The sequence below is a fragment of the Methylosinus trichosporium OB3b genome (genome assembly GCF_002752655.1).
Classification (GTDB): Bacteria; Pseudomonadota; Alphaproteobacteria; order Rhizobiales; family Beijerinckiaceae; genus Methylosinus; species Methylosinus trichosporium.
This window is the reverse complement of record NZ_CP023737.1, coordinates 2401873-2458015: the sequence shown is the minus strand read 5'-3', so window position 1 is coordinate 2458015 and position 56143 is coordinate 2401873. Positions and strand designations below refer to the sequence as shown.

The following is a 56143-nucleotide window of genomic DNA, read 5'->3' as shown; positions in this document are numbered from 1 at the left end:
GCGGCAGCTTGCAGAAGGTCAAGAACCTCGAGAGGCTATCGACAGGAAGAATCTCGATGCCGGCCATTGGAAACACCTATCGAACGCGAGCGGTGGGCGGAAGCGGGCATAAGGACGCGGGAGGGGGAGTAGTGAGTAGTGAGTAGGGAGTAGGGCAGCTTATTACTCCCTACTCGCTACTCCCCCATCCCTCATCCCCGGCCCCCGCCATCGCCTTTCTCACCAATTCATGCGCCTCCGCGGCGACCGGAGGCAGATCGCGCAGCGCCTCGATGACGCCGCGAATCTCCTCTTCCGAATGATTGGCGGAGAGGAAGAAGCGCAGCCTCGGCTGGTCCTTGGGCACGCCGATCTGCACGATCGGCGGCACGTAGAATCCCTTCTCCAGAAGATGCTGCGAGGCCCACATGGTCTCGACGCTGTCCTGGAACAGAATCGGCACGACGCCGCGCCCGATCGCCGGCCCGGTGCTCAGCCCGTTGGCGTGCGCGTAATCGCGGAACAATTCGGCGTTGCGCGCGAGCTTGCCGACGCGCCAATTCTCCTCCTGCATCAGCCGCAGCGCCGTGCGCGCCGAGGCGAGGATGACGGGCGAGAGGCCGACGGAATAGACGAAGCCCGGCAGCGTGTAGCGGAACCAGTCGATGACGGGCTTCCTCGCGCAGACGAAGCCCCCGCAGGAGGCGAGCGTCTTCGACATGGTGCCGACGACGAGATCGAGGCGGCCCGGATCGACGCCCTGCAATTCGGCGAGGCCGCGCCCGGTCTCTCCGAGCACGCCGAGCGAATGCGCCTCGTCCACCATCAGCCAGGCGTCGTGCGTCTCCTTGATCTCGACGAGGCGCGGCAAGTCGGCAGTGTCGCCGTCCATGCTGTAGATGCCCTCGACGACGATCAGCGCATGACGGAAATCCTCGCGCCGCTTGCGCAGCAGCTGATCGAGATGATCGAAGTCGTTGTGGCGGAACTTGATCGTCTCGGCCGGCGAGCCCTCGCAGCCGGCGACGATGCTGTTATGGGCGAGCTCGTCGATGAACAGAGCGTCGCGCTTGCCGAGCAGCCAGGAGATGGTGGTGACATTGGCGAGATAGCCGGAGACCAGCGTCAGCGCGCTCTCCATGCCGAGAAATTCGGCGATCTCCGCCTCGAAGGGCTTGTGAGTCGACCGCTCGCCGCCGACGAGGCGCGACGCCAGCGCGCCGACGCCGAGCCGATGCAGCTCGCGGTCGGCCTCCTCCAATATCTTCGGATGATTGGCGAGGCCGAGATAATCATAATTGGCGAAGCTGACGAAATGCGTTCCCTTGGCTTCGAACTCCGCCCTCAGCCGGTCGATCTGCGCGAAGAAGGGATCATGGAACTGCAGGAGCGCATTGCCGGCGAAACGAAATCGTCTCGATGCGTAATCCGAAAGGCTGTTGTGCTTCGCCACCTTGATGCGCCGTCCCGATTCTGTCGCCGCGCGCTGGAAGGACGAGCGGCCGCCTCACGATCAGCGGGCGCCCGATTCCTCGAAAGCGCCCGCGCAGGTGAGCAGGCTTAGCATTCTTCGGCCTCGTTGCGCCAGCGATCCGTCGCCGCCCCGAGGCTCTCTCCTTCCTCCGCGCGGGCGCCGGCGTTCGCCCCTTTCCTGCCGGCTGGACGCGGAAGCGCGCCTCGGGCTATCACGCGGCGAGCGCTTGGCCTCCGAGGAATGAGCCGTCTCTTGATCCCCTGGACCCTCATCGATACGGCTCCCGTGCCCGGCGGCGAGGGAGAATTGCGGCTCAAGCGGCGAGGCGCGGAATTTTCCATCATGCTCGGCGCCAATGAGCTGATGAACAGCCGCCTCAGCGGCTCGGAGGAGGCTCTGGCCACGCTCTCCTGCGCGAAAGTCGCGGAACGGTCGCAGCCGCGCGTGCTCATCGGCGGGCTCGGCATGGGCTTCACCCTGCGCGCCGCGCTCGGCGCTCTCGGCCCGCAGGCGCGGATCGTCGTCGCCGAGCTCTCGCCTGCGGTCGTGGCCTGGGCGCAGGGGCCGATGGCGGAGGTTTTCGGCGATAGCCTCGGCGATGCGCGCGTTCGCATAGAAGTGGAGGATGTCGGGCGACTGATCCGCGCCGGACGAGGGGGCTATGACGCCATTCTCCTCGATGTCGACAATGGCCCCGAGGGCCTGACGCGCGGCGCCAATGACGGACTCTATGGCCATGACGGCTTGCAGGCGGCGCGCGCCGCGCTGCGCCCCGGCGGCGTGCTGGCGGTGTGGTCCTGCGCGCCGGATCGGGCGTTTTCCGCGCGGCTGCGCAAGGCCGGCTTCGGCGTGGAGGAGGTCGGAGCGCGCGCCAATGGACGCGGCGGCGGCGCGCGGCATGTGATCTGGCTCGCAATGCGCGCCGCTTCGCGGACGCGGCCGGGCGCCGGTCCGTGACGCCGAATCGGGTGGGAAGGCCGGCCGCTCTTGTCTGCGTCATCTGAAAAGAAGACTCGAGGGGGGCTCTTTCCATCGTGGCGCGATCTGGCCTATTGCGTTGCCCCATGAGCGCCGACCCGCCCTCCGATCCACAGCCGCTGCGCCTCGAGGTCGAGGATCTCTGCGTCGAGCGCGGCGGCCGGCCGGTCATCGACGGGCTCGGATTTTCGCTCGCGAGCGGCGAGGCGCTCCTCGTCACCGGCCGCAATGGCGCGGGAAAATCGACGCTTTTGCGCGCCATCGCCGGACTTTTGCCGCACCGGCGCGGCCGCGTCGCCATCGCCGGGGCGAAAGAGGAGGAGCCGGCCGGGCTGCTGCATTATCTGGCCCATGCCGACGGCCTGAAGGCGCCGCTCACCGCGCGCGAGAACCTCGATTTCTGGGCGCGTTTCCTCGGCGGCGGCGGGCTCGCGCCGGAGCGGGCGCTGGAGCGGGTCGGGCTCGCCCATGTCGGCGAGGCGCCGGTGGCCATTCTCTCGGCCGGACAGAAGCGGCGCATCGCCCTCGCCCGCCTGCTCGTCGCAAACCGACCGCTGTGGCTGCTCGACGAGCCGACCAGCGCGCTCGACCGCGCCGCGCGCGAGCGGCTCGCCGAGGCGATGCGCGCCCATCTTGCCGCGGGCGGCATGATCGTCGCCGCCACCCATGAGCCGCTCGGCCTGCCCGAGGCGCGCGAGCTGGCGCTGGGGGCGAGGCCATGAGCTCGCCGCTGCTGGCGCTGTTCCGGCGCGATCTTTCCGTCGCCCGCCGCATCGGCGGCTCGGCGACCATGGGCGTCGTGTTCTTCCTGGTGATGGTGACCATCGTCCCCTTCGCTATCGGGCCCGATCCCAATCTGCTGGCGCGCATCGGTCCGGCGGTGCTGTGGATCGCCGCGCTGCTCGCCAGCCTTCTCTGTTTCGATCGGCTGTTCCAGGCCGATATGGAGGATGGCTCGCTCGATCTCTTCCCGCTGGCGGCGACGCCGCTCGAGCTCGTCGTTCTGGTCAAATGCGCGGCCCATTGGGTGACGACCGGCCTGCCGCTGACGCTCGCCGCGCCTGTGCTCGGCCTGATGCTGCAGCAGGACGAGACGGCGCTCGCCGCGGTGACGGCGACGCTGCTCGCCGGCACGCCGGCGCTGACTCTCATCGGCGCGATCGGCGCCGCGGCGACGGTGACGCTGCGCCGCGGCGGCCTGCTGATGGCGCTGCTGGTGCTGCCCCTGACGATCCCGGTGCTGATCTTCGGCGTCTCGGCGGCCGGGGCGGCCTCCGGCGGAACCGTGCCCTTCGCCGCGCCCTTCGCCATTCTCTGCGCGATCAGTCTGGCGTCGCTTGCGCTCTGCCCCTTCGCCGCGGCGGCGGCCTTGCGGCATTTGGGGGAGTAGCTCCCGTTGCGTCAGCGCTATGCCGACAACAGCTTGTCCATGCAGTCGACGAATCGCGTGGCCGTCGTGATTGCGTCCATCGCGTCGCTCAGGGAGACGCCGGCGCCCGCCGGAGCGCCATAGTCGCTTATTTCCTTGTAAATATATGCTTTCGCGAGAAACTTCGGAAAGTCTCGGTCGACTTGCGGCGTCGCCTTGGCCAACCGAGCGAACTCCGCTCTCACTCCGGAGTGAGTTTTCCCGACGCGGCCGGTGTTTTCGAAAATGAAGGCCTCGGCGGCGTGGAAGGCGGCGTAATAGGCGCAACGGGCTGCGACCTTCGCGATCCCGATTTTGGCGATCTTCGCGGCGTCGTCCAAATCCTCGCGCGCCTTTCCGAGATAGTCCGACGTCTCCGGCGTCATAGATCGACGCCTTCGCGGCGCAGCTCTCCCATCAGTCCGGTGCGCTCGCGATAGGCTCCCGCTTCGAAGGGCAGGGCGTTGATGACGGCGCCGGTGTCATAGAGAATTGTGGTCTCGATCTCCGCTAGGCGATCCGCCTCTTGCGCCAAGCCGCCGAATTGTTCGAGGAAGACCGCGACGTCATAGTCCGAGTCCATCCGGGCGTCGCCTCTGGCGCGCGATCCGAACAGCACGACGCGCTCGAGACGTGAGCCGTAGGCCTCGTCGAGCGCGGCGCGAAACCGGCGCAGAATAGGATCGATCACTGTTGTCATCGGCGGAACATAGCGCTCGCGCTCCGCTCAATACAGCCCGCCCGTCCCGCTCCCACCGAGCTGCGTGTCCACATCCTGCGCGCCGCCGGAGCGCAGGCCGGCGTCGGAGCCCGCGGCCGAGTAGGAGTCGGGCGGCGCGGTGCCGGGCTTGAAGGCCTCGAGGATCGAGCCCTGGCCCTTGCTGCGCAGCCCCGAATGCGCGTCGACCGAGATCAGCTTGATGCCCGGCGGCACGCGGAAGGGCACGTCGGGCTTGTCCTTCAGCGCCACCATCATGAAGTCGCGGAAGATCGGCGCGGCATAGGTCGCCGCCTGGGCGCTCTTGCCCTCGCCGACCGGACGCGGCCGGTCGTAGCCGATATAGACGCCGACGGCGAGGTCCGGCGAGAAGCCGACGAACCAGAGATCCTTGGCTTCGTTGGTCGTGCCGGTCTTGCCGGCGAGATGCTTGCCGACCGCCTTGATCGACTGGCCGGTGCCGCGCTCGATCACCCCCTCCATGATCGAGGTGATCTGATAGGCGGTCAGCGGATCGAGCACCTGCTCGCGCCTGTCGATCAGCTTGGGCTCGTTCTGCTTCTCCCATTTGGGCGCGTCGCAGCCGAGGCACTGGCGCTCGTCGTGGCGATAGATCGTCTTGCCCCAGCGGTCCTGGATGCGGTCGATCAGCGTCGCCTTCACCCGGCGGCCGCCATTGCACAGCATCGAATAGGCGGTCACCATGCGCAGCACGGTGGTCTCGCCGGCGCCGAGCGCCATCGGCAGATAGAGCGGCATGTCGTCATAGATGCCGAAGCGCTTCGCATATTCGGCGATGAGCGGCATGCCGACGTCCTTGGCGAGACGCACGGTCATCATATTCTTCGAATGCTCGACTCCATAGCGCAGCGGATGCGCGCCGGTGCCGTGCGCGCCCTCGAAATTCTCCGGCGTCCAGCTCTCGCCATTGGCCTGCACGATGGTGATCGGCTCGTCGAGGATCGAGGAGGAGGGCGTGTAGCCATTGTCGAGCGCCGTGGCGTAGACGAAGGGCTTGAAGGAGGAGCCGGGCTGGCGCATCGCCTGCGTCGCGCGGTTGAATTCCGACTGGTCGTAGGAGAAGCCGCCGACCATGGAGAAGACGCGGCCCGTATAGGGGTCCATCGCCACCATGGCGCCGGAGATGTCCGGAATCTGCCGCAGCCGGAACTGGCCCGCCTTGCCGGCCAATGGCTCGACATAGATCACGTCGCCGGGCGAGAGCGCCGTCCGCACATTGCCCGCCCAACGCATGCCCTCCTGCGTCAGCTGCCCGGTCTCGCGCTCCCTGGCCACCTCGCCCGATTTCTCGCGGCCCGGCTGCAGGCCGATGCGGGCGTAGGCGTCATAGGTCTCGAGCACCACGGCGAGGCGCCAGGGCCTCACATCGCCGAGCGCCGGAATCTCGGCGAGCGGCAGGCCCCAGTCATAGGAGATGTCGATGTGGCGCATCGCCCCGCGAAAGCCATGCGCCTCGTCGAAGCGCACGAGACCGTCGGCGAGCGCCTTGCGGGTGACGGCCTGCATCTTGGGGTCGAGCGTCGAGCGCACCGAGAGGCCGCCCTCATAGAGCTTCTTGTCGCCGTATTTCTCCATGAGCTCGCGGCGCACCTCCTCGGCGAAATAGCCGGCGACATAGGTGTTGGGCGAGGTGACGCGCGGATTGACGCCGAGCGGCTCGGTCTTCGCCTTGTCGGCCTCCGCCTGCGAAATGACGCCGTCGGCGACCATGCGGTCGATCACATAGTTGCGTCGCTCGATCGCCCGCTCGCGATGCAGAAACGGGTGGTAGTTGTTCGGCGCCTTGGGCAGCGCCGCGAGATAGGCGGCCTCGGCGACGGTCAGCTCATAGACGGACTTGTTGAAATAGTTGAGCGCCGCCGCCGCGACCCCGTAATTGCCGAGGCCGAGATAGATCTCGTTGAGATAGAGCTCGAGGATGCGGTCCTTGGGATAGGCCGCCTCGATGCGGAAGGAGATCAACGCCTCGCGGATCTTGCGCTCGAAGCTGCGCTCATTGCCGACGAGGAAGTTCTTGGCCACCTGCTGGGTGATCGTCGAGGCGCCCTGCATGTGCCGGCCGCCCTGGGCGAGAATCGACACGGCGCGGGCGATGCCTTCGAAGTCGACGCCGTTGTGCGTGTAGAAATTCTTGTCCTCGGCCGAGATGAAGGCCTGCTTGACCAGCGGCGGAATGGCGGCGCTCGGCAGGAACAGTCGGCGCTCGTGCGAATATTCGGCGAGGATGGACCCGTCATTGGCGTGGACGCGGGTCGTCACCGGCGGCTCGTAATTGCGCAATTGCGCCGTGTCCGGCAGGTCTTTCGAGAAGACATAGACGATTCCCGCCGCTGCGGTCACGCCGATCAGGAAGACGATGGCGCCGGTCGCGAAGAGGAATCCGAGGAACCGGGCGAACAGCCGCATGAATGTTCATCCTTCGAGGAGCTTCGAGGAACTGGCGCCACATCATCTGGCGCGCGCCGCGCCGTCGGCGTCCCGTGTAGTGCATATTTCGCCGCCGCGGCAAGCCATTCGGCGAATCGCCGCGCAGTCGGCCGCCGTCGCGGCTTATCGGCGCGTTTTATGTTTTATTGTGGGCGCGCGCTCGCCGCGACCTCCTGGGCAGGCTCGGTCTTGGGCGCGCCGCGCTCGGCGAAATAGCGGTCGATCGCCTGCGCGGTCGAATCGGCGGCGCGCTCGCGCCATTCGGCCGAGGTCAGCCGCGCGAGATCGTGCTCGCTCGACAGATAGCCGAGCTCGAGCAGAGCGGAGGGCGTGTCGAAGGCCTTGAGCACCACGAAGCCGGCCGAGCGGTCGGGGTTCTTGTTCAGATGGCCGAATGTCCGCCAATAGGCGATCAGCGTGCGGGCGAAGACGCGACTGTAGGCCCGGGTTTCGCGACGCGCGAGATCATAGAGAATGTCGCCGAGGCCGGCCGCCTCCTCCTCCGGCGCGGCGGCGAGGCCTGCGGCGCGGTCGGCGAGATTTTCCTTCTCCGCAGTCTTGGCGGCGGCCGCATCCGAGGCGCGGGCCGAGACCGTGTAGACGGTGGCGCCTTCGACGCTGGTCTCGCCCAGCGTATCGGCGTGGATCGAGAGAAACAGCTCGGCGCCCGCGCCGCGCGCCGCCCGCACGCGCTCGTCGAGCGCGACGAAGACGTCGTCCTCGCGCGTCAGCACGACCCGCAGCCTGCCCGTCGCTTCGAGCTTCGCCTTTAGCGCGCGGGCGAAATCGAGGACGATGGTCTTTTCCTGCTCGCCATGCGCGCCGGTGGCGCCGACGTCGACGCCGCCATGTCCCGGATCGATGACGAGCACCGGCTTGTCGTCGGGCCGGGCCGGGGGCGCGGCCGTCTCGACCGGCGCGGCCGGCCGAGCGCGCGCCGCGGCGGCGGCGAAGCGCGCCTCGTCGGTCGCCTCGAGCTCGATGACGAGGCGCGGCGCATTCTGGCTTCCCTCGCTCTCGGCCCGCACGATCGCCGCCGGCCGGGCGAGATCGACGACGATGCGCGAGCGGCCGGGCGCGAATTGGCCGAAACGGAAAGACCGCACCAGGCCGGCGGGCTCGTGCCGGCGCGAGGCGGCGCCCTGGCCGACGCCGGGGTCGATGCGAAAGGCGATCTCGGGCAGATCGACGACGATGCGCGGCGGGTCGGCGACCGCAAAGGCGGTGGCGGCGACCGCGGCCGAGGTCTCGAAGATGAGCCGCGCGCGGCCGTTCTTCTGCTCGAGCCGCGCCGCAATGGCCTCGATCGCGGCGGGCTTTCCCGTTGCGCCCGGTTGCTCAGAGGCCGGGCCCGCGGCGGCGGGAGCGGCCGTCAGCAGGCCGAGGAGGACGGCGGCCGCGCGGGCGCTCCAACGCCGCGCCTCGCCGCGCGGCGGATCGGCCTTCGTCCTTCGCGTCCCACCCATTCGTCGCGCCCCGATCGCTCCCATCGCCAATATGGCGCGGCCCGCGCCTGCGGGCGAGAGAGATTTCTATCTGCTGCGTCTCGGTTAACAGCTCGTTAGGCGCGAGACCGCGAGCCGGGCGAGATTGCTGTGGCGAGCCGCGGGCGGCGCCTCTAAAATGCCGGGAAAGGGGCCGTAACTGAACGGCGCGGACAAAGCGCGGGCGCGGGGCCGCGAGCGATGGAGGTCGAGACGATGAGACGGGCGACGAAGGCGGACCGGGCGTCGGCGAGCGCAGCTGCGGCCATTGCGCTTCTGGCCCTTTCGGCGAGCGCGCCGGCGCGCGCCTTGGACGACACATCGACCCTCACCTCCGTGCTCTCGCTGTTCGGCGCGGGCGAGGACAACAACGAGAAAATCGTCTATCGCGAGCGCTCCAAGCTGGTGCTGCCGCCGGGCGCCGGGCGCACATTGCCCGAGCCGCAGGCGGGCGAATCGACGCGGCCCGATTCCTGGCCGGTGGAGCAGGAGGCCGCGCGCCGTCGGGGCGGCGAGACCCCGGTGCCGCAGGCCAAGCAGGGCGAGCCGGGCCAGAAGGCGACGAAATGCCTCGCCGCGGCTTCCGATGGTCATTGCACCGTCGCCACTGAGGCGGACGATCCTCTGCTCGGCGGCGGCTCCGCCCCGAAGACGCGCGCCGCCGGCCAATCCTCGACCCGCGCCTTCCTCACCGAGCCGCCGGCCGCTTTCCGCGAGAAGGTGGCGGGCGGCAAGGGCGTCGTGGATGCGGAGAAATCCTCCGACTGGTGGAATCCCGGCGCGCTCATCGGCCGCGTCTTCGGCGACTGACGACGCGCGCCGGCGCGCCGCCCCTTTTTCCGCGACCGTTTCGCCCTAGAACTCGAGGGCGAAACGCGATCGAGGAGAAGGCTCCGATGAAGCCGTGCGCCGTCCCGCTTCGCGAGCCGCAGAGCGCGCTCGCCAGAATGAACGCGCTCGGCGGGGTGGATGGGATGGCCGGAATGGACGCGCTGGCGACGCCGCTGCGCCGCCGCCGCGGCGAAACCCTGTGCGACGACCGCGGCGCGCGCTTTCTCTATCGTATGTCCGCCGGCGCCGCGCGCCGCTGCGCGCTCAGCGCCGATGGGCGGCGGCGCATCGTCGATCTGCTGTTCCCAGGCGATTTCTTCGGTTTTGACGGCGACGCCCGCGCCGGCTCGACGATCGAGGCGCTGGTCGACGGCAGCGTCGTGCTGCGCTATCCGCGCCGCGAGGTCGAGGCGCTCGCCGACGCCGATCCGCAGGCCGCGCGCATCATTCGCGAGATCGCTTTCGCCGCCATCGCGCGGTTGGAGACGCAGATCGCGCTGCTCGGGCGCGTCAATGCGGTGGAGAAAGTCGGCGCCTTTCTGCTCGCGCTCGAGGAGCGCCAGCGCGCCTGCGGCCAGCCCAGTTGCGAGCGAAGCGAAATCCAGAGCCGCCGCGTGACGCTGCCGGTCTCACGCTGCGACATCGGCGATTTTCTGGCGCTGGCGCCGGAGACGGTGAGCCGTTCGCTGGCCGCGCTCGAGCGGCGCGGCGCGATTCGCCTGCCCGCGCCGCGTGACGTCGATATTCTCGACCGCGCGGCCTTGCGGGCGGGCGCTCAGCGCTGACCGCCGGCGGCCTGCTGCGCCTTCGAGACGAATTGCTCGGTCTGCTCGCCGAGCCCCGAGAGCGCCTTGGTCGTCGCCTCCGTGGCGGCCTTGGTCGCGCTCTCGCCCGTCGTCTGCGCATTGACGAAAGCTTCCTTGGCGAGATTGGAGCACAGCTCGCCGACGCGCGAGGCGCGCGCGAAGAAGTCGCCATAGGCGGCGCGGCAGAATTCGGATTGCAGCTCGACCACGTCGTCGATCTTCTGCACGCGCAGCAGCTTCTCGAAATAGGCGCGGCTGTTGTCGAGCGACTGCTTGGAATAATCGGTCGCTTCGGCGGCGATCGCCTTGAGGCCCCTCGTCGTCGTGCTCGCGGCCGAATTCATGGCTTCGAGCTGAAATTTTCCGAGCTCGCGAAAATCATCGAAGTTCAGATTGGCCATCGGACACCCTCCTGGTCGGCGACGGCCGACGCGCACGCGACTTTCCGCGCCGCGATTGTCGGAGACGCGCCAGATGATGGCAAATCGGGGAAACCACGTAGACGCGAGCGCCGCCGCTCGAAGGTCGGGTCAGATCGTCACTTGCGCGCCGAGCTCGACGACGCGGTCGGTCGGGATCGAGAAGAAGTCGGTGGCGTTGGCTGATTGCCGCGTCAAGGCGACATAGAGCTTGTCCTGCCAGGGCGGCATTTCCGAGCTCGGGCTCTCCTTGATCGAGCGCCGGCCGAGGAAGAAGGAGGTCGTCATGATGTCGTATTTGACTCCCGCCTTGCGCATGGCGGCGAGCGCCGCCGGAACGCGCGGGCTCTCCATATAGCCGTAATGCAGCGTCGCGCGGGTGAAGTCGTGCGAGAGCTTCTCGATCTCGAAGCGCTTTTCCGCAGCGACGCGCGGCGTGTCCTCCGTATTGACGCAGATGACCAGAACGCGCTCGTGCAGCACCTTGTTGTGCTTGAGATTGTGCATCAGCGCGGTGGGCGCGACATCGGGATCGCTGGTCAGGAAGATCGCCGTTCCGGGCACGCGCGTCGGCTTGGATTTCTCCAGCATGGCGATGAGCTCGAGAATCGGAATGGAGTCGCGATGCGTCTTCTCCGAGAGCAGCGCCGTGCCGCGCACCCAGGTCCACATCACCACCATCGAGCAGCCGCCGAGAAGCAGCGGAACCCAGCCGCCGTCGACGACCTTCATCAGATTGGCGGCGAGAAAGGCGAGATCGACGGTGAGGAAGGCGAAAATGAACAGCGAGGCCGCCCATAGCGGCCAGCGCCATTTTCGCCAAACGACGATGAAAGCGAGCGCGGTCGTCGTCACCATCGTGCCGGTGACGGCGATTCCATAGGCCGAGGCGAGCGCGCTCGAGTTCTTGAACATGACGACGAGAATCAGCACGCCGATCAGCAGCAGCCGGTTGACGCGGCCGATGTAGATCTGCCCTTCCTGCGTCTCCGACGTATGAGTGATCTCGAGGCGCGGCAGCAGCCCGAGCTGGATCGCCTGCCTCACGAGCGAGAAGGCGCCGGTGATGACCGCCTGGCTCGCGATCACCGTGGCCAGCGTCGACAGAATGACGAGCGGCAGCAGCCCCCACTCAGGAGCGAGAAGGAAGAACGGATTTTCGATCGCCTTCGGATCGGTCAGGATCAGCGCGCCCTGGCCGAGATAGTTGAGGAGCAGCGCCGGCAGCACGAAAAACGTCCAGGCGACGCGGATCGGCCGGCGGCCGAAATGGCCCATGTCGGCATAGAGCGCCTCCGCGCCGGTCACGACCAGGAACACGGAGCCGAGCACGGCGAAGCCGATCCAGCCGTGATGCAAAAGGAACGAGAAGCCGAGCCGCGGATCGAAGGCGCGCAGCACATGCGGCGCGTCGCCGATGTGCGACGCGCCCAGCGCGCCGATCACGACGAAGAAGAGCGCCATCACCGGTCCGAACAGCGCCGCGACCCGCGCCGTGCCATGGCTCTGCGCCCAGAACAGAGAAACGAGGATGACGAGCGTGATCGGAAACACGAACTCGCCGAATCGGGGATCGACGACGGCGAGGCCTTCGACGGCGGATAAAACCGAGATCGCCGGAGTGATGATGGCGTCGCCTGAGAACAGCGCCGCGCCGGCGACGCCGAGCAGGAACACCGGCGCCGCACGCCGACCGAGCGCATTCTGCGCGAGCGCCATCAGCGAGAGGATGCCGCCCTCGCCGCGATTGTCGGCCCTCATCAGAAAGATCACATATTTCAGGGTGACGGTGAAGATCAGCGCGAAGATGAGCAGCGAGATCGTTCCGACCACCGCCTCTTCGGTCAGCCCCCCGGCCTTGGCGTGCGCCAGCGACTCGCGCAGCGCGTAGAGCGGGCTGGTGCCGATGTCGCCATAAACGACGCCGATCGACCCGACGATGAGCGATGCGAGGCCCGGATGTCGGGGCTCGGCCGGCCCGGGCTCACCGCCCGGCTCTTGGCGAAGCGACGGGCGCGGCGGCTCCTGCGCGGTCTTGGGATCCATGAACGAGGCCCTGAGATGAGTCGAGGACGCCCGGCGAGGCTCCGGCGCGAGGCCGCCGCTTCGCCCGCGACGCCGGACGTTTCCGCCTTCGCCCACGACGAGCCGGCGCGGCGATATACGCCAGGAGGCGCGCGAAGAGAAGCCGCGGACGGTTGTTTCCGGAGAAATTCGCCGCCGCGGACCGCGGACCGCCCGCTGGCGCCGAACGGCGCCGGCTTTGGTCGAAGCCGGGGCGGCCTCCCCTATCTACCCGCAAAAGAGGCCGCGCAGGCGGAGCTTCAGGTGAAGGCTCGGATTCGAAAGCTCCTCGTCGCGCTCCGCGAAGCGTTCTGGCTGCTTCCGGCGTCGATGACGATCGCCGGCGTCCTTCTCGCGGCGGCGCTCACGCGCATCGACGCGAGCGCGTCGCTCCCGGACTGGCTGCGACGCAGCGCCTGGATCTATGATGGAGGCGGCGAGGGGGCGAGGACGCTGCTCGGCGCCGTGTCCTCCTCCACTATCAGCGTCGCCGGCACGGTCTTCTCCATCACCATCGCGGCGCTCTCGCTCGCCGCCAATCAGATGGGGCCGCGCCTGCTGCGCAATTTCACCCGGGATCGCGGCAATCAGTTCACGCTCGGCGCTTTCCTCGGCACATTCGCCTATGCGCTGACGGTGCTGCGCACGGTCCGCTCGGCCGAGGGAAGCGAGTTCGTTCCGCATCTCGCGCTCGGCGTCGGCCTCGTGCTCGCCCTGATCTGCGTCGGCACGCTCATCTATTTCGTCGGGCATATGGCGGGCCGCATCAATGTGGACACCGTCATCGGCCTCGTCAGCGAGGATATGTGCGCGGCCATCGAAGCCGCGGCGGTCGAGGCCCCGCAGCCCGAGCCGCCGTCCGCGAGCTTCTGGCGCGACGCCGTCGCGATCGCCGATTCGCGACGCGGCTATCTGCAGCAGCTCGACGAAAGGGGGCTGGCCAAATGGGCCGCCAATCATGGCGTCGCTCTGCGCATGCTCGTGCGTCCGGGGGAATATGTGTTCCAGGGCGCGCCGATCGCGCTCGCGACGCGCGAGGTCGAGGGCGCGGCCGCCGCCATCCGCAAGGCGACGGCGCTGAGCTCCACGCGCGATGAATCGCCGCAGCTCGAATTCGCCGCCCGGCAGTTGGTCGAGGTCGCGATCCGGGCGCTGTCGCCGTCGATCAACGATCCGCACACGGCCGTGAGCGTCGTCGACCGTCTCGGCGGCGCGCTGTGCCAGCTCGCGCCTCTGCGCCTGCGCAGCGGCGTCAGCCTGCGCGAGGGCGAGCCGGTTCTCGTCGTGCCCAATATCGATTACGACGGGCTCGTCGACGCCATGTTCCACGAAATCCGCCAGAATGGCGCGCGCAGTCCGGTGGTGCTGGCGCGCATTCTCGACGTGCTCGCCGTCGTCGCCTCCTGCGAGCGGGACGCGGCGCGTCTCGCAGCGCTGCGGCGGCACGCCGACCTCGTGCTCGCCGAGGCCGGCCGCTCGATCGCCCTGCCGGAGGATCTCGACGTCGTCCGCAGGCGTCACGGCGCGTTCGAGGCCATGACCCAGCGCGGGCCGACCGGCTATCTCGAGGCCATGGCGTCGTGAGCAAGCGCGCCCGGCGGTTGAAATTGTTGATGGAACCCGGTTCTCCTCTGGCCAGCGTGGCTGTGCGGTGCTAAGCCCTGGCCGTGAGCTTCGGCCCTGTCTGCTCGCAGGCAGGCCGGCGCGTGAACGCTCCCCGGACGCTTCTCGAGAGATGATCCTCACCCTCCTCGCCGGCGCTGGCCTGCTCGTCTGGCTCTATCTTCTCATCGGTCACGGCGCCTTCTGGCGGCTCGCCGAGCATGACCGACGCTTCGCCCCGCCCGGCGCCCATGCGCCGGCCGGGGCCAGGGTCGTCGCCGTCGTTCCGGCGCGCGACGAGGCCGATGTCATCGCCTTCGCCCTGCAGTCCCTGCTGCGGCAGGAGTTCAGCGGTCGGCTCGACGTCGTTCTGGTCGACGACGAGAGCTCCGACGGCACCGCCGAAGTGGCGCGCGCCGTCGCCGAGCGGGAGGGCGCGGCCGAGCGGCTCACCGTGCTGCAGGGCCGGCCCGAGCAGGGCTGGACCGGCAAGCTGGCGGCGATGAACCGCGGCTTTTCTCATGTGATGGCGCTGCCGCAGCGGCCGGACTATGTGCTCTTCTGCGACGCCGACATCGGCTTCGGGCCGCAACTGCTCGAGCGGCTGGTCGCGGGGGCGCAGGCGCGCGGGACCGTGCTCGCCTCTCTGATGGTCAAGCTACGCTGCGAGAGCGTCGCTGAGCGCTGGTTCGTTCCCGCCTTCATCTTCTTCTTTCAGAAGCTCTATCCCTTCTCCCGCGTCAATGATCCGGAGAGCCGGGTGGCGGCGGCGGCCGGCGGCGTGATGCTGGTGCGGCCCGACGCGCTGGAGCGGGCCGGCGGCCTCGCGCAGATCCGCGGCGCGCTGATCGACGATTGCGCGCTCGGCAAGCTCATGAAGCGGGAAGGCCCGATCTGGCTCGGCCTCACCGACGACGCCTTCAGCCTGCGCCCCTACGCCAATTATGTCGAGATCGAGAGCATGGTGACGCGCTCGGCCTATGCGCAGCTGCGCTATTCGCCCTGGCGCCTCGCCGTCGCGGTCGCCGGCATGGGGCTCGTTTATCTCGCCCCGCCCCTCATCGTCTTCTCCGGCCGCGAGGCCTCCGCCTTTCCGGCGCTCGTCGCCTATCTGCTGATGGCGCAGGCCTATATGCCGACCCTGCGCTTCTATGGGTTGAGCCGGATCGGCGCCTTCGCCTTGCCCCTCGTCGCCGCCTGCTATACGTGGTTCACATTGCTGTCCGCCTGGCGGCACGGCCGCGGGCGCGGCGGCGCCTGGAAGGGGCGGTATCAGGCGCCGTGACGAGCGAGGACGGGCTTCATGAGCGACATCGCGGCCGCCGCTTCGGGCAAGGGGCACGGGGACGAGAATTTTCCCGTCGCTTCCGTGTTCATCGCCCCGCGCCATCGCGCGCCGATCCTCGCCTTCTATGATTTCGTCCGCGCCGCGGACGACATCTCCGACCATGCGACTCTTTCGGCGGACGAGAAGCTCGCCATGCTCGACCGTATGGAGGCGGCGCTGCTCGGGAGCGGCGAGCCGATCGCCGTCGCCCTGCGGCTGCGCGACATCCTCGCCGAGCGCGCGCTCGAGCCGCGCCACGCGCAGGATTTGCTCGCGGCCTTCCGCCGCGACGTGACGCAGACGCGCTATCGCGACTTCGACGACCTCCTCGATTATTGCCGCTATTCGGCCATGCCGGTCGGACGCTATGTGCTCGACGTGCATGGCGAGGACCGCGCCGCGACCTATGGCGCCAATGACGCGCTCTGCGCGGCGCTGCAGATCATCAATCATCTGCAGGACTGCGCGAAGGATTTTCGCACGCTCGATCGGGTGTATCTGCCGCAGGACGCGCTCGCGGCCCATGGCGCGAGCGTCGAGATGCTGGCCGCGCCGGCCGCCTCGCCGCAGCTCGCCGCCGTGCTGCGCGAGCTCGCGGCGCGCACGAGCGAGCTGCTGGAGCGCAGCGCCTCCTTCGCCGAGCGCATCGCCGACATTCGCCTCGCCATGGAGGTGGGCGCGATCCAGCGCCTCGCCGAGACGCTGACGCGGCGACTGCTGGTCGCCGATCCGCTGAGCGAGAAGGTTCACGCGGGCAAGGGCCAATACATCGCCACGGCGCTCGCGGGCGCCGGCGGCGTTCTGCTGCGGCGCCTGCTGCGGCCGCGCTCGCGCGCTCTGGCGGGCGAATCGGCATGAGCGTCGACAGCCTGACCCTGCTCACAGACGGCGCCGCGAAGCCGGTCGCCGCCAAGAGCTCCTTCTATCTCGCCATGCGCGTGCTCGAGCCCGAGCGCCGCGACGCCATGTATGCGATCTACGGCTTCTGCCGCGCCGTCGACGACATCGCCGACGAAGCGGGCGACCGCGACGCGCGTCTTTCCGCGCTCGACGACTGGCGCCGCGATCTCGACGAGCTCTACGCCGGCCGCACGCATAAGCGCTGCGCCGATCTCGCGGCGCCGGTTCGCCGTTTCGCGCTCGACCGCGCCGATTTCGAGGCGGTGATCGACGGCATGGCGATGGATGTCGTCGAGGATATTCGCGCGCCCGATTGGGAGCGCCTCGACCTCTATTGCGACCGCGTCGCCAGCGCCGTGGGGCGCCTGTCGGTGCGCGTCTTCGGCCTCGCCGACGAGGCCGATTGCGGCGGCGGCGCGCTGCCGACCAAGGCGCGGCTGCTCGCCTTCCACATGGGCCGCGCGCTGCAGCTCACCAATATTCTGCGTGATCTCGACGAGGACGATCGCCGAGGCCGGCTCTATCTGCCGCGCGAGGCGCTGGAGGCGGCCGGCGTGCCCGATCTCTCGCCCGGCGCCGCGCTCGCCCATCCCGGCGTCGCCGACGCCTGCGCGGCGGTCGCCGAGCGCGCGCGCAAGCATTATGGCGAGGCCGAGCTCATCATGCGCGTCTCGCCGCAGCGCGCGGTGAAGGCGCCCTATCTGATGGCGACCGCCTATCGCTCCATTCTCGACCGCCTCGTCGCCCGCGGCTTCGCGCCGCCGCGCGCGCCGGTCTCCGCCTCACGGGCCAAAGTTCTGCTGGCGCTCGTCAAATATGCGCTGACGTGACCGGAACGGTTCATATCGTCGGCGCCGGTCTTGCGGGCCTCGCCTGCGCGCTGCGCCTTGCGGGCGACGGCCGCCGCGTCACGCTCTATGAGGCCGCGCGCATGGCGGGGGGGCGCTGCCGCTCCTATCACGATCCGAGCCTCGATCTCGTGATCGACAATGGCAATCATCTGCTGCTGTCGGGCAATCATGCGGCGCTGGATTATGCGCGGCGCATCGGCGCGGCCGGCGAGCTGGTCGGACCGAAGGAGTGCGTGTTCGATTTTCTCGACACGCGCACTGGCGAGCGCTGGCGCTTGCGCCCCAACGCCTCGCGCCTGCCCTGGTGGATTTTTGTCGCCGATCGCCGCGTCCCCGGCTCCTCGCCGCGCGATTATCTCGGCGCGCTGCCGCTGCTGCGCGCGAGGAGCGGCGCGACCATCGGCGAGACGATGAATTGTTCCGGGCCGCTCTATGAGCGGCTGTGGGGCCCGGTGCTGCTGTCGGCGCTCAACACCGAGCCGCGCCAATCCTCGGCCGAGCTCGCCGGCGCGGTGCTGCGCGAGAGTCTGGCGGCCGGCGGCGCCGCCTGCCGACCGCTGGTCGCGCGCCGGGGCCTCGGCGCCGCCTTCATCGAGCCGGCGCTGGCGACGCTCGCCGCGGCCGGCGTCGCGCCGCGTTTTGCCGCGCGGCTGCGCGCCGTCGAATTTGCCGGCGAGCGCGCCGCCGCGCTCGACTTCGGCGAGGAGCGCGTCGCGCTGGGGCGAGAGGATGCGGTGGCGCTCGCCGTTCCGCCCTGGACCGCGCAGGAATTGCTGCCGGGTCTCGTCGCGCCCGATGAGTTCCGCGGCATCGTCAACGCCCATTTCAAGATCGCGCCGCCGCCCGGCCAGCCCGCGCTCCTCGGCATGATCGGCTCGCTGACCGAATGGCTGTTCGCCTTCGAGGATCGGCTGTCGGTGACGATCAGCGGCGCCGACCGGCTGATGGACGAGCCGCGCGAGAGCCTCGCCGCGCGCATCTGGGCGGAGGTCGCCGCCGTGACCGGCCTGCCGGGGGAGCTCCCGCCTTGGCAGATCGTCAAGGAGAAGCGCGCCACCTTCGCCGCGACGCCGACGCAGCAGCGCCGCCGGCCGGACGCGGCGACGCGCTGGCGCAATCTCTTTCTCGCCGGCGACTGGACGGCGACCGGTCTTCCGGCGACGATCGAAGGAGCGATCCGCTCCGGCGACCGCGCCGCGGCGCTGGCCGCGGATAGGCGAGCCTGAAGGCTCGCGGTTCGGAGCTTGCGAATGACGACGGCATGGCGACACAGCGAAATGGCTGCCTCATTGGCCGACTCTCGACGCGCGTTCCTTCTCCCTCCAGGCGAAGCGCTGCGCGATTCGGGGGACCGGAGGCGCCCTCATCCGACCCTCGCTGACGCGAGGGCCACCTTCTCCCACGAGTGGGAGAAGGGCGCGCCATTTTCTGCGACGAACGGAATAGGCGATGCGCCTATCTCGCCGTGTCGCGCATGACCGAGGTTTCCCTCGACTCCCGCGTAAACGTCGGCGGCGTCTCCTTCGCCGCCGACCTGCCCTTCGCGCTGATCGCCGGGCCCTGCGCGATGGAGAGCCGCGACCATGCGCTCGACATCTGCGGCGCGCTGACGGAGCTGACGCGGCGGCTCGGGATCGGCTTCGTGTTCAAGGCGTCCTTCGACAAGGCCAATCGCACCAGCGGCGCCAGCCCGCGCGGCGTCGGCCTCGAGGCGGCGCTGCCGATCTTCGCGGAGATCAAGCAGCGCTTCGGCGTCCCGGTGACCACCGATGTGCATGAGGCGGCGCAATGCGCGCGCGTCGCCGCCGTCGTCGACATTCTGCAAATTCCAGCGCTCCTCTGCCGCCAGACCGACCTGCTGGTGGCGGCGGCGAAGACCGGCCGCGTCGTCAATGTGAAGAAGGGCCAGTTTCTCGCGCCAGCGGACATGGCGCATGTCGCCGCGAAGATCGCCTCCGCCGGCAATCGCAATGTGCTGCTCACCGAGCGGGGAACGAGCTTTGGTTATGGCGCGCTCGTCTCCGACATGCGCGCGCTGCCGATCATGGCGCGCGCGACCGGCGCGCCGGTGATCTTCGACGCGACGCATAGCGTGCAGCAGCCGGGCGGGCTCGGCGACCGCTCCGGCGGCGAGCGTGAGTTCGTCTCCACCCTCGCCCGCGCCGCCGTCGCGGTGGGGGTCGCGGGCCTGTTCCTCGAGACCCATGACGCTCCCGAGCGCGCGCTCTCCGACGGGGCGAGCATGATTCCACTGGCCGAGCTCGGCGGACTACTCGAGCAGCTGATGGAGATCGATCGGGCGGCGAAGTCCTTCGCGCGTTTTTCGCCTTGAACGGCCGCTCGCGCAGGGTCGCGCCGGCGTCGCTGCGCGGTCCGACATCGAAGCGTCATAGAAGAATGCCGGCCGGGACGGCCCGCGACACACTCGTTCCCGGTCCGGACCGGCGCTTGCCAAGCCCGCGATTCATATCTATTGGTGCGCCGCATGGCGGAAATTCGAGAGCGACGCCTCGGAAACTGATCATTGCTCCTGGATCGACGCCCCGGCATTTAGTGAAGCTCGGAGGAGGAGCGCGCTGCGATGAACATCACTATGATCGGCTCGGGCTATGTCGGCTTGGTGTCGGGAGCCTGTTTTGCCGATTTCGGTCATGTGGTGACCTGCGTCGATAGCGACGCGTCGAAGATCGAGCGCCTGCTGCGCGGCGAGATTCCGATCTATGAGCCGGGCCTCGACGACCTCGTCGCCTCCAATGTTCGCCAGAAGCGGCTGTTCTTCACCACGGATCTCGCCCCGGCCGTCAAGGGCGCGGACGCCGTGTTCATCGCGGTCGGCACGCCGTCGCGTCGCGGCGACGGACATGCGGACCTCTCTTATGTCTTCGCGGCGGCCGAGACGATCGGCAAGGCGCTCGACGGCTATACGGTGATCGTCGACAAGTCGACCGTGCCGGTCGGCACCGGCGACGAGGTCGAGCGCATCATCCGCGAGGCCAATCCGAACGCGGATTTCTCCGTCGTCTCCAATCCGGAGTTCCTGCGTGAGGGCGCGGCGATCGAGGACTTCAAGCGCCCCGACCGCGTCGTTCTCGGCGTCGAGGACGAGCGCTCCAAGGCGGTGATGGCGGAAATCTATCGCCCGCTGAGCCTCAACGCCCCGCCGCTGGTGTTCGTCAATCGCCGCACCTCCGAGCTCATCAAATATGCGGCCAACGCCTTCCTCGCCACCAAGATCACCTTCATCAACGAGGTCGCCGACCTCTGCGAGAAGGTGGGCGCCAATGTGCAGGACGTGTCGCGCGGCATCGGCCTCGACGGCCGCATCGGCAGCAAGTTCCTCCATGCCGGCCCCGGCTATGGCGGCTCCTGCTTCCCCAAGGACACGCTCGCTCTGCTGAAGACCGGGCAGGACTATAGCGCGCCGCTGCGCATCGTCGAGACGGTGGTCGCCGTCAACGACGCCCGCAAGCGCGCCATGGCCCGCAAGGTGATCGCGGCGCTCGACGGCTCGGTGCGCGGCAAGAAGATCGCGCTGCTCGGCCTCGCCTTTAAGCCCAACACCGACGACATGCGCGACGCGCCTTCGCTGGCCATCGTCGCCTCGCTGGTCGGCGACGGCGCCAAGGTGCACGCCTATGATCCCGAGGCGACGAGCCAGGCGCGTCCGCTGATGCCGGAGGTGGTCTTCCACGAAGACGCCTATGCGCCGATCGAGGGCGCCGACGCGCTGGTGATCGTGACCGAGTGGGACGCGTTCCGCGCGCTCGATCTCGAGAAGGTGAAGAGCCTGCTGAAGACGCCGATCATCGTCGATCTGCGCAACATCTATGGCGTGGACGAGGTGCGCAAGCACGGCATCACTTATGTGAGCGTCGGCCGCGCCTGACGCTTCGCCGCTGCGGCGGGCCGGCGCCCGCCGCAGCAATAGGCCGAGAAGAGCGAGCCTGAAGGCTCGCGGTCCAATTTCCGCCCCTGGACCGCGCGCCTTCAGGCTCGCATCTCGTTTGTGTCACCAACAAATGGCGCTCCGATGACCGACGCCGGCTCGAAATTGCGCATCGCCCGCGAGGGCGGCGTCGCCCGCATCCTCATCGACAATTCCGAGCGGCGCAACGCCTTCGATTTCTCGATGTGGCGGGCGCTCCCAGCGCTTCTCGCCGCGCTCGATTCGGAGGAGGCGACGCGCGTCGTCGTGCTCTCCGGCGCGCCCTCTCTGCCCTTCTGCTCGGGCGCCGACATCTCCGAATTTTCGACCGTTCGCGCCACCGCCGAGGGCGGCCGCGCCTATGAAGCGGCCAATGTCGAGGCTTTCGACGCGCTGTCGCGCTTGGCCAAGCCCGTCGTCGCCGCCATTTCCGGCTTCTGCATGGGCGGCGGCATGGGGCTCGCGGCCGCCTGCGATCTGCGCATCGCCGCGGAGGGCGCCGTGTTCGGCATTCCCGCCGGCCGCCTCGGCGTCGGCTATCCGCCGGAAGCCATGCGCTATGTGGTCGCCGCCGTCGGCGCGCAGACGGCGATGGATTTGTTCTTCACCGCCCGCCGCATCGACGCCGAGGAGGCGCGCGCCGCCGGCTTCGTCTCGCGCGTGCTGCCGAAGCAGGGCTTCGACGCCGCGATAGATCAGATCGCGGCCGGCATAGCCGTCAACGCCCCGCTGACCCTGCGCGCCGCCAAAGCCGCGATCCGCCGCGCCGCGGACCTGCCGCAGGCGCTTTCGGCCGAGGAGTGCGAGCGGCTGGCGGCGGCATGTTTCGACAGCGCCGATTATGCGGAGGGGCGGAACGCGTTTCTGGAGAAGCGCGAGCCGCGATTTCGTGGGGGGTAGGCGGCATAGCCGCTAGGATAGGGCCTGACAGGGTATTTGGACTGCAATTTTCGTTTTCTTCTGGGAGGTCGGGGAGGCGGCGAGCAGCGCCCGAGGATCGCGCAATATGCCGATGACGAGCTTTTGCGCGCGCCAGATCGACGGCGGATAATCGCCGCGAGCATGTCTTCAGGGGGAAGAGTCCAGGAGATCCTGGCTGCATTCAGATGGGCGTATATCCAACTGCGCCCGCCCTTTTCGGTATTGGCCGGCAAGCAATCGAGCCGCAGCAGGCTCTTCAATCGATCGAACGCGAGCTCGATCCGCCATCGCAAGCGATACAAGGCGAGCGCGTCGGGTGAGAGCGATGGCGCCAGCATGACGCATTCGGCGGCGATCGAACTGCGTGGATCGAGCTGTTTGCCTTTGTCGCGTGCGTCGCGCATTTTTTGTTCGCGGGCGGCCTCCGCACATTCTCCGGCACACATGCGTTACGTGGCTCATGCAGGCGGGGCGGTCGGCTCGGGATGAGGCGGCTTCGTCGGAATGAGCGCTCAAATGGTCCAGGACAACCACGGCCATCATGCGCCGGACTATCTCAGGGAGACAGCCAACGCACAGCCTGCGGCGCGTTTTTAGCGGACCAGAATTTCCGCAACCGCTTGATTTTATTGGTGCGCAAGAGGGCGTCGAAATTACGATCTAAGGTATTGTTCAATTGCTGCTTTTCCGAAACTCGACTTTTTCGCCACCCCCAGAAATACCCCCAAATCGCAGCGCTGCCCCTCTCGGCCGTCCCGACACCGCCAGTGGGGTGATCGCTCGGCGGCTCGGCCGATCGACAATAGCACGCTTCGACAAGCGGGGCTCGACGGGCGATCGGCAGGCCCAACGCGCCAGCGGGCTATCGGGCTGCGGCCGATCGGCGATCGTGGTCGATAGGCTCGACGGCTCGACGCTTGATCCGCCGTCCGATGGCTCGGCCGTGGTCCAGCGGCTTGTCCATCAATCGGCAGTCGGGCCGCCGTCCGACCCTTGATCGGCCGTCCGATTGCTCGGCCTGCATGTGAGGGCTCGGCCGTCGTGCTGGAGTCCACCCGCCTCGGCGTTAAGGTAAATCCGAGTGGAGTCCATTTTCCGATTGACGTTCAACGGCTTGGCGATTTCACGAATGGAATCGGCTTAGGGTCCCCCTTTTTCGGAATCAGGGCGAGCGGGGGGCGCAGAGCCCCGGAGCGAAACCCTGGCGACTCGCCTTTATCCCTGCCTTTTCAATGGAGTCGGCGGCGAAAATGTTTTCCGGTTCGGCCCTTTATCGAATGCGGGCCGTTAGAAAACTACGCCGAGAGCCCGCGCTATTTGAGACTGTCAACAATATCTCGTGCCAGCTCGGCGAGCCATCTGATTGCGACAATCGCATTATGGCCGTAGAGGCATCCGGGCTCTGTGATTGTTATCTGAGCAGAGATTCGGAAATCACTCTCGTGAGCCAACTTGGAAACTAGGCCAAGTTCGGTTTCGCCATTCACGTGGCGCAACTCAGCGGGGCTTAGGCGAGGCATCTGCTGGAGATCGTCGGACGCATCCCACCCGAAGGCTGTGAGTTTAGCGGGTCTCGTCTGGGTCTCCACCAACCTCCGATGTTTGCGGACAATGTCGAGGTGATGAAGCTGCCAAAGGAGGGCGTTGCCTCCTTGATAAGGTTTGAGGCTTTCAATTTTTTGTCTTTCAAGCGCAGGGAGCCACTTGATGAGATCGGCCCCTTTATATTTCCCGGCGCTGAATTCCGACTCACTCTTAGCGATCGGAAACTGAACTTTATTTATATCAGTCATGCCGTGGCGACAGGCCAGCGCCATTGCCAGAATGTCGAGAGAGCTTCTTATGGCGTTGATATATGCGCCTGCTTCGACGGAAAAAGAGAGAGGAGGCGGTTCTTTGTCGAACGTCACAAGCATATTGTTCGCTCGATCCGAAGCAAGCTGTTTAATGCGCACGCCAACGTTTGCCTTGAGCCAAGCTTGCATCCTTTCTTCGAAGGACGGAAGATTGGAAACAGCCCAATCAATTGAGGCGTGCGCGAACGCGATGTCAGCCATGCAAAACCCCCAAGAATAGCCGCGACAATGCACTGATGCTCGTTCTCGCTTCGAACGAGTGGTTTGCGCTGCGGTCAAGAGCGAGCCGAAGCGCGGGCAACCAATGTAATCCCATTCAACGGGGGCTGTCAGATGACCTGCCGGCGCGTCTCCCGCTCGTCAGCAGCGCGAGCGCGAAGGGCTTCGTCCACCAATCGGCGGATGGCGCTCGCGGCCGTCTCGCCCTTCCCCAGCGCGATGCGCCGCACGGCCGCGAATTGATCCTTGCGGAAGGTGCAAGCGAGCTTCACGGACTCGGCGCTGGTGACGCTTCCGCGTCCGACGCAGCCGCGACGCGCTCTCTCGAAATAGGCCATCGTTCAATTCTCCAATGGTGTGATCGCGCCAGTGGCGCGGATGACGCTTCACGATGCACGCAACAGGGTGGCCGATCGGCCGTCGTCGATCAAAGGACGTCCCGCCGCCGGGACGTCGCTCGCGTGCGGGGCGCACCGCTTCCTTCCACGAGTGCACGGTTCGCGTCGCGCCGTGGCGCGAAGTCCGACAACAAGGCGGCGTCATCCCCTCGACGGGTCGAATGGCGGCTCGGCCTGTCCGCTCCCTTTTCTCGGCGCGCCGCCAGCGCTTCGTCGATAAGCCGGCGAATGACGCTCGCCGCGCTCCATCCGTTTCGGCCCGCCATCTCGCGAATGAGGTCGATTTGGCCGGTTTCTAAGGTGACGTTCATATGCACGGTGAAGGGATTTCGCTGCGTTCCCCTCCCGACATTACGTTTGAGCATTCGCCGGTAAATCGCCATTGCGTCTTTCTCCCGACGTTCAAACACGACGCAAGTGCTACAAAAGGGCTACAACGCAGTGCTACAAGAGGGCTACAAAACAGGGCTACAAAACACGACGAACAGAGTCGATGCGCGATATGTGCGATTTTGATCGTGATTCCAATAAACTCTCTATGAAAAATGAGTTTTGGAACTTTGCTGAATCTACCCCTGAAATCGCACATATCGCGCATCTATCGATGCCTCCGGTATCAAAGCACTGGGGGAGGGGCGCGCGGCGCGGCTCATCGACGGCGGGAGCGCCAGTCCGTCAGAGCGAATCCTTGGAATGTGCGTCTATCTCGGCCGAGCGGGAAGCCGCGTTCCGTTAGTCGGCGCGTGAAGGTCTTGTTCGCGAGGGGCCTATTCCCATTGCTCTCCGCCCACTCGCGGTAGCTGGCGTAGGCGTGAATCTTCTTTTCGAATAGCCCGCGTCCGCTTTCGCATTCGTCATCGAGCCAATCCCCGAGAATGTCTTCATCCTCGCGATAGGAAGCAGTCGCGTCCTTGATCGCGTCTGGAATCATCAAGCCGTGTTCTCGCCAATCCCGTAGCCCGTCGAGCGCCCAATTCAAAACGCCGCTTCCCTCGCGCATGAGCTTCTGGACCAAGTGCCTGTCGCGCTTCTCCGGCGGAACGGTTTTCGTCCACGGAACAAGCGCGACGCGACGCCACATTCCGCTGGATGTGTCGGAAATCGCTGGCTTGTGGTTGCCGACGATGACGAGCTTATGAGAAGGGCGGAAGCAAATCGCCGCCATGGCGTGCGGCGCTCGCCCTGTCAAAGTGTCGCCGCCGGTGAGGTCTTTCACGCGAGCGTCGGCGAGCCGCCGCCCTTCCTCTGTCTCATTCGCGTAAATGAGCCGGCGCCCTTTCAGTGCGACGATATCGGGGCTCGGACCCTGTGGATTGCGCTGATGCTGCATGAGCATTTCGGTCGGAATTTTCAGTGCGTAGTCGCCGAGAAGCCACGCCAAGAGTTCAATGAAAGCGGACTTGCCGTTATTCCCGCCGCCGTGAAAGAACGCGAACACTTGCTCGCTGACGTCCCCGGTGAGGCAATAGCCGACGAACCGCTTCACGCAGGCGCGTATCTCATCGTCGGGCTGAACTTCCACGAGGAAGCGTATGAAGGACGGGCATTCTGCATCGGGATCGAAGGCGACGTTGCAGCGCTTGCTCACAAGCACGTCGGGCGACATCGGCAAGAGCCGGCCGGAGCGAAGGTCGAGAACGCCATTCGCAACGCCGAGCATCATCGGATTATCGTCGAAATCGGCAAGGCTGCGCGTCATGCCCGGCTCGCTTCGCGCCATTTCAATCATGGCGTGCTGCGCTCTCGCGTCGCAGAGCTTTTTCAAGTGCTGATAGTGCGCCGCCTCGGTTGCCTGATCTTTGAGAATGCCGGCGACAGCCTTCGCCGCGCGCTCGGCTGTTCCCGGCGCCGCCGCGAGCCATCCGCCTTCACAGTCGAAGCGCAGCACGTCGCCGCTTTCGTGAATGAACAAGAGCCGATCGCGATAGAGGTTCGCGAACGTGCTGCCATTATAGAGGTCGCCGCCCGCGCCAGAGAAGCCAAGCTCTGCAACTGCGTTCGGCGCAACCGCGTCCCCTTCGTCGCCTTCGTCGGCGAGCGCGCGACAGGACGGGATGACAGCGAGCGCGGCTTTGAAGCGTTCGTCCTCGAAAACGATATCCGGCTTGTCCGTCCAGCCGTCACTCCACTCATAATCAAGAAAGCCCGCCGCGTCAGGACTCCACCCCGCCTTATAGGCGAGGTCGCGAATCGTCTTCCCCGTCGAGCCGCCCGGCCGATCGCCTCGGAAATTGCGCCAGGAAGCCGCGTCTTTTTCAGGCTTGACGTTCCCTTCTTCGCGAAGGGCCGTCCAATCCTCGAATAACTCCTCGCCTTCCGCCGAGCCGCCGAACTCGACGTAAAGCGCCGCACCGATCTTGATCCACGGCTTGCGCTCAATGCCCTTATTGCCGATCGCCTCGAGCGCGCTCCACACGACTTTGCTTTTGTCGTATCGTGGATCGGTAAAGATCGGCGTGAGCGCCGCAGATTGCCCGCGCTTCGGATCGTCGTCAGCGCCCCGCGCGTCGCGGCCTGCGATCTCGCGCGCTTTCGGCAATGCGGCGCGCCAGTCGAAAGGCTCGCCGTCGAGAAATTCGACGCGCGTATCGCGTTCTCGGCTTGCCGGGCACCGCGGATCGAAAAAGACCTGCGACAAGACCCTCGCATTGTCATCCGAGACGACGCGAAGCTTGCCGGCGACAACCCCGTGGAGTCCCGCCCAAAGTTTCGCTCGCTCTTGCTTGTCGCCCAGATCGACGAAATGCAGCCGCTCGCGAAGCGGGATGATAATGCGAAGCTTCGCGCAAGGACCGTGTTCGATCGTGACCTCGCCCTTACCGTTCACGAGCGGCCCGCCGTCCTTTCCTCGCTTGATGCGCGAGCCACGCCAAACGCTTTCAACGAATCGCTTGTCGAGCGAGCGGGTAAATTCCTCTTCGTCGGCGTGAGGATGCGCCTCATGCCATTTGCGCCATGTTCCTTCGGAAATCGTCGTCTCTGTTGTCATGTGATTGTAAGAGGTGACCACGGCAGCGGCATAGCCGGCAATGTCGAGCGTGAACAGGATGCGACGAAGAGGTGTCCCGTTGTCGACATCCAAAACGATCGTGTGTGCGCTTACAGCGTGCTCGCCGAGCCGCCGGCCGTTCTCGAATATAATATTCGACCACACCGTGACATATTTGGTATCGCTGATTTTGTGCGTTGTGATGTGGCGAAGGAGATCAGCGCTCGCACGCGTCAGTTGCCTCATTCGCCTGCGTTCATGAGAGTCGCCGATCGAATATCCGATTTCGTCGGGCCAAGCGTCGCAAAGCCGGTTGTCGAGATTCTCTAATTCGGGCATATTCGCCTCGCGTTGTCGAGCGGTTTCCGGGAAGGTTCAGGAACGCGGTTACTCGCTACGCAGGGCCGCCGGGCGTTTTCGCCGAACGCCTCGGGCGGAAAGAAACTTCACAGCTTTTGGGAATTTCCGAACGGCGGGCGTCGCGCTCGCCGTTCGCATTTTCGGAGAGTTTCAATCGCGTCTCGGCGGCGCGAGCGCTTTCCGTCGCGACGGCCGATCGACATACGCCGACGTGATGAGAGGACCAACGCGATATTCGGCAGACCATGTTGGCGCGGGAACGAGCGCCACGTCGAATCCGTCCTTGCCTCGCGTGGTCACGATTGTGATGGCAGTCTCGCCGAATTCTCGGACTCCCGTCACGCCCGCACTTGGCTAGTGCTTTGACGGGTCCGGGCGGGTAGCGGCGAATTGCCTCGCGCAGACTCGCGATAATGGCGACTAGCGCAGCGCCGCCGACATGCTGCCGCATTGATTCGATGACGCGCGTCGCACTGGGGTCGAGCCGGCGGAGATTGTCGGCCGCGGCGCCCGCTACGGCGTCGTATGCCACGTTATCGTCGCCGATCGGCGTCGCCGCCTCCTGGAAGACGTGAGCGAGCATGCGGGCGAGCACCTCTATCGCCTCGCCCGCATCGGGGTAGTGCATGCGCCAGTATCGCGACAGGCCATCGTAGACTGCCCGATAATGCATACGTAGGGGCTGCTCGTCGTCGTAAGGCTCGCGGTGCCGGTTCATATATGCGGCATCCAAAACCTTGAACCTCTCGCCGAGAGCGGCGTAAAATGCATTCGTGCTCATGTAGGACTCCTACGCTCATACTACACTCGCGCGCCGATCGCGCGTCTTCCCTCGCCCCACGGGGCGAGATTCCTTCGTCACGGGAGCCGCACGTGCCGGCGCGGCGACAGCTTCCACTCGCCACTGCAACCACGCATCAATATACGCTCGCGGCCATGCGACGGCGCGCTTGCTGATTTTGACGGGGGGCGGGAACTCGCCGGCTGCGATGGCGTCGTAAACCGACGACGGCGGTAGCGCCGTCGCGTCGCACACTTCCGGGAGCCGCATCAGCGGCAACGTCGGGGCGATGGCTTCCCAGGGGCGCGTTGCGCGTTCGATCGCGATCGGGCTTGTCATTGTTACCTCCACAGGCGTCTAAGAAAACCTCAACACGTATATCAAAGTCCAAGAACTGCCGAGGATCAATCGGGTTGAATAGTCCAAACCAGAGTCATTCAACGCGATTGACTGCCACTGGAATCGTTCCCCCGGCTTCAAGCCAAATTTTCTGAGCGACGGAAACGACGCGCGGCTGATCCTCGGACGCAATGCGAGGTCGTCGAGACGTTTTTGAACTCTTAGCGCTTCTCGCGTCCCGCGACGGCTTGTCGGGTAAAGTGTGGATTTCGGTCGGGCCCAAGCTCTTGACGGGCTCCCATAATGTGCATTCGAGGTGGCCGCGTCGAAGCGTCGCCATCTTGCTCGTCAAAGCCGCGATCGTAGGGACGAACCATCGGCTATTGAGCGCCGCGCGTTCCTTTTCTGGAATGAAGTCGCACGACTGCAAGAGGCTCTTAACGGCTGTCAGATATGCACGAATGAAAGTTGCAGGGGCTGTTCTGGCGCCAATGATTTCGTTGGGGCGCGCGTTGCCCGCGCGGCATCTCGCCGGCATCCGCCAGTGGAGGCCATATGCGAAGTCATAGAAGCCGAGCAAAGTCGTGAAGTGAGAGTCCCACCAGTGGTCTTTCGCATTTCCTCGCCCGCGTGCTCTCTCCCCCTGGCGAGCAAGCCATTCATCGACCGCGTCGAGCTGCGGATCGCGCCGACATTCCACGCGCGGGCGAAATCCAAAAGGAACCTCTTCGATGGCGTTCCGCAGTTGTTTGTAAGCACTGTCGACGGCCGCGACGCATTTCGACACTTCCTTGCGTTGCTTGGCCGTGGGCCGACTCCCCACACTGCCGATCAATGCCCCTCGCGAAATGCAGCATAGGACATAGCGCAATCGGGCAATGTCCTCTTCGTCGTCGAACATCGTGGGTGGGTGTTTTCTAAACAACCCGTCGAGCCAAGCGCGATCCGGCTTTTCGCGATCTTGGCACGGAAGAAAATACATGCACGAAATTCGATAGAGGAATTCGTCGAGCGTGGCGCTCATTCGCGCGTCTCCGCAACGCGCAATTCATCGAGCAAGTCCGCCCACCATTGCGCCATCGTGACGCGCTCTTCCCAATATTCGGCGCGATGATAGGCGCGGCGAACGCCGTCATTCTCGACATGTGCGAGCGCGCGTTCGATCGCGTCGGCGTTCCACTTCCCGGACTCGTTAGCGATTGTGGAGAACGTCGCGCGAAAGCCGTGCGAGGTCACCTGATCGCAGGCATAGCCCATGCGTCTCAGGGCGGCATTGAGCGTGTTCTCGCTGATCGGCCGGGCGGCGCTGCGGACCGACGGAAAGACCAGCGCGCCGCCGCCGGTGAGCGTGCGAAGCCGGCGCAGAATGTCGACGGCCTGCCGAGGCAGGGGAGCGCGATGCTCGCGGCGCATCTTCGTCCGCTCGGCCGGAATCGTCCACACAGCCGCCTCGAGGTCGAACTCGGGCCAGCGGGCGAGCCGCAGCTCGCCAGGGCGTGGCGCCAGGAGCGCCAGGAGCTTCAGCGCCTCTCGTGTGGTGAGTTGGCCGTCGAAGCCGTCCACGGCCCGCAGAAGCCCGCCCAGGGCCTTCCTTTCTGTGATGGCGGGCCGAGCCGTCACCACGGGGCGGGTGAGAGCGCCCTTCAGCGCTCCCGTAGGGTCGTTCTCGGCCCGGGCCGAGGCAATGGCGTATCGGAACACGGCGCCTATTGTCGATCGCAGGCGATTCGCCGTCTCGTGGACGCCGCGGGCCTCGGCCTTACGCAGGACCGTCAGAACCTCGGCGGCGGTGACCTCCCGAATCGGCCGCTCGCCGATCGCGTCCTTGGCGAGGCCGAGAAGCCATTCGACCTTGCCGAGCGTGGTCGGCGCTCGGCTTTCGCGTTTCAGCTTCGCGACATACTCATCGGCGAGCGCGGCGAAGGTGTCGCGCACCGCTTCGACGGCCGCGCGCTTGGGTTGCTGCTTCGCCTGCGAAGGGTCGACTCCGGCGGCGAGAAGCCCCCTCGCGTCGTCGCGCGCCTCGCGCGCCATCTTGATGCTGACCTCGGGGTATCGCCCGATCGAGAGCAGCTTCTCCTTACCCCCGACGCGGTATTTGAGGCGCCAGAGGCGGGAGCCGTTGGGATTGACGAGCAAGTGCAAGCCCTGGCCGTCCGCCAGCTTGTAGGGGCGTTCTTGCGGCTTGCTGTTCTTGACGCTGGAATCGGTCAGGGACACGGGGGTATCTCGCAAAGGGGTATCGGCGAATACCCCTGATTTTACCCCCAAATGTTTCGGCTTCAACCGGACCTTGCCGGAACCGAAGGCTTCCGAGAAGCATGATTAAGGTGCTGATGTTTCAATAGCAAAATAGCCCGGGCTGGACTGCCTCGGGCTACTTCGGAATTCTTCGAAAGAGGGCTAGTGGTGCCGCAAGAGGGATTCGAACCCCCGACCCCATCATTACGAATGATGTGCTCTACCAGCTGAGCTATTGCGGCGGATCGGCGCGAAACCGACCGTAGCGCCGCTTCTTTAGCCGTGCGGGCGATGGATTTCAAGGCCGAGCGGAGGGTTTGCGCGCAAATCCCTGTCGAGGCGCGAGCGCCGTCATTCCGACGGCGTCACTGAGGCATCCGCGTCGGCGCGCTCGGCGAGACGCGCCTTCCACGGCCCGAATCCGCGCAGCTTGTCGCCGAAGGTCGACACCATCATGAACACCGCCGGCACGAAGATCAGCGACAGCAGCGTCGAGAAGATGAGCCCGCCGATCACCGCGATCGCCATCGGCGAGCGGAACTCGCCGCCGATGCCGAAGGCGAGCGCGCTCGGCATCATGCCGGCGATCATCGCGATCGTCGTCATCACGATCGGCCGCGCCCGCTTGCGGCCGGCGTCGATGATCGCCTCGTCCTTCGGCACGCCCGCCCAGACCGATTCCAACGCGAAATCGACCAGCATGATCGCATTCTTGGTGACGATGCCCATCAGCATCAGAATGCCGATCCACACCGGCACGGTGAGCGTCTTGCCGACCATCATCAGGCCGAACACGGCGCCGCCGATCGAGAGCGGCAGCGAGAACAAAATCGTCACCGGCTGCAGGAAGCTGCCGAACAGCAGCACCAGCACCGCATAGACCATCAGCAGGCCGGCGCCGAGCACCTGGGCGAAGCCGTCCGACAATTCGTTGAGGCTCTCGGCGTCGCCCGATTCGCCGACGGTGACGCCCGGCGGCAGCGATTTCTTCACCGGCAGCTGCTCGATCGCCTCGAGAACGTCGCCGAGCGCCGCCGAGCCGACGAGATCGGCCTCCACCGTCGCCTGGCGATTGCGGTCATAGCGGGTGATATTGGTCGGGCCTTGCGTGAATTGCAGATCGGCCACCGCCGACAGCGGGACGCTGCCGCCCGACTGGCCCATCGGCACGCGCAGCTGGCCGAGCACATTCTTGTTGGAGCGGGCGCGGTCCTCCAATTGCACGCGCACCGGAATGAGCCGGTCGCCGTCGACGAATTTCGCCAGCGCCGGGCCGACGTCGCCGATGGTCGCGACGCGGATCGTCTCGGCGAGCTTCTCCGGCGTCACGCCGAGGCGGGTCGCGAGATCGAGATGTGGATGAATGAGAAGCTCAGGCCGGTCCAGAGTCGTGTCGGCGATCACATTGTCGACGCCGGGCAGACGGCGCATCTGGCGCGCCAGCTCGTTCGCCACCGTCGCGACGCGGCGCGGCTCGGCGCCATGGGCGACGAGCGAGATCGCGCGCAGGCCGTTCTCGTCGACGAAATAATAGCGGATGTCGGGGGCCTTGCGCAGGCGCCGGCCGATCTCCTGCTCGAGATCGCGCTGCGTGATCTGGCGCTCGGATTTGCCCGTGTAGTTGACGATCAAGGTGGCGCGCCGCGCCTCCATCGGCCCGTTGGATATGCGGCCGCCGTCGACGAAGACGTTGCGCACCTCCGGCAGCTCGTGGATGATCGCGACAATCTCCTCGGTCGTCTTCTCCGTGTCGGAGATCTGCGAGCCCGGCGGCAGCTCGACCATCATCACCGAGCGGGCGGAATCCTGCGCCGGCAGGAAGCCCTTCGACAGCAGGCTGATGCTGAGGATGGAGGCGGCGAAGAACAGGAGGCCGACGAGGACGGTCAGCTTGTAGTGATGCACGGAGAAGGCGACGAGCTTCTCATAGGCGCGCAGGATCGCGCCCGGCGGCTTCTCCTCCGCCTGATGCGGCTTCAAGAGATAGGCGGCGAGCATGGGCGTCACGAGACGCGCGGCGAGCAGCGAGAACAGCACCTGCACCGCGACGGTGACGCCGAACTGCTTGAAGAACTGCCCGGCGATGCCCGGCATGAAGCTCGCCGGCGCGAAGATCGCGACGATGGTGAGGCTGATCGCGATCACCGCGAGGCCGATCTCGTCCGCGGCGTCCGACGCCGCCCGCAGCGCCGTTTTGCCCATGCGGATATGGCGCACGATATTCTCGATCTCGACGATCGAATCGTCGACCAGAATGCCGGTGCTGAGCGTGATGGCGAGGAAGCTGACGAGATTGAGCGAGAAGCCGAGCGCGTCCATCACCCAGAAGGCGGGGAAGATGGAGAGCGGCAGCGAGATGGCGACGATCACCGTGGCGCGCAGATCGCGCAGGAACAAGAGAACGATGACGACCGCGAGAATGGCGCCTTCGAACAAGGTATGGATCGCCGCGTCATAGTTGCCGCGCGTCACCTCGACCGAAGTGTCGATGAGCTGCAGATCATAGTCGGGATATTTGGCGCGCAGACCCTCGACGCGTTTCTCGACCGCCGAGGCGACGTCGACGTCGCTCGCGCCATTGGCGCGCTTGACGCCGACGGCGACCACCGGCCGCCCGTCGAGACGGGCGAAGGTGCGCCGCTCCGCGATCGTGTCGGTGATCGTGCCGAGATCCTGAAGGCGCACTTCGCCGCCGGTCGGCAGAGCGATCATCAGCCCGGCGAATTCCTCCAGCGTCTTGGCCGAGGCTATGGTGCGGATCGCCTGATCTCGGCCGCCGATCTCGGCGCGCCCGCCGGTGACGGTCACATTGGTGACGTAGAGGCGCTGGCTGACATCGACGGCGCTGAGCCCGAAGGCCTGCAGCCGGTCGGCGTCGAGCGAGACAAGTATCTCGCGCGAGACGCCGCCGATGATCTCGATCTGGGCGACGCCCTTCACATCCTGCAGCGAGCGCTTGACCGTGTTCTCCATGAACCAGGAGACCTCCTCCGGGCTCTTGCCCGGCGCGGAGGCGGCGTAGGTGACGATCGGCAGGCCGACCACGTCGACGCGCTGGACCAGTGGCTCCTCGATATTGCGCGGCAGGTTGAAGCGCACGCGGGCGACCGCGTCCTTCACATCGTTGAGCGCCTTGTCGGTGTTGGTCTCGAGCCGGAAGATGATGGTCGTCACCGACAATCCGTCGGTGATGGAGGAGGAGATGTGGCGCACGCCCTCGACGCCGGAGACGCCGTCCTCGATCGTCTTCGTCACCTGCGCCTCGATCTCGGCGGGCGCTGCGCCGAATTGCGAGACGACCACCGAGATCATCGGAATGTCGGCGTTGGGCAGGCGGGTGATCGGCAGCTGCAGGAAGCTGGTCCAGCCGAGGAACAGCAGGATGATGGAGAAGACGATCGACGGCAGCGGCCGCCTGATGGCCAGCGCGGAGATATTGAAGGACATCGGCGAGCAGCCCCCATCTTTCGAAACTTCGGCCCGAGCCGGCGCGCGACGCAGCGGACGCCCGAGTGACGTCCGCCGCCGGCCGCGGCTTCGAGGCGGCGAATTATTGACCGGCTCCTCGCGCCCCCCGCTCAGAACCTTTCGACCCGACCCCTAGAGGCTTTCCGGCGCGGATTGAACCCGAAAAGCTCCTGTCGCCTCTTCTTCTCGATCGACGGGCCTCGAAGGCGAGCTCTTTCGGCCTCGTCGCATCGACTGCGTCACGCCGCTCGTCACAGATCAGTTTTCCGCATAGGCGTCGAGATTGACGACCTGAACGCGCCGGTTCTCCGCGGCGAATGGGCGCTTCGGATTCTCGAGATGCGTCTCGCCATAGCCGACCGTGATCAGCCGGTCCGGCGCGACGCCGAATTCGGTTGTGAGCAGATGTTTCACCGCTTCAGCGCGCCGTTCCGACAGTGCTTGATTGGCTTCGTCCGACCCGCGAGCGTCTGTGTGACCCATGATCAGAAATTTGCCGCCGGCGAGCTTCTCGTCGCCGAGCGCTTTGCCGAGCTGCCGCGCCACTTCCAGGTCTTTGCCGCGCAACGTCGCCGAATTGCGCGCGAAATGCGTCTTGAAGCCGCCCTGTCGGCGCGCCGCGACGATCGCGTCGAGCTTCGCGGCCTCGGAGATCGACAACGGGTGGCCGGCTCCCCGCTCTCCCAGCTCTTCGACGAACTGCTTGTCGGCGGCCTGACCAGACGAGATCGACAGGCTGCGCAAAGGGTGCGGAGCCAGCGCCTCGACGAAATAGACGGCGTCCTGCGCCGAGGCGACGCCGGGAGCGGAAAAGATGACGACCGCCGCAAAAATCGCCCTGCGACAGAGGCTCAGATCAGCTCTCATTATGAAACTCCCCCCGAAGCAAAAAAGAATCCGAGCGCCTCCGAAGTTCGGTCGAAACCAAAATCCCGGCCCGGCGGCCGCGCCTGGAGCCTTATCCGATCGGGAAGCGCTCTATCTGCCCGCCGCCTCGATCAGAACCGCATTGACGCGATCGCCCGCACGCAGGGCGGCGCCCGTATGCGCGACGACCTCCTCGCCGACGGCGAGGCCCTCGCGTATGCGGATCTTGCCGCTGTCGGAGAGGCCGACGCGCACTGGCCGCGTCTGCACCGTGGCTCCGCTCACCAGCTGCACAGAGGCCTCGCCATTGCGATAGCTCACCGCCGAGGTGGGAATGACGACGCCGCAATCGCGCGCCGTCTCGACGACGGCGCTGGCGAATTGGCCCGGGCGGATCGCCGCGGCCGGCTCGATCGAGAAGCGCGCGCGCCCGAGCTGGGTCGCGGGATCGACCTCGCTCGCCGGGGATTGCACGACGCCCTTGGCCACGACGCCCTCGTCGCTCGTCACCCTGGCGACGGCGCCCTTACGGATCTGGCCGACATAGAGGCTCGGAACATCGACAACGAGATCGACATTGGAGCCGGCGGAAATGACGAAGGGCGGATCGGGCGGCGCCCCTTGCGCGGCCATGGCGGTCGCCGCCGCCGCCTGCGGCGCGCCGGAAATATCGCCGACCCGCGTGTTGACGCGCACGATCACGCCTGCGATCGGCGCGCGCACGACCATCTGGACGCCGCCGCTCGGAGCGGCGAGCGGCGCGATGCTGCGCACGGAGCCGCGCGCGGCCGGCGGCGGAGGCGCCGCAGCGGCGGCGTCTGCGCCCTCGCGGACAGCGCGCAGCAGCTCCTGGCCGGCCGTGACGCGATCGCCCTCGCCGACCAGCATCTCGGTCACCCGATAGCCGGGCGGCAGATTGGCGCCGGTTTCCTCGCGCGCGATGGCGAAGCCGGTCACCCGCGCGTCGACCTTGACGCAAGCCTCCTTCGCGCGGACGACGCCCACCGTCATCTGCGCGGAGTTCTTCGCCTCGCCCTTGGCGACGGAAGGCTCAGGCTTGGCCGCCGGTTCCGCGGCCGCGCTCACGGCCACGATCATGGCCGCGACGACCGACGCCGTCGTGAGCGCGCGGCGTCTCCGTGCGCTCACGACGTCTCGTTCGCGGCGCAGCATCGGCCGCTCATGGTCCGCTCTGCTCATCCGGATCAATTTTCCGCCGATTTGAAGGCGTTTATGTTGACGACCTGAACGCGGCGGTTCTCGGACGCGAAGCCGTCATTGGGGTTCTTGAGATGCGTCTGCCCGTAGCCGACGGCGACGAGACGCTCGGGCGCGACGCCATATTCGGCGACCAGCACCTTCTTCACCGCATTGGCGCGCCGCTCGGACAGCTTCTGATTGAGCTTGGCCGAGCCGCGCGCGTCGGTGTGGCCCATGATCAGGAAGGTGCCGCCCTTCAGCGCCGGCTCGCCGAGCGCGACGCCCAGCTGCTCGACCACCTTGCGGTCGCTGTCGCGCAGATCGGCCGAATTGAGCGCGAAATTGACCTCGAAGTCGATCTCGCGGCGGGTCGCCACGATCTCGTCGATCTGCGTCACTTCCGAGACGGTGAGCGACCGATTGGCGCTGCGCTTGCCGAGCCCTTGGACGAACTGCTCCTGAGCGATGTGCTCCGGCATGACCGAGGGCGCCGCGGAGATCGAGCGCGACACGGGCTGCGACAGCGCCTTGACGAAGGTCGCGGCGTCCTGCGCGACAGCGAAACCCTGGACAGAAAACAAAATGCCGGCCGCGAGAATAGCGCTGCGGCCGAGGCGCGGCTCCGATTTCGACATGAAACCCTCCCCGATGCGCATATGACTGCGATGAGTATCTTCGAGCTCGTCTCGAAGATCAACCAAGACGAGAGATTTCGGCTCGGTGAGCCGATCGCCTCGATCGCCGCGCAAACTAGCAGGGCTGCGGCGCGCCGAATGTGCGCTGGCGCACATCGCGCGCGAGATCGTCGGTCAGGCGGCCTTTGCCTGCCGCAGCGCGGGGGCGGCGGCGCCGCCGGCCGGCTCCGCCGGGGCCCCGACCCATTCGGAATGAGGCGGAATCGTCTCGCCCTTCATCACCACGGTGAGCGGCCCGAGGCGCGCGAATTCGCCCACATGCGTGTCATACAGAACCGTGGAGCCGGCGCCGACCGTCACTCCGCGCGCGATCACGACGCGCCCGACCTTCATCACCCGATCCTCGTAGAGATGCGTCTGCAGCGCCGCCACCATGTTGAGGGCCGCGAAATCGCCGACACGCACGCAATCGAATTCGGTGATGTCGGTCATGTCCATGAACACGCCCTTGCCGAATTTCGCGCCGAACAGGCGCAGAACCCAGGGCAGGAACGGCGTGCCTCGCAGATGCTCGAGCAGGATCTTTCCGGCGAGGCCCCAATAGAGCACCGCGCAGGCCTCTGTGCGCATGGCCCAGAACGACCACATCGGCTTCACCTGCGGCTCGTAGCGACCCATGGTCAGCCATTTCACCGCGACGACGACGAGGGTCATGCCGAGCGAGATCAGCGTCGAGCAGAGGACGAACAGCCAGAACACCGTCCCATATTCGCCGTCGATCAGCTTCTGGCCGAAGCTCTCGACCGCCCATGTGCCGAAGGTGATGAACAGCATGGTCGGCAGCGAGACATTGATCGCCTCATAGAGAGCGCGGGCGGCCTTCTTCCAGACGGGCGGCTGATAGGTCCAGGCGGAGCCGCCGCCGTCGAAGGTCTGGCGCACCGGCAGCTTCATCGGCGGCGAGCCGAACCAGGTGTCGCCCTCGGATAATTCGCTGTTGGCCGGAGGCTTCGACTTGATGCCGATCAGCGCGCCGCTCGGAATCTCCGAGCCCGGCGGCACGACGGCGTCATTGCCGATGAAGACGCGGGAGCCGGTCTTCACCTTCTTCAGATACATCCAGCCGCGGCGCATGTCCTCGTCGCCGAGCACCACCTCGTCGGCGATGAAGCATTTCTCGCCGATCTCGACGAGATCGTAACGGCCGGAGAGATTGGTCGAGATCTCCGAATCTTTCCCGATCTTCGCGCCCATCAGCCGATACCAGCTGCGCATGTAGAGCGTCGCGAACAGCGAGGACAGCGTCTCCAGCGTCACCTCGGTCGCGAGCCCCACCGCCCATTTGCGTAAGTAGAACCAGGACCACACCGAATAGGCGCCTTCGCCGACGCGCGGCAGCACGATCCAGCGGAAGGCGACGATGAAGGCGACGGTGACCAGCACCAGCACGAAGGCCGTCGGCCAGGCGAACAGCGGAATGGCGGCGAGATAATAGGCGTGAGCGCCGTCGACGAGGCCGAGCGAAGCGTCGATGCGGTCGAACACCCAGAAGGCCGGGAAGATCGGCAGCAGGCCGAGCGGCGGCAGCGCGAGGGCGACGAGCGTGAACAGGAAGCTCATGACCAGCCGGCGCGGCGCCGAGGCGGTCGAGGGCGGATCGAGCGCCTCCGTCTGCACCAGGCCCTCGCAGCGGGCCGGCGAGCCGTTCCAGATCTCATAGGCGCCGATGCGTGAGCCGGCCGGAACCGAGGTCAGATCCTCGAGCGCCGCGCCCTCGCCGACGACGACATTCTCCTCGATGACGCAGGAGGTTCCGACATAGGCGTCGGCGCCGATGTCGATCGTTCCGACGATCAGCTCGTCGCCGACGACGCGGGCGTTGGCGAGCTTCAGCTTGCCGCCGAGGCTCGCGCCGTCGCCGATGGCGACGAGATCGATCGCTCCGACATCCAGCTCGCCGATGATGGCGTCCTCGCCGATCCTCGCGCCGAGCGCGCGCAGATAGAGGCGCATCAAGGGCGACGCCTGGAACCATTTGGCGTGGGTGAGGCCGATGAGACGCTGCGCCAGCCACCAGCGGTAGTAATAGACGCCCCACAGCGGATAGCGCCCCGGCTTGGTGCGGCCGATAATCAACCATTTGCCGAGGATCGACACCGCCACGGTGGCGATGTTGATGCACATATAGACGCCGAGCAGCGCGACCGCCTCCTCGATAATGCTGGCGTCCGGCGAGGTCAGCAGCATGTAGGAGACGAATACGCCGAGCCATTGCGAGGTGACGAAGGCGAGGATGAAGGGCAGCGCCGCCGCCTGGGCGAGGCCGCACAGGAAACGCCGCAGCAGCGGCGGCGGCGCGAAGGAGAGATCGCGCGGCGCCGAAAAGCTCTCCGCCTTGTCGTCGAGATGGCGGGCGAGCGCGCGCAGCGTGCGCTGCGCATAGAGGTCCTGCAGCGTGATCGAGGCGAGCCGCGCGGTCTCGCGCACTGCCGAGACGAAGCGCGCCGCCAGCAACGAATGGCCGCCGAGATCGGTGAAGAAATCGGCGTCGAAGGGAATGGAGCCCGGCGGCAGCACGCGACGCGCGGCGTCGAGGAGCGTCGCCTCGGTGTCGCTGCGCGGCTCCTCCTGCGCCTCGGCGTCGAGCAGAGGCGCGGTCAGCGGCGCGCTTTTCAGCGCCTTGCGGTCGACCTTGCCGGATGAGAGCGTCGGCAGAACCGTCACCACCTCGAAGCGCGAGGGCACCATGTAAGACGGCAGGAACTCGCGCAGCCGGGTGCGCAGCTCGCGCGGGTCGGGCACGACCGCCGTCGCCCCGACGAGGAAGGCGACGAGCTCGTCGAGCCCGTCCTCGTTGCGCAGGACGACCGCCGCCTGACGGATATGGGGCAGCGCCGACAGCGCCGCCTCGATCTCGCCGAGCTCGACGCGAAAGCCGCGAATCTTCACTTGATCGTCGATGCGGCCGCGGAAGGCCAGATTGCCGGTCTCGTCGAGCGCCACCGCATCGCCGGAACGATAGAGGATCGGATCGGCGCCGTCGGCGCAGAAGGGATTGGCGATGAATTTTTCCGCCGTCAGCGCGTCGCGCTTCAGATAGCCGCGCGCGACGCCGGGTCCGCCGATCAGCAGCTCGCCCTCGACGCCATGCGGCAGCAGCTCGAGATTCTCACCGACGACATAGCAGCTGTAGTTGGGGATCGGCCGGCCGATCGTCACCTTCTCGTCCGCACGCACCTCGGCGACGGTCGCGACCACGGTCGCCTCGGTCGGGCCATAGCTGTTGAAAATGGTGCGGCCGGTCCGCGCCCAGCGCTCGGCGACCGCAGGCGGGCAGGCTTCGCCGCCGAGAACGATCTTGCGCAGCGTCTTCACGTCGCGGGGCAGGGCCGCGAGCAGGGTCGGCACGGTGTCGAGCACGGTGACGCCGGCCTCCTCGAGAAGGTCGGGCAGAGCCTCGGTCTCGCCAATGATCTGCGGCGTCGCGACGAATAGCGAGGCGCCGGCGAGATAGGGAATCCAGATCTCCTCCATCGAGAGATCGAAGGCGACGGACGCGCCCTGGAACACGACATCCGACGCGGATATGCCATATATCTCATTGGCCGAGCGCAGATAATGGCAGATGTTGCGCTGGGTGACGACGATGCCCTTGGGCGTTCCGGTCGAGCCCGACGTATAGATGAGATAGGCGGGATCCTCGGCGCTCGCGCCGCAAAGCCGCGGATCGGGCGCCGGGGCGTCGCGGCCGGAGGCGATCTCGGCGTCGACCAATACCTCGACCCCGACGACGCCGGCCGCTCTGCCGGCGAAATTCGCCGCGGTGAGGAGGCCCTTCGCCTCGGCGTCGCGGAGGCAGACGGCGATGCGCTCGACGGGAGCGTCGGCGTCGAAGGGCAACCAGGCGGCGCCCGTCTTGGCGACGGCGATCTGGGCGATCAGCAGCTCCGGACCTCGCGGCATCCACAGGCCGACCACCCCGCCGGGGCCGACCCCGCGCGCGAGAAGGCCCAGGGCGATGGCGTTCGCCTGCGCGTCGACCTCCCGATAGGTGAAGCGCCGCTCCAGCGTCGACATCGCCAAAGCGTGGGGGCTGGCGGCGACGCGGGCGGCGAAAATCTCGCAGAGGAGCTCGTCGCGCAGCAGATGCGGCATGGCGACGCCGCGCAGGACGGCGGCGGGAGCGCCCGTCGCAAGGGACGCGGCATGGCGGAAATGCGGGTTCAACTCATTCATTGGCATCACATGTCCGCGGACGACTGGGGGCCGACTTGCGCAGCGTGGCGGCGGGGATTGTACTAACCCGTCTCCGCTGAACGCGAAATGAATCATCCATGGGAAGGAAAATGGCGCCGGGAAGGCGGGCGGCGACGCGGCGCCCGCGCTTTTGCGCGGCGCTTCGTGTGGAAGGGTTTACAATTCGAGATCGCCACGGTTCGCCGCCTGTCGCCGAGACAGCGGCGCCCGCTGCTCCCGCCGCGGTTGAAAATAGCAGCGCCCCTCGACTCCGCCACCCACGCCTCGCGAAATCGGCGCGCGTCTTGTTTATTTCACAGAGCGAGGGTCCCGCGCCGGGAGCGGACGGGCGCGAGCCGCGAAAGCAGCAGCGCCACGGTCAGCCCGGCGTAGATCAGCGGCTCGGCCGGCCAGGATTTCACGATCAGCACGAAGTGCGCCGCCGCCGCGAGCGCCGCCACATAGACCAGCCGATGCAGCTTCGCCCAAGCCTTGCCGCCCATGCGGCGGATCGCCGCAGCGTTGGAGGTGAGAGCGAGCGGGAGAAGAATGGCGAAGCTCGCCATACCGACGGTCACATAGGGGCGCTTGACGATATCGGCCCAGACGGCCGCCCAGTCGAAGCCGTGATCGAGCGCGACATAGGCCGCAAGATGCAGAAAAGCGTAATAGAAGGCCAGCAGGCCGAGCGCGCGCCGATAGCGCATGAGATCGACGCCGACGAAGCGGCGCAGCGGCGTCACGGCGAGCGCGGCCAGCAGAAAGCGCAGGGCCCATTGGCCGAGCTCCTGCTCGAGCTCCTTGATCGGCTCCGGCCCGAGCTGGTTGTCGACGCCGAGCCAGAACAGCGCGACCGCCGGCGCGAGGCCGACGACATAGACCGCGAGCTTGCGAATCTGCAGGGGGACGCCCATCAAAAATATCTCCCGAGGTCCATGCCGGCGTAGAGCCCGGCGACCTCTTGCGCATAGCCGTTGAACATCAAGGTCGGACGACGCTTGGCGAAGAGCCCGCCCTCGCCGATGCGGCGCTCGGTCGCCTGGGTCCAGCGCGGATGATCGACCTTTGGGTTCACATTGGAAAAAAAGCCGTATTCGCGCGGGTTCTGGACATTCCAGGAGGTTTTGGGCTGCGCCTCCACCAGGGAGATGCGGACGATCGACTTGATCCCTTTGAATCCGTATTTCCACGGGACCACGAGGCGCAGCGGCGCGCCGTTCTGATTGGGCAGAGCTTCGCCATAGAGGCCGACGGCGAGCAGGGTCAGCGGATGCAGCGCCTCGTCGAGCCGCAGCCCTTCGACATAAGGCCAGGGCAGGAGCTGGAGAAAGCCCGCTTGCCCGGGCATCTCCTCGGGACGCACCAGCGATTCGAACGCCACATATTTTGCCGAGCCGAGGGGCTCGGCGCGAGCGAGGACGGAAGCGAGCGGGACGCCGAGCCAGGGGATCACCATCGACCAGCCCTCGACGCAGCGCATGCGATAGATGCGCTCCTCGAGCTCGGAGGAGCGGATCAGATCCTCGAGCGCATATTTCGCGGGCTTCGCCACCAGCCCATCGATTTCGACCGACCAGGGCGAGGTCGTCAGCGATCCGGCGCGGGCGGCGGGATCGCTCTTGCCGCCGCCGAATTCGTAGAAATTATTATAGGCGACCACGTCGGCGCGCGGCGTCGGGCGCTCGTCGGTCGAGAAGCGGCTCTTCGCGCCCACGAGCGACGCCGCGGCGGCGGCGGGGCCGAGCAGAGCGCCGAGACCGAGGCCGGCGAGAACCTCGCGCCGGCGCAGATAGGTCGAGCGGGGCGTGATGTCGGAAGCGGGAACTTTCGGAGGATGAGCGATCAGCATTGCGGAAGCCTCGCGCGATAAGGGCGCGACGGCGCCCTCTCCGCGCAATTCGCGAGGCGCGCCGCAATTGTTACTCCAGCCACGGGCCTCTCGGTTTTCCGGGCGCGCGACAATAGGATTCGATGGGAATGATCTGGCGAGAGAGACGGGGCTCGAACCCGCGACCTCCGGCGTGACAGGCCGGCGCTCTAACCAACTGAGCTACTCCCCCGCGACGCGCTTCGATGAACGTCAGCGAGAGGCGCCGAATAGGGCAGCCGACGCTGGAAGTCAAGAACGATATGCGGCCGGCCCCCGCGAGGCGCCGATTTCGGCGCCGGCGAAAAGACTGCCGCGCTCACGCCAGCGACAAAGCGGCGCAGGACATCGTTGCGCCTTTCATTCGAGAGCGCGCCGTGCTTCGAATGGTGAGACACGAATGGATGCGCCGACGCTCCGGACATTTTCGGTCATGCAAGCGAAGAGATTCGCTTCTAGAGTCGGTCGGGAGCGTCGATGCGGAGAGCTGTTCGAGGAGGAGCTGAGCGTGGCGACACATCGATTGGGCCGTGACATCTCTATCGTGTTATGCGCCAAGCTGGCCGCTCTCGTCGTGCTCTACTTCGCCTTCTTCGATTCGTCTCACCGGCCGCATGTCTCGCCTGTCGCCGTGGCGCAAAAACTGTTCGGCGACAACGCGTCGCCGCGCTGATTCGGTCGGATCGCCTTCCCAAGGAGCGCAAAATGTTCGATCTCGACGTGGTGACGCTGTCCAGGCTCCAATTCGCGCTCACCGCGCTCTATCATTTCCTGTTCGTTCCCCTGACGCTCGGTCTCTCGCTGCTGCTCGCCATAATGGAGAGCGTCTATGTGATGACCGGCCGCACGGCGTGGCGCGACGCGGTGAAATTCTGGGGCGTGCTGTTCGGCATCAATTTCGCGATGGGCGTCGCCACCGGCGTCACCATGGAGTTCCAGTTCGGCACCAATTGGGCCTATTACTCGCATTATGTCGGCGACATCTTCGGCGCGCCTCTGGCCATCGAGGGGCTGATGGCCTTCTTCCTCGAGGCGTCCTTCGTCGGGCTGTTCTTCTTCGGCTGGAACCGCTTGAGCAAGGTCGGACACCTCATCGTCACCTGGCTCGTCGCGCTCGGCGCCAATTTTTCGGCTCTGTGGATTCTGATCGCCAACTCCTGGATGCAGAATCCGGTCGGCGCCGCCTTCAATCCGCAGACGATGCGCATGGAGCTCACCTCCTTCGTCGAGGTGTTCTTCAATCCGGTGGCGCAGTCGAAATTCGTGCATACGGTCAGCGCCGGCTATGTCACCGGCGCGATGTTCGTGCTGTCGATCTCGGCCTATTACCTGCTCTATCGCCGCGAGCATCGCGATCTCGCGCGGCGCTCGGCCAATGTCGCGGCGAGCTTCGGCCTCGCCTCGGCGCTGTCGGTGGTCGTGCTCGGCGACGAGAGCGGCTATACCGCCGGCTTCAACCAGAAGATGAAGATCGCCGCGATCGAGGCCATGTGGGAGACGGAACCGCCGCCGGCCTCCTTCACTTTGATCGGCATTCCCGATCTCGAGACGCAGACGACGCGCTTCAAGATCGAAGTTCCTTATCTGCTCGGCCTCATCGCGACGCGCTCGCTCGACACGCCGGTCGACGGCATCAAGCCGCTCGTCGAGCATTCGCAGGAGCGCATCCGCAATGGTATGTCCGCCTATGAATGGCTGACGGCGCGGCCGGACGGCGCCGCCGCGCCGATCCCGCCGGACTTGCAGGCCTCCTTCAAGGACCTCGGCCATACGCTGCTGCTGAAGCAATTCCGCCCCGACATCGAGAATGCGACGGACGAGCAGATCCATCAGGCGGCGCGCTCCACCGTCCCCAATGTGCCGGTGCTGTTCTGGACCTTCCGCATCATGGTCGCGCTCGGCTTTTATTTCATCTTGCTGTTCGCGGCGACCTTCTTCGTCGCCAGCCGCCGGCGGCTACGCCACAATCCCTGGTTGCTGAAGCTCGCCTTGTACAGCCTGCCGCTGCCCTGGGTCGCCGCCGAGCTCGGCTGGATCGTCGCGGAATATGGCCGCCAACCCTGGATCATCGACAGCGTGCTGCCGACCTTCCTCGGCGTCTCCAATATTCCGGCGCATAATGTGCTGGCGAGTCTCGTCGGCTTCGTCCTCTTCTACAGCGCACTCGCCGTCGTCGATGTGGCGCTGATCCTCAAATATGTCCGCCTCGGCCCACCGAGCGAGCCTCGCACTCCGGCTCCCGAGCCGGATCGGATTCTCGTCGCCTGAGCGCAGGCCGAAAGAGGCCCCCGACCCGTCCTCTCCCGCATCGCGGGAGAGGGAAAGATTCGGCCCGCCGCCCCCTCTCCCGCGCAGCGGGGGAGGGGGAGGGACGGATAAATCGCATCAGCCGCAGCCACCAAGCTGCGAGGAGACCTCGACATGCCGATCGACTATGAACTTCTGCGGCTCGTCTGGTGGGCCCTGCTCGGAACTCTGCTCGCCGGTTTCGCCGTTTTCGACGGCTTCGACCTCGGCGTCGCCGTCCTCCATCCCTTGGTCGCGCGAACCGATCAGCAGCGGCGCGTGACGCTCAATGCGATCGGCCCGGTGTGGGAGGGCAATCAGGTCTGGCTGATCCTCGGCGGCGGCGCGATCTTCGCGGCCTTTCCCCAGCTCTACGCCGTCTCCTTCTCGGGCTTTTATCTCGCCATGTTCCTGGTGCTGCTCGGCCTCGTGCTGCGACCGGCGGCGATCGTCTATCGCAGCAAGCGCGAGTCCGCCCGCTGGCGCGGCGCCTGGGACTGGATCTTCTTCGCCTCGGGCCTCGTCCCGGCGCTGCTGTTCGGCGTCGCCTTCGGCAATGTTCTGCTCGGCGCGCCATTTCGCTTCGACGAGCGGATGAACATCATCTATGAGGGAAATCTCCTCGGCCTCCTGTCGCCTTTCGCTCTGCTCTGCGGCCTCGTCTCGCTGGCGATGATCGCGATGCAGGGCGCCGCCTGGCTCGCTCTGAAGACCGACGGCGCCGTCGCCCATCGCGCCAAGATCTCCGGCGTCGTCGCGGCGCTCGTCATGCTCGCGGCCTTCACCTTCGCCGGCTATTGGGGGATGCAGAGCGTCGACGGCTATGTGGTGACGAGCGTCATCGATTCGAATGGCCCCTCCACGCCCCTCGTGAAGACCGTCGCGCGCGAGGCGGGCGCTTGGCGCGCCGCTTATGAGGCGCGGCCCTGGACCCTGGCGGCGCCCGTCGCCGGATTGTTCGGCGCGGCGGTTGCGCTTCTCACCATCTTTTTCGCGCCGCTCGTCGCCTTCATCGGCTCGAGCATCGCCGTGGCGGGCGTCGTCGCCACTGCGGGCTTCACCCTGTTCCCGTTCCTGCTGCCGTCGTCGCTCGAGCCCAACCACAGCCTCACCCTGTGGGACGCGTCGTCGAGCGAGCGGACGCTCGGCCTGATGCTCGGCGCGGTGATCGTCTTCCTGCCGATTGTGCTCGTCTACACCGCCTGGATCTACAGCGTGCTGCGAGGGACCGTCTCCGAGGCGGCGATGGCCGGCGACGAGGACGATCACCCCTACTGACCCCAGGGGCGTCGGGTGAAGGACGACAGCCCCATCACCCTCGTCCTGAGGAGCCCGCGAAGCGGGCGTCTCGAAGGACGGCAACGGGGCGGAACCTTTGATTTGCGCCCCGCGGCCGCCCTTCGAGACGCCGCCTGCGGCGGCTCCTCAGGACGAGGGCTGGGGATTTGATCCTTCACCCGATTGCCCTGCTACCGACCTGCCCGATTGACCCGCAAGGAGCCTGCAATGTGGTATTTCTCTTGGATTCTCGGCCTCGGCCTCGCCTGCGCCTTCGGCGTCATCAACGCCATGTGGCTGGAGCTCGAAGATTACAGCGACGAGAAATGAGGCTCGCAAAGGCCCCGGGTTAACCCGGCCTTTACTGCGAAAAGCGTAAGTTGGCTCTCGCGCGGCGAGGCGAATGAGCGCCCGCGCGAGAGGCCATTGGTCATGCTCCCGCTCGAATTTCCCCGCTTCATTCTGCCGCGGATCGCCGCGCCGCTGCTCGCCGGACTGCTGCTCGCGGCCTCGCACGGCTCCTCGCGCGCCGAGGACGCGCGGGGCGTCTATATCCTTCCCGGCCATGACGGCTATGCGCTCGTCGAATGCCTCACCCAGAAGAAGGGCTGCGGCAAGGCGGTCGCCGATTCCTGGTGCGAGGCGCATGGCCACGGGCCGGCGCAGGCCTATGGCCGCGCCGACGACATCACCGGCTCGGTCGGCGCCGCCTCGGCCAGCCTCGACGCCGACTCCGCCATCGTCACCTGCGGCGAATGAGCGGGGCCGCGCCCGGCCTCATTTGAGAAACTCGCCGCAACGGACCGGCTCTCCCGCCGCGCCCCAGGGCTGGATCGGCACGCTGGAGGTGGAATTCTCCGGCGAGCCTTCGATCAGCCGGTCGGAATAGGCCATGTAGACGAGCGCATTGCGTTTGGCGTCGCAGCCGCGCACGATATGCAGGCGTTTCCACAGCACCGAGCGGCGCTCGCTGAACACTTCGTCGCCCTGGCCGAATTTCTCCTTGATGGCGACCGGACCATATTGCCGGCAGGCCAGCGACACGTCGGAGGTCTGCTCCGCCACGCCGAACATTCCGGCGACGCCGCCCTTCTCATGGACCGTGTAATAGCAGGCGACCCCGTCTATGTCGGGATCGTCCAGCACATAGGTCGCGAGCTTGTCGTTGGGGGTCAGCAGCTTGAAATCCGTCGACTTGCGAAAGATGAGGTCGGGCCCGTTGGCGAGGGCGGGCGCCGCCACGCCGGCGCAAAGGCCGATGGCGACGAGGGCGGGCGGCAGGAAATTGGACGGCTTCATTATGCGCGCTCCTTCGGGACGCTCGGGACATTCCCCTCGCCAATGTCGTGACGCGCCTTGTTCGCGACAAGAAGCTCGCGTCAATTCCGCGTGCGAATTGATCGGCGGGGCGATATGTTCGATATAGTCGCGCTCGCGACGGTTTCGGCTTCGTCCGGCTCTCCTTCGTCCCTGTCCGAAAGCGCGAAAAGACCCGATGGCGCGGAATGATACGACGAGATGCGGGGCCGGGCCTCGCGCCGCCCTCTTCGCCGCGTCGCTGGCGCTGGCGGCTGTCGCCGCCACCCCCGCGCGCGGGCAGAACGCCTATTGCGACGGGCTGCGCGCGCAGATCGCTAACGCCGGCGCCGCGCCGGGGGCGGCGCGCTATCGCGCCGCGGCGGCGAAGCAGCAGCAGGAGATCGACCGCACCGCGGCCTATGGCCGCTCCATCGGCTGCGATCGCCAGCAGTTTCTGTTCTTCGGCGACGCGCCGCCGCCCCAATGCGGCGTCATCCATCGCCGCATCGCGCAGATGCAGGCCAATCTCGGCCAGTTGATGCGCGCCGGCGGCGACGGCCAGCGCCAGGCGCTGATGGCGCGCTACGACCAGCAATGCCGCCAGCGCGTCGCCGCGCGCCCGCGCACCTTCCTAGACGATCTCTTCGGCGAGCAGGAGGAGGAGCCGCAGCCGATGCGCGAGGATCCGCGGAGCCGCGAGGAGGACGAGGAGAGCCAGACGCGGCACGGCCTCGGCGGCTCGACGGCCATCTGCGTGCGCGCCTGCGACGGCGGCTTTTTCCCGCTCAGCTATTCGGCGCGGCGGGCCAATCTCGAGGCGCTGTCCGAGCTGTGCAAGGCGCAATGTCCCAATACCGAGGTCGAGCTCTACACGCGCTCGCCCTGGCGCGAATTGGACCAGGCCGTCTCGCTGGAGGGCAAGCCCTATAGCGAGCATCCGAACGCGTTGAAATTCGCCAAGAGCTTCGACCCCGCTTGTAGCTGCAAGGCGCCGGGAAAGAGCTGGGCGGAGACGCTGGAGGAGGCCGAGCGCATTCTCGCCGAGAAGAACAAGGACGAGGTCGTCACCGCGGAGCGCGCCGAGCAGCTGTCTCGTCCGCTCGCCACGCCGGCCCCGCGGCCGACGCCGGCGAGCGAGCCGACTCCGCACCGCGCCCGCGAGACTTATCGCGAGGTGGTGGGCGCCGACGGCGTGAAGCGGCGCGTGCGCGTCGTCGCGCCGATGCTGTGACATTCGCCGAAAAGGGCGCGCTTCATGCCTCCGCCTTCAACGGCCGCATCAGCAGCGCCTCGATCGCCTGATCGACGTCGATGCGGCCCGTCAGAATGGCGTCGACCGCCTCGGCGATCGGAATCTCCACGCCGCGCTCCCTCGCCATCTCCACCAGAGCGGCGGCGGTGAAGGCGCCTTCGGCGAGCTTGCCATGCGTCGCCGCCAGCGGCGCCTCGCCGCTCGCCAGAGCCGCGCCGAGCGCGAAATTGCGCGATTGCGCCGAGCCGCAGGTGAGCACCAGATCGCCGAGGCCGGAGAGGCCCATCAGCGTCTCCTGCCGCACGCCGAAGCTCTTGCCGAGGCGCATCAGCTCGGCGAAGCCGCGGGCGATCAGCGCGGCCCGGGCGCTGGCGCCGAGCGCGCGGCCCTCGGCCATGCCGGCGGCGATGGCCAGCACATTCTTCGCCGCGCCGCCGAGCTCGACGCCGCGCAGATCAGTGGAGCGATAGAGCCGGAAGCTGCGCGTCGACAATAGCTCGCAGAGCCGTCGCGCCAGCTCCTCATCCTCGGCCGCGAGCGTGACCGCGGTCGGCAGGCCGCGGCAGACGTCGGCGGCGAAGCTCGGGCCGGAGAGAACGGCGATCTGAGCCTGCGGCAGCTCCTCGGCGACGACCTCGCTCATGAAGCGGCGCGTGCCGCGCTCGATCCCCTTGGCGCAGATGATGAAGACGGCGCCCGGCGAGACATGCGGCGCCAAGCGCCGCACGACCTCGCGCATCGCCTGCGCCGGAACGACGCCGAGCAGCACGGAGGCCGCGGCGACGCTCGCGAGGTCGGCGCTGGGCGCAACGCCGGCGGCGAGCGGCAGGCCGGGCAGAGCGGCGCGGTTCTCGCGCTCGCGCGCCAGCGCCGCGACATGCTCCGGCCGATGGCCCCAGAGCACGACGCCCGATCGGCCGGTCGCGGCGACATTGGCGAGCGCCGTGCCCCAGGCGCCGGCGCCGAGCACGGCGATTCTCGCTTGCGTCATCTCGATCCGATCTTCTGATTGTCGGCGCGCGCCCACAGCCGCTCGAAGGTCGCGGAAAATTGCGCGACCGCCGCCCGGCTCTCGATCAATATGAGGTCGTTGTCCTGATATTCCGCGCCGGAGACGGAAAAATTGGCCGAGCCGCTGCGCAGCACGCGCCCATCCACCGCGTAGGATTTCAGGTGCATCAGATCGCGCGAGCGGCCCTTGCGGCGGATCTGCACATTGGGGGCCGCGGCGATGGCGTCGGCGGCGGAACGGGCGCGGCCGCTCTCCTCGCCGTCGATATAGACGCGCACGCGCACGCCGCGCATGGCGGCCGCGCCGAGCGCCGCGACCACGGCGCGGTCGGTGAGCACATAGGCCGCCATGTCGATCGATGTCTTCGCGCCGGCGATGAGGCGGGCGTCGATCGCGTCGAAGCCGTCGCTCGGCCCATAGAATACGCGCACGGCGGCGACCAGCGGCTCCTGCGCCAGCGGCCCGGCCGGCGGCGGGATATAGAGCGTCGCAGCGGCCGCGAGAACCAGCCGATTCATCACGCCTTGCCGTGATGCAGCTTGCTGGCCTCGGCGTCGAGCGGCCAGCGCGGACGCGCGGCGAAATCGAGGTCGTTGGTGAGGCCGCGGGCGAAGCGCTCGAGCCCGGCCCAGGCGACGACGGCGCCATTGTCGGAGCAGAGCGCCGGCGGCGGCATGACGAAACGCAAACCGGTCTCGGCGCAGAGCCGCGTCAGCGCGCGGCGGATCGCGCCATTGGCGCCGACGCCGCCGCCGATGACGAGGCCGTTAGGCCGTCCGCCGCCCTCGGCGAAGAGGCGCAGCCCGGAGCGGACGCGATCGACGATCACATCGACGATGGCGGCCTGGAACGAGGCGGCAAGATCGGCGATGTCACGCTCGGTCGGCGTCCCGATGCGCGCGATCTCTTGCCGCACCGCGGTCTTGAGGCCGGAGAGCGAGAAATCGGCGCCGGGGCGCCCGAACATCGGACGCGGGAAATCGAAGCGGCGCTCGTCGCCGGCTTCGGCGGCGCGCTCGACCTGCGGGCCGCCGGGATAGGGAAGCCCGAGCATTTTCGCCACCTTGTCGAAGGCTTCGCCAGCGGCGTCGTCGACGGTGGAGCCGAGGCGGCGATAGTCGTCGACGCCGAGCACGGCGACGAGCTGGGTGTGCCCGCCGGAGACGAGCAGAGCGAGATAAGGAAAGTCGAGCCGCTCGGTGAGGCGGCCGGTGAGCGCATGCGCCTCGAGGTGATTGACGGCGATGAACGGCTTGTCGGCGGCGAGCGCGAGCGCCTTGGCGGCGGTGAGGCCGACCAATATGCCCCCGATGAGCCCCGGCCCGGCCGAGGCGGCGATAGCGTCGAGGCCGGAAATGTCGAGGCCGGCGTTGGCGAGGGCGCGGGCGATGAGACGGTCGAGCACGTCAATATGGGCGCGGGCGGCGATCTCCGGCACGACGCCGCCATAGGCGGCGTGCTGGGCGATCTGGCTCATCACCTCATTGGACAGGATGTCGCCGCCGTCGCCGCCGATGCGCGAGGCGACGATGGCGACCGCCGTCTCGTCGCAGGTGGTTTCGATGCCGAGCACGCGCATGGGTGGTCCTGGGATCGCGGGACGGGCCGAATCGGCCGGCCCGCCGGGGCGAAAACGACCCCAAACTATAGGCGCGCGCCAGCAATGCAAATGGGCGGCGCCCACTCCTCCTCTCGCGTTGCGGGCGGACGCGCCGGCCTTCGTCGGCGCAACGCGATCCGCCCGTGGATCAGCAGCCGCATTTGGCTTCGCAGGACTTCTTCTCGATCTTGGCCTTGTCGATGCTGGCGTTATAGGCCTGCGTCGCCTTGATCCAGACTTCGTCGCAGGACTCCATGCAGCGGGCCTGCTGGTCGTCTTTGTTCATATCGCAGCTCGTCTTTTGGACGAGGCGGGGCGAGACGCTTCCGATGTCGCGCCCGTGGGAAGGGGCGGCGCCGGCGTTCGCGGCGGCGAAAACCAAGGCGGCGGAGAGCATGAGGCGTGTCATCATGTTCGAGTTCCTCCAGTTGCGACGAATAGATTCCGGCGACCCATGACGGCGCCGTCGAGCGGTCGCGACCGGACCGCCTTCAGCGCCTGCGGGGTGCGCCAAGACGGCCCGATCGGCCGAGGTCGCGCCTCGACGCCGAAGATGACGCCACTCGATCGAGACGCGACGTCCCGGACACGCACACTCGCTCGCTGTTTGTTTTTTTGGCCGCCGAGAGGGTGAGTGCGGCGGCTGCGCCGAGCATGCGTTTCTTTCAACGACGAATCGCCGACAGGGCGTTCGACGACACATCGTGATACGATGAAATAAATATCGTATCACGACATTTTTGGCAAGCCGCAGGTTGCGGCGGGGTCGTCCTGTCGGGAACGCCACGCGACGAACGGCTCGCGTCGATCAATTGGAGAAGAGAGAGGACCACGTATGGCGCGCCTCGATCGCCGCGCGCTGAAGCTTGATCTTGCTGTCATCGGCTCTATCCATACTCGGAGCCGCCAATCCCACGCAAAGCCTCTGCTGCTTCCGCCATTCGGCGGGGAAAGGGATCGTCTCGCATGTATCTCTCACCGACTTATTTGCTCGATCTCGGCCTTCGAACCATCGCCGACAACCCCTTCTTCGGTCCGGATCGTCTACGGCTCGCCGAGGGCGAGAGCGATTTCCGCCTGCTCGACGGCGCCGAGGGCCTCGTCGTCACCCTCGGCCCCCAGAGCGCTTTCTTCGATCGCCCCAATCGTTCGGTCTGCCGCTGGCCCGGCGTGAAGACCATTCCGCGGCAGAGTCCGCATCCTCTGCCGAAGCGCTCGCCGCTCGCCCATGAAGCGCGGGCGTTCCTGCAAATCTTCTGCGGGGGCGGCGACGTGCGGCTCAATCGCGTCGTCGCCATCGCCCGTCAGCGGCAGATTCTGCTGTCGGCCGGCGACGGCAATGTGGTCGAGAAGATCGACCTCGCCGAGCTCGCGCGCGAAGGCGCGCCGTCGCTGAAGTTCCTGCAGCCGGCCTATCTCTGCTCCTCGGCCGATGTGGCGATCCGCTCCGTCCCCTGCGACGCCTCCACGATGAGCTGGGCGCGCGCGCCTTACGTCTACTCGACCGGCGCGCTCGACGAGCGCTCGCCCTTCGCGGTGCTCTGCCTCTCCGGCCGCACCATGGTGTGGCGCGAGCGGCTGGCGCCGGGCGAGAGCCGCGATTTCGCTCTCGGCAATGTGATCGCCGCCACCGCCAATATCGACTCGAAGCTGCGTCCGACCAGCCGCTGCCATCCGGACGACGAGGACGTCGGGAAGCTCCCCGCCGCCGGCGCCGCTTCGGATGGCGAGACCGGCCTGCGCGCGACCTGGGGCGAATGGATCGCCGCGACGGGAATTCTGCTGGAGTCGATCCGCGCGCGCGAGGGCGTGCTCGTCTGCGAGATGACCAACCGCTCGCAGGCGGCGGCCTATGTCTATGCGCAGCTCAACAAGGGCTCGCTCTATGGCGGCTCGGGCTTCGTCGGCTTGCTGGTGAAGCTCGTTTCGGCCTTCTTCCGGCTGTCGCATCTATCGCCGCGCTAATTCGACTGCAACGCGAGAGCTGGGGCCGTCATTGCGAGCGGAGCGAAGCAATCCAGCGCCGCGGGGCGACCCCTTTCTTGCTTCGTCGCTGCGCTCGTCGCGATGACGGCGGCCCGGCTTTTCGTGACGCAGTCGAACGATCGACCTAGCGCGAGACGCAGGCGCGGGCGACGGCGTCGATCCGGCTCCGCCTCTCGGCCTCGCTCGCGGCGCCGACGAGCGCGTCCTGCCGCTCGATCTCGCGCGCCGTGCAGTCGCAGGCGTTGCGGCATGTCTCCGCGCGCGCGCCCGAGACGACGCATTGCGCGACGCAGGCCTCGACGAAGCTCGCCGGCCGCTCCTGCGGCAGAAGCAATGCGAGCGCGGAAAAGCCGGCGAACAGCGCCGGCTGATGGAGCAGATAGAGCGCGAGGCTGTGGCGTCCGAGCCAGCCGAAGCCGCGCATCGCCGCGCCCGGCCGCGTCGCGGCGGGCGCGGCGCCCGCCTCCCATCGCGCCAGCTTCGCCGCGCCGAGACCGAAGAGCAGAACGCCCGCCCAGGGCGTGAGCGGACGATAATCATTGGTCAGAGGCTCGAAGGTCGAGAGCCCGCTCCACCACCACAAGGGCGCGTCGAAGAAAGAGCCGCTCGCGACCAGAGGCGCGGCGACGAGCGCCGCCCCGGCGACGAGCGCCGCCGGCGCCGACAGAAACAGAAACGGCAGAGCGACGAGGCTCGCCGCGGCGATGCAATGCAGAATGCCGAAGAACACGAAGCTCGAAGGAAAAGCGATCGCGGTCGCGGCGGTGACCAGCAGCGCCGCCCCGGCGATCAGCGCGAGCCGGCGCCAATAGGCGCGCGGGCGAAAGACCCGATGCGCCAGAGCGAGCGAGACGCCAGCGACGAACAGAAAGGTCACGGCGATGGCGTGGCCGAACAGCTTGAACGCCGACGTAAAGGGAATGCCGGGATCGATGTAATGAAAATGGCCGAGATCCCAGGTCAGATGAAAGACGATCATCGCGACGACGGCGAGGCCGCGCGCGACATCGAGCGCGAGGAGCCGCGGCCGCGTCATCGGACCGCCGTCATTTGCCGCTCGCCGTCGTCGCCGCGGCGCGGAAACGACCGAACACCATGTCCGGCGCCGAGAGATTGTGCCGCGAGGGCATGTGCCGGCCGACCCAGATTTCTGTCGCCGGCGCGCCGCGAAAGCCGATCACCGGCGATTCCTGCCAGCCATTGCCGCGCTTGGCGCGCCAGGCGACCAGAGCGGCGTCGCTCATCGACTGCGTCGTGTACATCGAGCGCAGCGAGGCGAAGGGCAGATTGTCCGGCATGGCGTCGCTATAGGAGACATCGAGCACGATGCGGTCTTGATCGATCGAGGCGATTCGCAGCCGCGCCTCGCCGCCGCGCTTGAAGCTCAGCGTGAAGCTGCGCGTCTGCGGATCGAAGATGACGGACTGCAGCGCGACGATCGGGCGCTCCTGCGTCTCGACGGGCCCGATGAGGAAGGACGAGCCATAGGCGGTCCAGCGCATGTCCTCGAAGGGCAGGGGCCGTGCGCGCCAATAGCCGTCCGGCGGATAGAAGACGAGGATCTCCTCGGCGCGCTCGCGATAGAGCATCCACAATTGCACGAGGTGAAAGCCCTTCTCGACCCGGTCGCCGACGCGTATCGGCACGTCGTTCGGCCGCCAGAAAGAGGGGAAGGTGTAGCCGACCAGCCAGAACTCCGGCGTCTCCCAGAAGGTGAGGCGGCGCGCGTCGGCGGCGAATTTCGGATCATGCGAGAGATCGCAGCTCGTCCAGTCGGGCGCCCAGCGATCGGAGCCGATCATGCCGATATAGGAGGGATGGATCGCCTGCACGCGCATG

51 protein-coding genes and 2 tRNA genes (2 of these 53 running past the window's edge) are annotated in these 56143 nt (G+C 67.0%); 20 read left to right on the top strand and 33 right to left on the bottom strand.

Features of this window, described 5'->3' with window-relative positions; all coding sequences use genetic code 11:
* Together CQW49_RS11850 and CQW49_RS11845 are read right to left on the bottom strand one after the other, a co-directional pair.
* A protein-coding gene (locus CQW49_RS11850; RefSeq protein ID WP_338065170.1) for a hypothetical protein crosses the window boundary here: on the bottom strand, positions 1 to 22 show its 5' end (the start). It extends 1121 nt beyond the left edge of the window; the window shows 22 of its 1143 coding nt (coding positions 1-22); it begins with the start codon at positions 20 to 22; the stop codon falls past the left edge of the window.
* 147 nt (positions 23 to 169) lie between these two features.
* Positions 170 to 1432, bottom strand: a complete 1263-nt coding sequence (locus tag CQW49_RS11845; RefSeq protein ID WP_099831784.1) for an aminotransferase class I/II-fold pyridoxal phosphate-dependent enzyme — start codon at positions 1430 to 1432, stop codon at positions 170 to 172.
* Between the two features lie 273 nt (positions 1433 to 1705).
* Between CQW49_RS11845 and CQW49_RS11840 the strand changes: the two genes are divergently transcribed.
* From CQW49_RS11840 to ccmB, 3 genes are all read left to right on the top strand, one after another.
* Positions 1706 to 2410, top strand: a complete 705-nt coding sequence (locus tag CQW49_RS11840; protein ID WP_024749746.1) for a spermidine synthase — start codon at positions 1706 to 1708, stop codon at positions 2408 to 2410.
* A 107-nt stretch (positions 2411 to 2517) separates the two neighbouring features.
* A complete protein-coding gene (ccmA, locus tag CQW49_RS11835) occupies positions 2518 to 3153 on the top strand; it encodes a heme ABC exporter ATP-binding protein CcmA (RefSeq protein WP_003612331.1) in 636 nt (211 codons plus the stop codon).
* Positions 3150 to 3821: a heme exporter protein CcmB gene (gene ccmB / locus CQW49_RS11830; RefSeq protein ID WP_003612332.1), complete on the top strand. Its 672-nt coding sequence runs from the start codon at positions 3150 to 3152 to the stop codon at positions 3819 to 3821. The genes ccmA and ccmB overlap by 4 nt, the downstream gene beginning before the upstream one ends.
* Positions 3822 to 3838: 17 nt before the next feature.
* Here the strand turns inward: ccmB and CQW49_RS11825 are convergent, their stop codons facing one another.
* The 4 genes from CQW49_RS11825 to CQW49_RS11810 form a co-directional block, all read right to left on the bottom strand.
* Entirely contained in the window at positions 3839 to 4225 is a 387-nt protein-coding gene (locus CQW49_RS11825) for a HEPN domain-containing protein (RefSeq protein ID WP_003612334.1), read from the bottom strand.
* The gene (locus tag CQW49_RS11820) at positions 4222 to 4539 is read right to left on the bottom strand and encodes a nucleotidyltransferase domain-containing protein (protein WP_003612336.1); all 318 of its coding nucleotides are present in this window, start codon (positions 4537 to 4539) and stop codon (positions 4222 to 4224) included. Before CQW49_RS11820 ends, CQW49_RS11825 begins: the two co-directional genes overlap by 4 nt.
* Positions 4540 to 4566: 27 nt before the next feature.
* A complete protein-coding gene (locus CQW49_RS11815; RefSeq protein WP_003612337.1) occupies positions 4567 to 6984 on the bottom strand; it encodes a penicillin-binding protein 1A in 2418 nt (805 codons plus the stop codon).
* A gap of 164 nt (positions 6985 to 7148) precedes the next feature.
* Complete coding sequence (locus CQW49_RS11810; protein WP_065083558.1) at positions 7149 to 8471, bottom strand: N-acetylmuramoyl-L-alanine amidase; 1323 nt, start codon at positions 8469 to 8471, stop codon at positions 7149 to 7151.
* Between the two features lie 234 nt (positions 8472 to 8705).
* On the opposite strand from CQW49_RS11810, the gene CQW49_RS11805 reads away from it, so the two are divergent.
* Both CQW49_RS11805 and CQW49_RS11800 read left to right on the top strand, forming a co-directional pair.
* Entirely contained in the window at positions 8706 to 9299 is a 594-nt protein-coding gene (locus CQW49_RS11805; RefSeq protein WP_003614885.1) for a hypothetical protein, read from the top strand.
* 86 nt (positions 9300 to 9385) lie between these two features.
* Positions 9386 to 10105, top strand: coding sequence for a helix-turn-helix domain-containing protein (locus CQW49_RS11800; protein WP_003614886.1), 720 nt, complete (start codon positions 9386 to 9388; stop codon positions 10103 to 10105).
* On the opposite strand, the gene CQW49_RS11795 is transcribed toward CQW49_RS11800, so the two are convergent.
* Together CQW49_RS11795 and CQW49_RS11790 are read right to left on the bottom strand one after the other, a co-directional pair.
* The gene (locus tag CQW49_RS11795; protein WP_003614887.1) at positions 10096 to 10527 is read right to left on the bottom strand and encodes a phasin family protein; all 432 of its coding nucleotides are present in this window, start codon (positions 10525 to 10527) and stop codon (positions 10096 to 10098) included. The two genes, CQW49_RS11800 and CQW49_RS11795, sit on opposite strands and share 10 nt — an antisense overlap.
* A gap of 129 nt (positions 10528 to 10656) precedes the next feature.
* Complete coding sequence (locus CQW49_RS11790; protein WP_003614888.1) at positions 10657 to 12591, bottom strand: potassium transporter Kup; 1935 nt, start codon at positions 12589 to 12591, stop codon at positions 10657 to 10659.
* 282 nt (positions 12592 to 12873) lie between these two features.
* Between CQW49_RS11790 and CQW49_RS11785 the strand changes: the two genes are divergently transcribed.
* The 8 genes from CQW49_RS11785 to CQW49_RS11750 all read left to right on the top strand — a co-directional run bounded on the left by CQW49_RS11785 (position 12874) and on the right by CQW49_RS11750 (position 22114).
* Positions 12874 to 14193, top strand: a complete 1320-nt coding sequence (locus CQW49_RS11785) for a DUF2254 domain-containing protein (RefSeq protein WP_024749750.1) — start codon at positions 12874 to 12876, stop codon at positions 14191 to 14193.
* 151 nt (positions 14194 to 14344) lie between these two features.
* Positions 14345 to 15496 carry a glycosyltransferase gene (locus CQW49_RS11780; protein ID WP_003614890.1) on the top strand — a complete coding sequence of 384 codons (1152 nt, stop codon included), beginning with the start codon at positions 14345 to 14347 and terminating at the stop codon, positions 15494 to 15496.
* Between the two features lie 18 nt (positions 15497 to 15514).
* Complete coding sequence (hpnC, locus tag CQW49_RS11775) at positions 15515 to 16396, top strand: squalene synthase HpnC (RefSeq protein ID WP_003614891.1); 882 nt, start codon at positions 15515 to 15517, stop codon at positions 16394 to 16396.
* Positions 16393 to 17268 carry a presqualene diphosphate synthase HpnD gene (gene hpnD, locus CQW49_RS11770; RefSeq protein WP_003614893.1) on the top strand — a complete coding sequence of 292 codons (876 nt, stop codon included), beginning with the start codon at positions 16393 to 16395 and terminating at the stop codon, positions 17266 to 17268. The genes hpnC and hpnD overlap by 4 nt, the downstream gene beginning before the upstream one ends.
* The gene (gene hpnE / locus CQW49_RS11765; RefSeq protein ID WP_003614895.1) at positions 17265 to 18515 is read left to right on the top strand and encodes a hydroxysqualene dehydroxylase HpnE; all 1251 of its coding nucleotides are present in this window, start codon (positions 17265 to 17267) and stop codon (positions 18513 to 18515) included. Before hpnD ends, hpnE begins: the two co-directional genes overlap by 4 nt.
* Before the next feature lie 248 nt (positions 18516 to 18763).
* The gene (gene kdsA / locus CQW49_RS11760; protein WP_003614896.1) at positions 18764 to 19621 is read left to right on the top strand and encodes a 3-deoxy-8-phosphooctulonate synthase; all 858 of its coding nucleotides are present in this window, start codon (positions 18764 to 18766) and stop codon (positions 19619 to 19621) included.
* A 249-nt stretch (positions 19622 to 19870) separates the two neighbouring features.
* A complete protein-coding gene (locus tag CQW49_RS11755; protein WP_003614898.1) occupies positions 19871 to 21175 on the top strand; it encodes a UDP-glucose dehydrogenase family protein in 1305 nt (434 codons plus the stop codon).
* Between the two features lie 144 nt (positions 21176 to 21319).
* Positions 21320 to 22114: an enoyl-CoA hydratase gene (locus CQW49_RS11750; RefSeq protein WP_003614901.1), complete on the top strand. Its 795-nt coding sequence runs from the start codon at positions 21320 to 21322 to the stop codon at positions 22112 to 22114.
* Here CQW49_RS11750 and CQW49_RS26350 read toward each other — a convergent pair.
* The 18 genes from CQW49_RS26350 to CQW49_RS11675 all read right to left on the bottom strand — a co-directional run bounded on the left by CQW49_RS26350 (position 22054) and on the right by CQW49_RS11675 (position 43784).
* Positions 22054 to 22539: a hypothetical protein gene (locus CQW49_RS26350; protein ID WP_155931274.1), complete on the bottom strand. Its 486-nt coding sequence runs from the start codon at positions 22537 to 22539 to the stop codon at positions 22054 to 22056. The two genes, CQW49_RS11750 and CQW49_RS26350, sit on opposite strands and share 61 nt — an antisense overlap.
* A gap of 909 nt (positions 22540 to 23448) precedes the next feature.
* Complete coding sequence (locus CQW49_RS11745) at positions 23449 to 24192, bottom strand: hypothetical protein (protein WP_003614903.1); 744 nt, start codon at positions 24190 to 24192, stop codon at positions 23449 to 23451.
* A gap of 128 nt (positions 24193 to 24320) precedes the next feature.
* Positions 24321 to 24548 (bottom strand): hypothetical protein, encoded by a 228-nt coding sequence (locus CQW49_RS11740; protein WP_003614904.1) that lies wholly within the window; start codon positions 24546 to 24548, stop codon positions 24321 to 24323.
* An 89-nt stretch (positions 24549 to 24637) separates the two neighbouring features.
* Entirely contained in the window at positions 24638 to 24991 is a 354-nt protein-coding gene (locus tag CQW49_RS24575) for a hypothetical protein (protein ID WP_003614906.1), read from the bottom strand.
* A 266-nt stretch (positions 24992 to 25257) separates the two neighbouring features.
* A complete protein-coding gene (locus CQW49_RS11735; protein WP_003614029.1) occupies positions 25258 to 27936 on the bottom strand; it encodes a phage/plasmid primase, P4 family in 2679 nt (892 codons plus the stop codon).
* A gap of 55 nt (positions 27937 to 27991) precedes the next feature.
* Positions 27992 to 28738 carry a hypothetical protein gene (locus CQW49_RS24570; protein ID WP_003614030.1) on the bottom strand — a complete coding sequence of 249 codons (747 nt, stop codon included), beginning with the start codon at positions 28736 to 28738 and terminating at the stop codon, positions 27992 to 27994.
* Between the two features lie 15 nt (positions 28739 to 28753).
* On the bottom strand, positions 28754 to 29008 hold the full coding sequence (locus tag CQW49_RS11730) for a helix-turn-helix transcriptional regulator (RefSeq protein WP_197507812.1): 255 nt from the start codon (positions 29006 to 29008) through the stop codon (positions 28754 to 28756).
* A 163-nt stretch (positions 29009 to 29171) separates the two neighbouring features.
* Positions 29172 to 30101 carry a hypothetical protein gene (locus tag CQW49_RS11725; protein WP_003614035.1) on the bottom strand — a complete coding sequence of 310 codons (930 nt, stop codon included), beginning with the start codon at positions 30099 to 30101 and terminating at the stop codon, positions 29172 to 29174.
* On the bottom strand, positions 30098 to 31297 hold the full coding sequence (locus CQW49_RS11720; protein WP_003614036.1) for a tyrosine-type recombinase/integrase: 1200 nt from the start codon (positions 31295 to 31297) through the stop codon (positions 30098 to 30100). The genes CQW49_RS11725 and CQW49_RS11720 overlap by 4 nt, the downstream gene beginning before the upstream one ends.
* Before the next feature lie 187 nt (positions 31298 to 31484).
* Positions 31485 to 31560 (bottom strand) — tRNA-Thr (locus CQW49_RS11715).
* Positions 31561 to 31669: 109 nt separating this feature from the next.
* Positions 31670 to 34765, bottom strand: a complete 3096-nt coding sequence (locus CQW49_RS11710) for an efflux RND transporter permease subunit (RefSeq protein WP_003614038.1) — start codon at positions 34763 to 34765, stop codon at positions 31670 to 31672.
* A 279-nt stretch (positions 34766 to 35044) separates the two neighbouring features.
* Positions 35045 to 35653 (bottom strand): OmpA family protein, encoded by a 609-nt coding sequence (locus CQW49_RS11705; protein WP_003614040.1) that lies wholly within the window; start codon positions 35651 to 35653, stop codon positions 35045 to 35047.
* Positions 35654 to 35764: 111 nt separating this feature from the next.
* Complete coding sequence (locus CQW49_RS11700) at positions 35765 to 36802, bottom strand: efflux RND transporter periplasmic adaptor subunit (RefSeq protein ID WP_155931275.1); 1038 nt, start codon at positions 36800 to 36802, stop codon at positions 35765 to 35767.
* A 56-nt stretch (positions 36803 to 36858) separates the two neighbouring features.
* On the bottom strand, positions 36859 to 37488 hold the full coding sequence (locus CQW49_RS11695) for an OmpA family protein (RefSeq protein ID WP_003614044.1): 630 nt from the start codon (positions 37486 to 37488) through the stop codon (positions 36859 to 36861).
* 174 nt (positions 37489 to 37662) lie between these two features.
* Positions 37663 to 41724, bottom strand: a complete 4062-nt coding sequence (locus tag CQW49_RS11690; RefSeq protein ID WP_024749753.1) for a Pls/PosA family non-ribosomal peptide synthetase — start codon at positions 41722 to 41724, stop codon at positions 37663 to 37665.
* Between the two features lie 314 nt (positions 41725 to 42038).
* Positions 42039 to 42638, bottom strand: coding sequence for a protein-methionine-sulfoxide reductase heme-binding subunit MsrQ (gene msrQ / locus CQW49_RS11685; RefSeq protein ID WP_003614047.1), 600 nt, complete (start codon positions 42636 to 42638; stop codon positions 42039 to 42041).
* Positions 42638 to 43573 (bottom strand): protein-methionine-sulfoxide reductase catalytic subunit MsrP, encoded by a 936-nt coding sequence (msrP, locus tag CQW49_RS11680; RefSeq protein WP_003614049.1) that lies wholly within the window; start codon positions 43571 to 43573, stop codon positions 42638 to 42640. The genes msrQ and msrP overlap by 1 nt, the downstream gene beginning before the upstream one ends.
* A 134-nt stretch (positions 43574 to 43707) precedes the next feature.
* Positions 43708 to 43784 (bottom strand) — tRNA-Asp (locus CQW49_RS11675).
* Positions 43785 to 43991: 207 nt separating this feature from the next.
* Here CQW49_RS11675 and cydP point away from each other — a divergent pair.
* The 5 genes from cydP to CQW49_RS11650 all read left to right on the top strand — a co-directional run bounded on the left by cydP (position 43992) and on the right by CQW49_RS11650 (position 47914).
* Positions 43992 to 44264, top strand: a complete 273-nt coding sequence (gene cydP, locus CQW49_RS11670) for a cytochrome oxidase putative small subunit CydP (protein WP_003614050.1) — start codon at positions 43992 to 43994, stop codon at positions 44262 to 44264.
* A gap of 32 nt (positions 44265 to 44296) precedes the next feature.
* A complete protein-coding gene (locus CQW49_RS11665; protein WP_003614052.1) occupies positions 44297 to 45859 on the top strand; it encodes a cytochrome ubiquinol oxidase subunit I in 1563 nt (520 codons plus the stop codon).
* Between the two features lie 153 nt (positions 45860 to 46012).
* Positions 46013 to 47155, top strand: a complete 1143-nt coding sequence (cydB, locus tag CQW49_RS11660) for a cytochrome d ubiquinol oxidase subunit II (RefSeq protein WP_003614054.1) — start codon at positions 46013 to 46015, stop codon at positions 47153 to 47155.
* A 228-nt stretch (positions 47156 to 47383) separates the two neighbouring features.
* Complete coding sequence (cydX, locus tag CQW49_RS11655) at positions 47384 to 47485, top strand: cytochrome bd-I oxidase subunit CydX (protein ID WP_003614056.1); 102 nt, start codon at positions 47384 to 47386, stop codon at positions 47483 to 47485.
* A gap of 102 nt (positions 47486 to 47587) precedes the next feature.
* Positions 47588 to 47914 carry a hypothetical protein gene (locus CQW49_RS11650; protein ID WP_003614057.1) on the top strand — a complete coding sequence of 109 codons (327 nt, stop codon included), beginning with the start codon at positions 47588 to 47590 and terminating at the stop codon, positions 47912 to 47914.
* A gap of 18 nt (positions 47915 to 47932) precedes the next feature.
* Here the strand turns inward: CQW49_RS11650 and CQW49_RS11645 are convergent, their stop codons facing one another.
* Positions 47933 to 48454, bottom strand: a complete 522-nt coding sequence (locus CQW49_RS11645; RefSeq protein ID WP_003614058.1) for a CreA family protein — start codon at positions 48452 to 48454, stop codon at positions 47933 to 47935.
* A gap of 196 nt (positions 48455 to 48650) precedes the next feature.
* Here CQW49_RS11645 and CQW49_RS11640 point away from each other — a divergent pair, with 196 nt between their 5' ends.
* Complete coding sequence (locus CQW49_RS11640; protein ID WP_003614059.1) at positions 48651 to 49685, top strand: DUF2865 domain-containing protein; 1035 nt, start codon at positions 48651 to 48653, stop codon at positions 49683 to 49685.
* 22 nt (positions 49686 to 49707) lie between these two features.
* Here the strand turns inward: CQW49_RS11640 and CQW49_RS11635 are convergent, their stop codons facing one another.
* The 4 genes from CQW49_RS11635 to CQW49_RS11620 all read right to left on the bottom strand — a co-directional run bounded on the left by CQW49_RS11635 (position 49708) and on the right by CQW49_RS11620 (position 52730).
* Positions 49708 to 50697: an NAD(P)H-dependent glycerol-3-phosphate dehydrogenase gene (locus CQW49_RS11635; RefSeq protein ID WP_003614060.1), complete on the bottom strand. Its 990-nt coding sequence runs from the start codon at positions 50695 to 50697 to the stop codon at positions 49708 to 49710.
* Positions 50694 to 51236 (bottom strand): phospholipase D-like domain-containing protein, encoded by a 543-nt coding sequence (locus CQW49_RS11630; protein WP_003614061.1) that lies wholly within the window; start codon positions 51234 to 51236, stop codon positions 50694 to 50696. The genes CQW49_RS11635 and CQW49_RS11630 overlap by 4 nt, the downstream gene beginning before the upstream one ends.
* On the bottom strand, positions 51236 to 52297 hold the full coding sequence (tsaD, locus tag CQW49_RS11625; protein WP_003614062.1) for a tRNA (adenosine(37)-N6)-threonylcarbamoyltransferase complex transferase subunit TsaD: 1062 nt from the start codon (positions 52295 to 52297) through the stop codon (positions 51236 to 51238). The genes CQW49_RS11630 and tsaD overlap by 1 nt, the downstream gene beginning before the upstream one ends.
* Positions 52298 to 52466: 169 nt before the next feature.
* Positions 52467 to 52730 carry a hypothetical protein gene (locus CQW49_RS11620; protein WP_003614063.1) on the bottom strand — a complete coding sequence of 88 codons (264 nt, stop codon included), beginning with the start codon at positions 52728 to 52730 and terminating at the stop codon, positions 52467 to 52469.
* 554 nt (positions 52731 to 53284) lie between these two features.
* Here CQW49_RS11620 and CQW49_RS11615 point away from each other — a divergent pair.
* Complete coding sequence (locus CQW49_RS11615) at positions 53285 to 54283, top strand: hypothetical protein (RefSeq protein ID WP_003614065.1); 999 nt, start codon at positions 53285 to 53287, stop codon at positions 54281 to 54283.
* Positions 54284 to 54428: 145 nt separating this feature from the next.
* Here CQW49_RS11615 and CQW49_RS11610 read toward each other — a convergent pair whose 3' ends face one another.
* Both CQW49_RS11610 and CQW49_RS11605 read right to left on the bottom strand, forming a co-directional pair.
* The gene (locus tag CQW49_RS11610; protein WP_003614067.1) at positions 54429 to 55340 is read right to left on the bottom strand and encodes a heparan-alpha-glucosaminide N-acetyltransferase; all 912 of its coding nucleotides are present in this window, start codon (positions 55338 to 55340) and stop codon (positions 54429 to 54431) included.
* A gap of 10 nt (positions 55341 to 55350) precedes the next feature.
* Positions 55351 to 56143, bottom strand: the 3' portion of a protein-coding gene (locus tag CQW49_RS11605) for a hypothetical protein (protein ID WP_003614069.1). The gene runs 197 nt beyond the window's last position; 793 of the gene's 990 nt are visible here — the last part of the coding sequence; its start codon lies off the right edge, out of view — the gene reads right to left on this strand; its stop codon occupies positions 55351 to 55353.

Excerpts from the sequence above, each read along its gene's own strand:
- CQW49_RS11750 (WP_003614901.1), top strand. The coding sequence starts at position 21,320 with ATGACCGACGCCGGCTCGAAATTGCGCATCGCCCGCGAGGGCGGCGTC.
- CQW49_RS11825 (WP_003612334.1), bottom strand. The coding sequence starts at position 4,225 with ATGACGCCGGAGACGTCGGACTATCTCGGAAAGGCGCGCGAGGATTTG.
- tsaD (WP_003614062.1), bottom strand. The coding sequence starts at position 52,297 with ATGCGCGTGCTCGGCATCGAAACCACCTGCGACGAGACGGCGGTCGCC.
- CQW49_RS11730 (WP_197507812.1), bottom strand. The coding sequence starts at position 29,008 with ATGCGGCTCCCGGAAGTGTGCGACGCGACGGCGCTACCGCCGTCGTCG.
- CQW49_RS11630 (WP_003614061.1), bottom strand. The coding sequence starts at position 51,236 with ATGAATCGGCTGGTTCTCGCGGCCGCTGCGACGCTCTATATCCCGCCG.
- msrP (WP_003614049.1), bottom strand. The coding sequence starts at position 43,573 with ATGCTGATCGCTCATCCTCCGAAAGTTCCCGCTTCCGACATCACGCCC.
- CQW49_RS11705 (WP_003614040.1), bottom strand. The coding sequence starts at position 35,653 with ATGAGAGCTGATCTGAGCCTCTGTCGCAGGGCGATTTTTGCGGCGGTC.
- kdsA (WP_003614896.1), top strand. The coding sequence starts at position 18,764 with ATGACCGAGGTTTCCCTCGACTCCCGCGTAAACGTCGGCGGCGTCTCC.
- CQW49_RS11735 (WP_003614029.1), bottom strand. The coding sequence starts at position 27,936 with ATGCCCGAATTAGAGAATCTCGACAACCGGCTTTGCGACGCTTGGCCC.
- ccmB (WP_003612332.1), top strand. The coding sequence starts at position 3,150 with ATGAGCTCGCCGCTGCTGGCGCTGTTCCGGCGCGATCTTTCCGTCGCC.
- hpnD (WP_003614893.1), top strand. The coding sequence starts at position 16,393 with ATGAGCGTCGACAGCCTGACCCTGCTCACAGACGGCGCCGCGAAGCCG.
- CQW49_RS11805 (WP_003614885.1), top strand. The coding sequence starts at position 8,706 with ATGAGACGGGCGACGAAGGCGGACCGGGCGTCGGCGAGCGCAGCTGCG.
- CQW49_RS11615 (WP_003614065.1), top strand. The coding sequence starts at position 53,285 with ATGTATCTCTCACCGACTTATTTGCTCGATCTCGGCCTTCGAACCATC.
- CQW49_RS11620 (WP_003614063.1), bottom strand. The coding sequence starts at position 52,730 with ATGATGACACGCCTCATGCTCTCCGCCGCCTTGGTTTTCGCCGCCGCG.
- cydB (WP_003614054.1), top strand. The coding sequence starts at position 46,013 with ATGCCGATCGACTATGAACTTCTGCGGCTCGTCTGGTGGGCCCTGCTC.
- CQW49_RS11745 (WP_003614903.1), bottom strand. The coding sequence starts at position 24,192 with ATGGCTGACATCGCGTTCGCGCACGCCTCAATTGATTGGGCTGTTTCC.
- CQW49_RS26350 (WP_155931274.1), bottom strand. The coding sequence starts at position 22,539 with ATGCGCGACGCACGCGACAAAGGCAAACAGCTCGATCCACGCAGTTCG.
- CQW49_RS11755 (WP_003614898.1), top strand. The coding sequence starts at position 19,871 with ATGAACATCACTATGATCGGCTCGGGCTATGTCGGCTTGGTGTCGGGA.
- CQW49_RS11815 (WP_003612337.1), bottom strand. The coding sequence starts at position 6,984 with ATGCGGCTGTTCGCCCGGTTCCTCGGATTCCTCTTCGCGACCGGCGCC.
- CQW49_RS11695 (WP_003614044.1), bottom strand. The coding sequence starts at position 37,488 with ATGTCGAAATCGGAGCCGCGCCTCGGCCGCAGCGCTATTCTCGCGGCC.
- CQW49_RS24575 (WP_003614906.1), bottom strand. The coding sequence starts at position 24,991 with ATGGCGATTTACCGGCGAATGCTCAAACGTAATGTCGGGAGGGGAACG.
- CQW49_RS11650 (WP_003614057.1), top strand. The coding sequence starts at position 47,588 with ATGCTCCCGCTCGAATTTCCCCGCTTCATTCTGCCGCGGATCGCCGCG.
- CQW49_RS11725 (WP_003614035.1), bottom strand. The coding sequence starts at position 30,101 with ATGAGCGCCACGCTCGACGAATTCCTCTATCGAATTTCGTGCATGTAT.
- CQW49_RS11645 (WP_003614058.1), bottom strand. The coding sequence starts at position 48,454 with ATGAAGCCGTCCAATTTCCTGCCGCCCGCCCTCGTCGCCATCGGCCTT.
- CQW49_RS11780 (WP_003614890.1), top strand. The coding sequence starts at position 14,345 with ATGATCCTCACCCTCCTCGCCGGCGCTGGCCTGCTCGTCTGGCTCTAT.
- CQW49_RS11710 (WP_003614038.1), bottom strand. The coding sequence starts at position 34,765 with ATGTCCTTCAATATCTCCGCGCTGGCCATCAGGCGGCCGCTGCCGTCG.
- ccmA (WP_003612331.1), top strand. The coding sequence starts at position 2,518 with ATGAGCGCCGACCCGCCCTCCGATCCACAGCCGCTGCGCCTCGAGGTC.
- CQW49_RS11740 (WP_003614904.1), bottom strand. The coding sequence starts at position 24,548 with ATGGCCTATTTCGAGAGAGCGCGTCGCGGCTGCGTCGGACGCGGAAGC.
- cydP (WP_003614050.1), top strand. The coding sequence starts at position 43,992 with ATGGATGCGCCGACGCTCCGGACATTTTCGGTCATGCAAGCGAAGAGA.
- CQW49_RS11640 (WP_003614059.1), top strand. The coding sequence starts at position 48,651 with ATGGCGCGGAATGATACGACGAGATGCGGGGCCGGGCCTCGCGCCGCC.
- hpnC (WP_003614891.1), top strand. The coding sequence starts at position 15,515 with ATGAGCGACATCGCGGCCGCCGCTTCGGGCAAGGGGCACGGGGACGAG.
- msrQ (WP_003614047.1), bottom strand. The coding sequence starts at position 42,638 with ATGGGCGTCCCCCTGCAGATTCGCAAGCTCGCGGTCTATGTCGTCGGC.
- CQW49_RS24570 (WP_003614030.1), bottom strand. The coding sequence starts at position 28,738 with ATGAGCACGAATGCATTTTACGCCGCTCTCGGCGAGAGGTTCAAGGTT.
- CQW49_RS11665 (WP_003614052.1), top strand. The coding sequence starts at position 44,297 with ATGTTCGATCTCGACGTGGTGACGCTGTCCAGGCTCCAATTCGCGCTC.
- CQW49_RS11810 (WP_065083558.1), bottom strand. The coding sequence starts at position 8,471 with ATGGGTGGGACGCGAAGGACGAAGGCCGATCCGCCGCGCGGCGAGGCG.
- CQW49_RS11790 (WP_003614888.1), bottom strand. The coding sequence starts at position 12,591 with ATGGATCCCAAGACCGCGCAGGAGCCGCCGCGCCCGTCGCTTCGCCAA.
- CQW49_RS11610 (WP_003614067.1), bottom strand. The coding sequence starts at position 55,340 with ATGACGCGGCCGCGGCTCCTCGCGCTCGATGTCGCGCGCGGCCTCGCC.
- CQW49_RS11795 (WP_003614887.1), bottom strand. The coding sequence starts at position 10,527 with ATGGCCAATCTGAACTTCGATGATTTTCGCGAGCTCGGAAAATTTCAG.
- CQW49_RS11820 (WP_003612336.1), bottom strand. The coding sequence starts at position 4,539 with ATGACAACAGTGATCGATCCTATTCTGCGCCGGTTTCGCGCCGCGCTC.
- CQW49_RS11800 (WP_003614886.1), top strand. The coding sequence starts at position 9,386 with ATGAAGCCGTGCGCCGTCCCGCTTCGCGAGCCGCAGAGCGCGCTCGCC.
- CQW49_RS11635 (WP_003614060.1), bottom strand. The coding sequence starts at position 50,697 with ATGACGCAAGCGAGAATCGCCGTGCTCGGCGCCGGCGCCTGGGGCACG.
- CQW49_RS11690 (WP_024749753.1), bottom strand. The coding sequence starts at position 41,724 with ATGAATGAGTTGAACCCGCATTTCCGCCATGCCGCGTCCCTTGCGACG.
- cydX (WP_003614056.1), top strand. The coding sequence starts at position 47,384 with ATGTGGTATTTCTCTTGGATTCTCGGCCTCGGCCTCGCCTGCGCCTTC.